The organism is Corynebacterium flavescens (assembly GCF_008693105.1).
Taxonomy (GTDB): domain Bacteria; phylum Actinomycetota; class Actinomycetes; order Mycobacteriales; family Mycobacteriaceae; genus Corynebacterium; species Corynebacterium flavescens.
In genome coordinates this window covers 1-56647 of the sequence record NZ_VXKK01000001.1, presented here as the reverse complement: position 1 = coordinate 56647, position 56647 = coordinate 1, and the positions used below count along the sequence as shown (strand labels likewise).

General features: G+C 59.8%; 53 protein-coding genes, 1 tRNA gene, 4 pseudogenes and 2 riboswitches (1 of these 60 cut by a window edge). Of the genes and pseudogenes, 31 read left to right on the top strand and 27 right to left on the bottom strand.

The window, feature by feature from the left end:
• Positions 1-336 carry the 5' portion of an AI-2E family transporter gene (locus F4V60_RS00290; protein WP_075728821.1) on the bottom strand. The gene continues 294 nt to the left of window position 1, outside the view, so the window shows 336 of its 630 coding nt (coding positions 1-336); it begins with the start codon at positions 334-336; its stop codon lies off the left edge, out of view.
• On the opposite strand from F4V60_RS00290, the pseudogene F4V60_RS00285 reads away from it, so the two are divergent.
• The 3 genes and pseudogenes from F4V60_RS00285 to F4V60_RS00275 all read left to right on the top strand — a co-directional run bounded on the left by F4V60_RS00285 (position 335) and on the right by F4V60_RS00275 (position 2165).
• A pseudogene (locus tag F4V60_RS00285) lies at positions 335-1048 on the top strand (IS6 family transposase). The gene F4V60_RS00290 and the pseudogene F4V60_RS00285 overlap by 2 nt on opposite strands.
• A 120-nt stretch (positions 1049-1168) precedes the next feature.
• Positions 1169-1336 (top strand): helix-turn-helix domain-containing protein, encoded by a 168-nt coding sequence (locus F4V60_RS00280; RefSeq protein ID WP_232315946.1) that lies wholly within the window; start codon positions 1169-1171, stop codon positions 1334-1336.
• Between the two features lie 283 nt (positions 1337-1619).
• Positions 1620-2165, top strand: a complete 546-nt coding sequence (locus tag F4V60_RS00275) for a hypothetical protein (protein WP_141256096.1) — start codon at positions 1620-1622, stop codon at positions 2163-2165.
• 179 nt (positions 2166-2344) lie between these two features.
• On the opposite strand, the gene F4V60_RS12580 is transcribed toward F4V60_RS00275, so the two are convergent.
• Both F4V60_RS12580 and F4V60_RS12660 read right to left on the bottom strand, forming a co-directional pair.
• Complete coding sequence (locus F4V60_RS12580) at positions 2345-3901, bottom strand: hypothetical protein (RefSeq protein WP_174775559.1); 1557 nt, start codon at positions 3899-3901, stop codon at positions 2345-2347.
• Between the two features lie 5 nt (positions 3902-3906).
• Positions 3907-4968 carry a DUF5677 domain-containing protein gene (locus tag F4V60_RS12660; protein WP_232315945.1) on the bottom strand — a complete coding sequence of 354 codons (1062 nt, stop codon included), beginning with the start codon at positions 4966-4968 and terminating at the stop codon, positions 3907-3909.
• Positions 4969-5078: 110 nt separating this feature from the next.
• Here F4V60_RS12660 and F4V60_RS00260 point away from each other — a divergent pair.
• The 5 genes and pseudogenes from F4V60_RS00260 to F4V60_RS00235 all read left to right on the top strand — a co-directional run bounded on the left by F4V60_RS00260 (position 5079) and on the right by F4V60_RS00235 (position 9964).
• A pseudogene (locus tag F4V60_RS00260) lies at positions 5079-5791 on the top strand (IS6 family transposase).
• A gap of 82 nt (positions 5792-5873) precedes the next feature.
• Positions 5874-6194, top strand: coding sequence for a hypothetical protein (locus tag F4V60_RS00250; protein ID WP_141256073.1), 321 nt, complete (start codon positions 5874-5876; stop codon positions 6192-6194).
• Positions 6195-6549: 355 nt separating this feature from the next.
• Positions 6550-8289 carry an ATP-binding cassette domain-containing protein gene (locus F4V60_RS00245; RefSeq protein WP_075728818.1) on the top strand — a complete coding sequence of 580 codons (1740 nt, stop codon included), beginning with the start codon at positions 6550-6552 and terminating at the stop codon, positions 8287-8289.
• A 65-nt stretch (positions 8290-8354) separates the two neighbouring features.
• Entirely contained in the window at positions 8355-8993 is a 639-nt protein-coding gene (locus tag F4V60_RS00240) for a HEAT repeat domain-containing protein (RefSeq protein WP_075728817.1), read from the top strand.
• Positions 8990-9964: a MerR family transcriptional regulator gene (locus F4V60_RS00235; RefSeq protein ID WP_075728816.1), complete on the top strand. Its 975-nt coding sequence runs from the start codon at positions 8990-8992 to the stop codon at positions 9962-9964. Before F4V60_RS00240 ends, F4V60_RS00235 begins: the two co-directional genes overlap by 4 nt.
• 8 nt (positions 9965-9972) lie before the next feature.
• On the opposite strand, the gene F4V60_RS00230 is transcribed toward F4V60_RS00235, so the two are convergent.
• Positions 9973-10971, bottom strand: a complete 999-nt coding sequence (locus F4V60_RS00230) for a S66 family peptidase (RefSeq protein WP_075728815.1) — start codon at positions 10969-10971, stop codon at positions 9973-9975.
• Positions 10972-11070: 99 nt separating this feature from the next.
• Between F4V60_RS00230 and F4V60_RS00225 the strand changes: the two genes are divergently transcribed.
• On the top strand, positions 11071-11499 hold the full coding sequence (locus tag F4V60_RS00225) for a GNAT family N-acetyltransferase (RefSeq protein ID WP_170216866.1): 429 nt from the start codon (positions 11071-11073) through the stop codon (positions 11497-11499).
• Positions 11500-11544: 45 nt separating this feature from the next.
• Here F4V60_RS00225 and F4V60_RS00220 read toward each other — a convergent pair whose 3' ends face one another.
• The 5 genes from F4V60_RS00220 to F4V60_RS00200 form a co-directional block, all read right to left on the bottom strand.
• On the bottom strand, positions 11545-12126 hold the full coding sequence (locus F4V60_RS00220) for a hypothetical protein (protein ID WP_075728814.1): 582 nt from the start codon (positions 12124-12126) through the stop codon (positions 11545-11547).
• 111 nt (positions 12127-12237) lie between these two features.
• The gene (locus F4V60_RS00215) at positions 12238-12990 is read right to left on the bottom strand and encodes an amino acid ABC transporter ATP-binding protein (RefSeq protein ID WP_174775557.1); all 753 of its coding nucleotides are present in this window, start codon (positions 12988-12990) and stop codon (positions 12238-12240) included.
• 8 nt (positions 12991-12998) lie between these two features.
• Positions 12999-13715, bottom strand: coding sequence for an amino acid ABC transporter permease (locus F4V60_RS00210; RefSeq protein WP_075730921.1), 717 nt, complete (start codon positions 13713-13715; stop codon positions 12999-13001).
• A complete protein-coding gene (locus F4V60_RS00205) occupies positions 13696-14355 on the bottom strand; it encodes an amino acid ABC transporter permease (protein ID WP_075728812.1) in 660 nt (219 codons plus the stop codon). The genes F4V60_RS00210 and F4V60_RS00205 overlap by 20 nt, the downstream gene beginning before the upstream one ends.
• Before the next feature lie 120 nt (positions 14356-14475).
• Positions 14476-15399, bottom strand: coding sequence for a transporter substrate-binding domain-containing protein (locus F4V60_RS00200; RefSeq protein ID WP_084559087.1), 924 nt, complete (start codon positions 15397-15399; stop codon positions 14476-14478).
• Positions 15400-15702: 303 nt separating this feature from the next.
• Here F4V60_RS00200 and F4V60_RS00195 point away from each other — a divergent pair, with 303 nt between their 5' ends.
• Both F4V60_RS00195 and F4V60_RS00190 read left to right on the top strand, forming a co-directional pair.
• Complete coding sequence (locus tag F4V60_RS00195) at positions 15703-16680, top strand: magnesium transporter CorA family protein (RefSeq protein ID WP_075728811.1); 978 nt, start codon at positions 15703-15705, stop codon at positions 16678-16680.
• 356 nt (positions 16681-17036) lie between these two features.
• Positions 17037-18062, top strand: a complete 1026-nt coding sequence (locus F4V60_RS00190) for a bile acid:sodium symporter family protein (protein ID WP_075728810.1) — start codon at positions 17037-17039, stop codon at positions 18060-18062.
• On the opposite strand, the gene F4V60_RS00185 is transcribed toward F4V60_RS00190, so the two are convergent.
• The 6 genes from F4V60_RS00185 to F4V60_RS00160 form a co-directional block, all read right to left on the bottom strand.
• Complete coding sequence (locus F4V60_RS00185; RefSeq protein WP_075728809.1) at positions 18049-19176, bottom strand: ThiF family adenylyltransferase; 1128 nt, start codon at positions 19174-19176, stop codon at positions 18049-18051. The two genes, F4V60_RS00190 and F4V60_RS00185, sit on opposite strands and share 14 nt — an antisense overlap.
• Positions 19177-19959, bottom strand: coding sequence for a thiazole synthase (locus tag F4V60_RS00180; RefSeq protein ID WP_075728808.1), 783 nt, complete (start codon positions 19957-19959; stop codon positions 19177-19179). It lies immediately after the preceding gene.
• Positions 19960-19961: 2 nt separating this feature from the next.
• The gene (gene thiS / locus F4V60_RS00175; protein ID WP_075728807.1) at positions 19962-20159 is read right to left on the bottom strand and encodes a sulfur carrier protein ThiS; all 198 of its coding nucleotides are present in this window, start codon (positions 20157-20159) and stop codon (positions 19962-19964) included.
• Positions 20160-20168: 9 nt separating this feature from the next.
• The gene (gene thiO, locus F4V60_RS00170) at positions 20169-21323 is read right to left on the bottom strand and encodes a glycine oxidase ThiO (RefSeq protein WP_075728806.1); all 1155 of its coding nucleotides are present in this window, start codon (positions 21321-21323) and stop codon (positions 20169-20171) included.
• Positions 21324-21326: 3 nt separating this feature from the next.
• The gene (locus tag F4V60_RS00165; RefSeq protein ID WP_141256069.1) at positions 21327-22013 is read right to left on the bottom strand and encodes a thiamine phosphate synthase; all 687 of its coding nucleotides are present in this window, start codon (positions 22011-22013) and stop codon (positions 21327-21329) included.
• Positions 22012-22126, bottom strand: a riboswitch (TPP riboswitch). Its footprint overlaps the gene before it by 2 nt.
• A gap of 139 nt (positions 22127-22265) precedes the next feature.
• A tRNA-Leu gene (locus F4V60_RS00160) sits at positions 22266-22350 on the bottom strand.
• Positions 22351-22539: 189 nt separating this feature from the next.
• Between F4V60_RS00160 and F4V60_RS00155 the strand changes: the two genes are divergently transcribed.
• From F4V60_RS00155 to F4V60_RS00115, 9 genes are all read left to right on the top strand, one after another.
• Positions 22540-23379 (top strand): FHA domain-containing protein, encoded by an 840-nt coding sequence (locus F4V60_RS00155; protein ID WP_075728805.1) that lies wholly within the window; start codon positions 22540-22542, stop codon positions 23377-23379.
• Between the two features lie 35 nt (positions 23380-23414).
• Positions 23415-23873 carry an FHA domain-containing protein FhaB/FipA gene (locus tag F4V60_RS00150; protein ID WP_075728804.1) on the top strand — a complete coding sequence of 153 codons (459 nt, stop codon included), beginning with the start codon at positions 23415-23417 and terminating at the stop codon, positions 23871-23873.
• A complete protein-coding gene (locus F4V60_RS00145; RefSeq protein ID WP_075728803.1) occupies positions 23870-25330 on the top strand; it encodes a PP2C family protein-serine/threonine phosphatase in 1461 nt (486 codons plus the stop codon). Before F4V60_RS00150 ends, F4V60_RS00145 begins: the two co-directional genes overlap by 4 nt.
• Complete coding sequence (locus F4V60_RS00140; RefSeq protein WP_075728802.1) at positions 25327-26679, top strand: FtsW/RodA/SpoVE family cell cycle protein; 1353 nt, start codon at positions 25327-25329, stop codon at positions 26677-26679. The genes F4V60_RS00145 and F4V60_RS00140 overlap by 4 nt, the downstream gene beginning before the upstream one ends.
• Entirely contained in the window at positions 26676-28106 is a 1431-nt protein-coding gene (locus tag F4V60_RS00135; protein WP_075728801.1) for a penicillin-binding transpeptidase domain-containing protein, read from the top strand. The genes F4V60_RS00140 and F4V60_RS00135 overlap by 4 nt, the downstream gene beginning before the upstream one ends.
• Complete coding sequence (locus F4V60_RS00130) at positions 28106-29620, top strand: serine/threonine-protein kinase (protein WP_084559086.1); 1515 nt, start codon at positions 28106-28108, stop codon at positions 29618-29620. The genes F4V60_RS00135 and F4V60_RS00130 overlap by 1 nt, the downstream gene beginning before the upstream one ends.
• Positions 29621-29625: 5 nt before the next feature.
• Positions 29626-31569 (top strand): Stk1 family PASTA domain-containing Ser/Thr kinase, encoded by a 1944-nt coding sequence (pknB, locus tag F4V60_RS00125; RefSeq protein WP_075728800.1) that lies wholly within the window; start codon positions 29626-29628, stop codon positions 31567-31569.
• 108 nt (positions 31570-31677) lie between these two features.
• Positions 31678-31950, top strand: coding sequence for a cell division protein CrgA (gene crgA, locus F4V60_RS00120; protein WP_075728799.1), 273 nt, complete (start codon positions 31678-31680; stop codon positions 31948-31950).
• 173 nt (positions 31951-32123) lie between these two features.
• The gene (locus F4V60_RS00115; RefSeq protein ID WP_084559240.1) at positions 32124-33551 is read left to right on the top strand and encodes a bifunctional phosphatase PAP2/diacylglycerol kinase family protein; all 1428 of its coding nucleotides are present in this window, start codon (positions 32124-32126) and stop codon (positions 33549-33551) included.
• Here the strand turns inward: F4V60_RS00115 and F4V60_RS00110 are convergent.
• The 3 genes from F4V60_RS00110 to F4V60_RS00100 all read right to left on the bottom strand — a co-directional run bounded on the left by F4V60_RS00110 (position 33518) and on the right by F4V60_RS00100 (position 35941).
• Positions 33518-34240, bottom strand: coding sequence for a phosphatase PAP2 family protein (locus F4V60_RS00110; protein WP_174775555.1), 723 nt, complete (start codon positions 34238-34240; stop codon positions 33518-33520). The genes F4V60_RS00115 and F4V60_RS00110 overlap by 34 nt on opposite strands.
• A 434-nt stretch (positions 34241-34674) precedes the next feature.
• Positions 34675-35319, bottom strand: coding sequence for a rhomboid family intramembrane serine protease (locus tag F4V60_RS00105; RefSeq protein ID WP_075728797.1), 645 nt, complete (start codon positions 35317-35319; stop codon positions 34675-34677).
• 91 nt (positions 35320-35410) lie between these two features.
• A complete protein-coding gene (locus F4V60_RS00100) occupies positions 35411-35941 on the bottom strand; it encodes a peptidylprolyl isomerase (RefSeq protein ID WP_075728796.1) in 531 nt (176 codons plus the stop codon).
• Between the two features lie 99 nt (positions 35942-36040).
• Here F4V60_RS00100 and F4V60_RS00095 point away from each other — a divergent pair, with 99 nt between their 5' ends.
• The gene (locus F4V60_RS00095; RefSeq protein ID WP_075728795.1) at positions 36041-36676 is read left to right on the top strand and encodes an HAD family hydrolase; all 636 of its coding nucleotides are present in this window, start codon (positions 36041-36043) and stop codon (positions 36674-36676) included.
• Positions 36677-36748: 72 nt separating this feature from the next.
• Here the strand turns inward: F4V60_RS00095 and metE are convergent.
• Both metE and F4V60_RS00085 read right to left on the bottom strand, forming a co-directional pair.
• Positions 36749-39014: pseudogene (metE, locus tag F4V60_RS00090) on the bottom strand (5-methyltetrahydropteroyltriglutamate--homocysteine S-methyltransferase).
• Positions 39011-39952 carry a methylenetetrahydrofolate reductase gene (locus tag F4V60_RS00085; protein WP_075728793.1) on the bottom strand — a complete coding sequence of 314 codons (942 nt, stop codon included), beginning with the start codon at positions 39950-39952 and terminating at the stop codon, positions 39011-39013. Before F4V60_RS00085 ends, metE begins: the two are co-directional and overlap by 4 nt.
• Positions 39953-40272: 320 nt before the next feature.
• Between F4V60_RS00085 and F4V60_RS00080 the strand changes: the two genes are divergently transcribed.
• The 8 genes from F4V60_RS00080 (at position 40273) to F4V60_RS00045 (ending at position 49006) form a co-directional block, all read left to right on the top strand.
• Entirely contained in the window at positions 40273-41142 is an 870-nt protein-coding gene (locus tag F4V60_RS00080; protein WP_075728792.1) for a GDSL-type esterase/lipase family protein, read from the top strand.
• A 105-nt stretch (positions 41143-41247) separates the two neighbouring features.
• On the top strand, positions 41248-42090 hold the full coding sequence (locus F4V60_RS00075) for a hypothetical protein (protein WP_075728791.1): 843 nt from the start codon (positions 41248-41250) through the stop codon (positions 42088-42090).
• A 168-nt stretch (positions 42091-42258) separates the two neighbouring features.
• Positions 42259-42462 (top strand): hypothetical protein, encoded by a 204-nt coding sequence (locus F4V60_RS00070; RefSeq protein WP_075728790.1) that lies wholly within the window; start codon positions 42259-42261, stop codon positions 42460-42462.
• A gap of 107 nt (positions 42463-42569) precedes the next feature.
• Positions 42570-44147, top strand: a complete 1578-nt coding sequence (locus tag F4V60_RS12855) for an ATP-binding cassette domain-containing protein (protein WP_075728789.1) — start codon at positions 42570-42572, stop codon at positions 44145-44147.
• The gene (locus tag F4V60_RS00060) at positions 44144-45940 is read left to right on the top strand and encodes an ABC transporter ATP-binding protein (RefSeq protein ID WP_075728788.1); all 1797 of its coding nucleotides are present in this window, start codon (positions 44144-44146) and stop codon (positions 45938-45940) included. The genes F4V60_RS12855 and F4V60_RS00060 overlap by 4 nt, the downstream gene beginning before the upstream one ends.
• An 11-nt stretch (positions 45941-45951) precedes the next feature.
• The gene (locus F4V60_RS00055) at positions 45952-46437 is read left to right on the top strand and encodes a GNAT family N-acetyltransferase (RefSeq protein WP_084559085.1); all 486 of its coding nucleotides are present in this window, start codon (positions 45952-45954) and stop codon (positions 46435-46437) included.
• Positions 46438-46491: 54 nt separating this feature from the next.
• A riboswitch (TPP riboswitch) is annotated at positions 46492-46601 on the top strand.
• Positions 46599-48362, top strand: a complete 1764-nt coding sequence (thiC, locus tag F4V60_RS00050) for a phosphomethylpyrimidine synthase ThiC (protein WP_075730911.1) — start codon at positions 46599-46601, stop codon at positions 48360-48362. It overlaps the preceding riboswitch by 3 nt.
• Before the next feature lie 95 nt (positions 48363-48457).
• Complete coding sequence (locus F4V60_RS00045) at positions 48458-49006, top strand: DNA-3-methyladenine glycosylase (RefSeq protein ID WP_075728786.1); 549 nt, start codon at positions 48458-48460, stop codon at positions 49004-49006.
• A 6-nt stretch (positions 49007-49012) separates the two neighbouring features.
• Here F4V60_RS00045 and F4V60_RS00040 read toward each other — a convergent pair whose 3' ends face one another.
• The 4 genes from F4V60_RS00040 to F4V60_RS00025 all read right to left on the bottom strand — a co-directional run bounded on the left by F4V60_RS00040 (position 49013) and on the right by F4V60_RS00025 (position 52957).
• Positions 49013-49498 (bottom strand): MarR family winged helix-turn-helix transcriptional regulator, encoded by a 486-nt coding sequence (locus F4V60_RS00040; RefSeq protein ID WP_075728785.1) that lies wholly within the window; start codon positions 49496-49498, stop codon positions 49013-49015.
• A gap of 66 nt (positions 49499-49564) precedes the next feature.
• Entirely contained in the window at positions 49565-50404 is an 840-nt protein-coding gene (locus tag F4V60_RS00035) for a transglutaminase family protein (RefSeq protein WP_075728784.1), read from the bottom strand.
• An 11-nt stretch (positions 50405-50415) separates the two neighbouring features.
• The gene (locus F4V60_RS00030) at positions 50416-51327 is read right to left on the bottom strand and encodes an alpha-E domain-containing protein (protein WP_075728783.1); all 912 of its coding nucleotides are present in this window, start codon (positions 51325-51327) and stop codon (positions 50416-50418) included.
• A 55-nt stretch (positions 51328-51382) separates the two neighbouring features.
• Complete coding sequence (locus tag F4V60_RS00025) at positions 51383-52957, bottom strand: circularly permuted type 2 ATP-grasp protein (protein ID WP_075728782.1); 1575 nt, start codon at positions 52955-52957, stop codon at positions 51383-51385.
• A 257-nt stretch (positions 52958-53214) separates the two neighbouring features.
• Between F4V60_RS00025 and F4V60_RS00020 the strand changes: the two are divergent.
• Positions 53215-53643, top strand: a pseudogene (locus F4V60_RS00020) (zinc-binding dehydrogenase); the annotation flags it as partial.
• A gap of 60 nt (positions 53644-53703) precedes the next feature.
• On the opposite strand, the gene F4V60_RS12645 reads toward F4V60_RS00020, so the two are convergent.
• The 3 genes from F4V60_RS12645 to F4V60_RS00010 all read right to left on the bottom strand — a co-directional run bounded on the left by F4V60_RS12645 (position 53704) and on the right by F4V60_RS00010 (position 55014).
• Positions 53704-54072, bottom strand: a complete 369-nt coding sequence (locus F4V60_RS12645) for a M78 family metallopeptidase domain-containing protein (RefSeq protein ID WP_075728780.1) — start codon at positions 54070-54072, stop codon at positions 53704-53706.
• 312 nt (positions 54073-54384) lie between these two features.
• Entirely contained in the window at positions 54385-54591 is a 207-nt protein-coding gene (locus tag F4V60_RS12640) for a helix-turn-helix transcriptional regulator (protein ID WP_232316036.1), read from the bottom strand.
• A 117-nt stretch (positions 54592-54708) separates the two neighbouring features.
• Positions 54709-55014 (bottom strand): type II toxin-antitoxin system RelE/ParE family toxin, encoded by a 306-nt coding sequence (locus F4V60_RS00010; protein WP_075728779.1) that lies wholly within the window; start codon positions 55012-55014, stop codon positions 54709-54711.
• A 281-nt stretch (positions 55015-55295) separates the two neighbouring features.
• Between F4V60_RS00010 and F4V60_RS00005 the strand changes: the two genes are divergently transcribed.
• Entirely contained in the window at positions 55296-56300 is a 1005-nt protein-coding gene (locus tag F4V60_RS00005) for an HNH endonuclease signature motif containing protein (protein ID WP_075730910.1), read from the top strand.
• The last annotated feature ends 347 nt before the right edge of the window (positions 56301-56647 follow it).

The following is a 56647-nucleotide window of genomic DNA, read 5'->3' as shown; positions in this document are numbered from 1 at the left end:
GAGGACGGCGACGAAGCCCGATAGCCAGGCGCCGACGATGGGGATGAAGGACATCAGATACACGATCACCGTAATGGGGATGATCAGGGGCAGGCCCAGGGCCCACGCGCCCACACCGATGCCGACGGCGTTGATGCCGGCCACGGCAAGCTGCGCGCGGGCATAAGATCCCAGGCTCACCCAGCCGCGGCGGGCGGCCTCATGGGTGGCTGGGCGGGAATGTGCGGGCAGGAAGTTCAACAGGAAGCGCCAGATCTGCTTGCCCTGCAGTAGGAAAAAGGGTGCTGTTGCAAAGTTGGGGCAGTAGGAAGATCGACGTGAAATAATCAGAGCCATGGGTATCTTCTCCGGTCGTCATTTCCCCCGTGACATCATTCTGTGGGCAGTGCGCAGGTCACTGCCGCTACGGGGTGAGCTACCGCGATCTCGAAGCGATGATGACTGAACGTGGCGTGCCGGTCGATCACACCACGATTCTCACCGCTGGGTCCAGAAATACGCCCCTGAGCTGGATAAGCACACTCGGTGGTACCGGCAGGTTCCTGACTGGCAGGCCAGTTCCTGGCGGGTGGATGAGACCTACATCCGGGTCGGGGGAAAGTGGTGCTACCTCTATCGGGCTATTACCGCTGGTGGGCAGACCCTGGACTTTTATCTCTCACCAAAACGGAATGTGGCTGCGGCCAAGCGTTTCCTGGCCAAGACCCTGCGGTCGAACGCGTCAGCCGGGTTCCCGCGGGTGATTAATACAGATAAGGCACCCTCCCTGGCCAAGGCGATCTCCGAGCTCAAGGAAGAAGGCATCTGCCCACCGACAGTGGAGCACCGTCAGGTGAAATACCTGAACAACGTTCTCGAGGGAGATCATGGGCGGCTGAAAAGGATCCTGGGGCCGAAGGGCGCGTTTAAGAACCGGACATCTGCATATCGGACGCTGAAGGGGATGGAGGCGATGCACTCATTGCGGAAAGGTCAGGGGACGATGTTTGCTTACGGGCAACCGAACCCGGACGCGGTGATCGTCAGCCGGGTCTTCGAGACGGCCTGAGAACGCTGAGTCGCAGAATCCATGGAGAAATGAAACTCGGGCGTTCGTGGCCCCTCCACCCGACTTTGCAACAGCACCGAACGGGCCATCATCCGGGAGCGCCAGGCCGAGGGCATCGCCTTGGCGAATACAGCCGGCAAGTACAAGGGGCGTAAACGCGCCTTGCCCCCAGAGGGAGTGGAGGAGGCCCGTCGGCGGGCCGGAGCCGATGAATCCAAAGTCGCCATCGCCAAGGACCTCGGTGTCAGCCGCGCCACCCTTTACCGTGCACCAGCAGAAGAGAAGTAGGTCCATGCCCCCTCGGGCTGCCCGCCAGTCGTGCTTGTCCTAGATAACTGATCACTACGACATCACCTAGAAGTTGAGCCTCAACGGCCCCATATCTTCGCGTATTGAGTCCTGCCTCCAGGACACCCCCGGTCAAGAGCGGAGGGTGGAAAAGCTTCCTTTTACTCAACCGGTGGTTTATAAATAGTGCAACCCACGTTCCTTTTCCCTGCCCACTTTTGAAATAGCTGATTACCTACCCCCTGCTTCTCGCTCAGAGCCCAACTGAAAGAGCTCCTCTTCAATGAACACCCGCCATCTTGTCCTGACGCTTTTCGGAGCAGTGTCGCTGGCACTCTCTGGCTGCGCAGAGGACACCAACAACGACAACCCCACCCCCTCCTCCAGCACTACCGAGACCCCAGGTAGCAGTACCTCTGCGACCAGCAGCACAGCGGCAACAACCACCAGCTCAGAAACAACCCCTGAGGCGACAACTATCCCGGAGACAGGGACGGTAACCGCGTCAGAACCAGTGCCTCCTCCGGCACCTTCGGCACCGTCGCAACAGGTCACAGCCCCGACCTTCGTGGAATGTATCTACGGTGGCGGCTCCTGGACCAGTCAAGCCCTGATGAGCGACGGGTCCTACCAGTGGTCGGCTGAATGTCAGCAGAAGCTGGATGAACAGAGAGCCGAAGCACCCTATCGATGCCCGCAGACCGACTACTTCGTTCCTGACCCCTGGTACTGCGACAACCAACAGGTCCCGTGGTCTGTCCCCCCACCCTCCCAGGTGGAGACCCCGGCCTATTTCCTCCCCGATTCCCCGGAGGAGATAGCTGGGTAGCAATGGTGAGGTGACTGTACGACGGCCTACAGTGCATTGCGTCGCGAAACTGGCGTATTGCCTACATGCAAGCGCGCAGCCGTTGGGGCTGTATAGTCAGCTGGCCTAGTAGCACTTCATCAAGTGGGCCTCGCCCGGTAGCAGTAGCACTCTTATAAACCTCAGATAGTTTTAATTTACTAATCCATTAAAGTGGAGAAGGTGACCTCGTGGCCGGGGAGCACATCGTAGACATAGTGCTCCCACTTTGGCTCCTGTAAGAGGTCAAGCTTCTCGTATGAGAGTTTAATCACTGCAGGAAGCGGAGTATTCAGGCTTTTAATATTCCAGATCTTCTCCTCGGCTTTATCGGGCAGAATGACCTCTTCGCGGGTGATCGGCTGCGCCATGACTCCGTTTTGGTCCACAAGGAAAAACCCATCCTTGCCCTGTGGGTAAATGACCAAGTAGCAGGTGGACTGCTCTGCTCCCGGCACCGTCCTCTTTCGGTTGCTAGTCCGGAAGTATGACAGCACGCTCCCCCACCTCCGAAAAATTCTGAGTCGAAAGTTCACATCGGTCAGGCTAGTTTCGTAGCTAGAGAACTGTTCGTCCCAGCCACCTCGAGCCTCAAGACCTATTTGTCCGAGAAGAGCAAGCGCAGTAATAGGCCGTGTTGTCCTGGCTGTAAAGACTTGATCAGCGAGAAACTCCACCAGATCATTAACTGTCTCCACGCAGGTACGTAGTTCACTTGAGGTAGGAATATACCCATCATGGATAGCCTGATTTCGCAGATCAGCGACGTAGGTGATCCACCTGTCAATGACCTCGGGTGTGTTACGCCCCCACCCGGAATTTGAGTAGAGACTCCCTAGTTCGTTCTTGACGAGATCGACAATGCCTCGGGGGCTGCCTCGCTTGGTTAGAAATTTCCTTGCTGTCTCTTCTGGGCGCAGATTCTGCTCCCAAAGGGTATGTTGTAGAAGCTCATCTAACAGGGACTCACAAGCAGAGGCATACAGGATGATTGCGGTCCGGTAGTTTCCTTCCTGGGAAAAGCTCAGATCAGCCTCGCGGCGGAAGTCACCGTAGGTAGTGAACGGTCCCGTGGTGGAGAGATTGACCAGTGCGGCATCAATCCAGGTATTTAGTTGGTCGTGATCGTGAGTGCCATCAGGCGCAATCGGGATGTTCCAGTTGACGTTGAAGACGCTGAGATCTTCTACGTCTGGTAGCGCATTCTTATTGATCATCTCCCATGGTTTGGTGGCAGAGATTGTGATCGGAATCGTCGGGGGGAGCGATTCCCTCGCTACCAGCCTAAGCGGTTTTTCCAGGGCCATTGCGATTGCGCGGAGGAGAATATTTAGCTCCGAGACTGCATAGTCGAAGGCTCTAGTTAGCTCGTCTGGTGCGTCATCGTTCAGATTCTGCCCAGAAGTTAAGGGCTCGTAATCCAACTCCACCATGGATTCAACGACCGTCTGGTGGGAAGTGCGCAGAATGGCAGGAGGACTTTCCCGGGGCTGGGTGTTTGTCCTCTTGGCAGCGATCTCGAAACCAGCTTCCATCGGAAGGTGCGGAGACCCCTCAAGCACACGCTGATGGAAGATGAAGTGGGCGCTGTCTGTGGTCGGGGCGGCAACCCCTTCCTCTGTTTCATACTGACCAGATGGATATTTGGTCTTATTGAAGCCATCAGGTACTTGGAGCGACCAGCCAAGCGGGATAAAAAAGTGCACTGTTGAGCCCATGATTATCAACCTCTCTCATTGGAGTCGCCGTCAGTCCCGTTTACTGCTGAGTGGTCTTCCGTCGACTCCCCGTTCCAGGCGTCGAGGATTTCTCTGTGCAACCGAGCTAGGACCCCAAGCATGTGACGCCCGGTGTCAATATCTTTGTCCGTCTCTGAGTTATGAATCTCTATAGGGACGATAGTGCCTACTAAAGAGAGCAAGAATGTGGATCCGAAAATGGCCGGAAACGCGAGGCCATCAATGGTCGCTCCACCGTTGTACCCGATAGTACCCATTCCATCTGACTTTCCTGCGTTAGCTAAGCCAGCAGAGCTGGCATGCAGGTGTTCGCTCGCGATTCTGTAGTAGGCGTTTAGGCTTGGCATCACGAGCTTGTTAAGGTCCATGAATGAGGGTGTCTTCTTGGGAAACAGAGGGGCCGCCCATCCCCAAGATGTCGAAAACACTTTCCCATATGTACCGATAAGCTCCCTCTGTCGTGAATCGAGGGCGTCAAGAATCTCAGTGTTGATAGTCTCATCGATACCCGGAATTCCAGTACTGATCAGGTCCCTGGCGGCTCCTTTAAGGAACACTTCCTGATGAAGAAGGTATCGTTCCACGAGGTCAGGGTAGTCTGACTCAGGTGAGCCGTATTCCCAGAGGACCCTCGCAACAATATAGAGCTCGTGGAGAGAGCGAACACGGGTAAATGCGCCCTGAGGGTAGCCACCTCGCAGTAACCAGGACCCTTCGTTGAAGGCGAGCAACGCCCTCGCTGCGAGCCCGGTCAAGGTAGTGAATAAGGCAGCATAGGCATCGTCTTCTGGGTCATCCTCGAGGTGCTCGTGAAGGATTTCGGATCCCCAGTTGACGGCTTCCATGGCGCTTCTCCACAAAAGGTCCATTAGGTCGAGCGCATGGCCGTGCTGTTCGGCGATGTGTGCACGGAGTGTCTCACGTTCTGCCAGCTCGCTCGGACGATCAGCTTGGGATTCTTCAATAAAAATCTCCCAAAATCCTTCAAACCGTTCATCATCCTCGGGTGGTGTTATTCCGGGTTCGAAACCGAACTCAGCATTCATGGCCGTCACTTCTTTTCCTGCTGGACTTGTGTGTAATAGTAAAACCTAACCTGCCAGGTGCTGTTGCAAAGTTGGGGCAGTAGAAAGACCGGCGTGAAATAATCAGAGCCATGGGCATCTTCTCCGGTCGGCATTTCCCCCGTGACATCATCCTGTGGGCGGTGCGGTGGTACTGCCGCTACGGGGTGAGCTACCGCGATCTCGAAGAAATGATGACCGAGCGGGGTGTGCCAGTCGATCACACCACGATCTACCGCTGGGTGCAGAAATACGCCCCTGAGCTGGATAAGCAGACTCGCTGGTACCGGCAGGTACCCGACTGGCAGGCCCGGTCCTGGCGGGTGGATGAGACCTATATTCGGGTCGGCGGCACGTGGTGCTATCTCTACCGGGCTATTACCGCCGGTGGGCAGACCCTGGACTTTTATCTCTCCCCGAAGCGCAATGTCGCGGCGGCCAAGCGTTTCCTGGCCAAGACGCTGCGATCGAATACGACAGCCGGGTCCCCGCGGGTCATCAACACCGACAAGGCACCAGCTCTGGCCAAGGCAATATCCGAGCTGAAGGCGGAGGGAATCTGCCCTCAGACGGTGGAGCACCGGCAGGTGAAATACCTGAACAACGTTATCGAGGGAGATCATGGCCGACTTAAAAGAATCCTGGGGCCGAAGGGAGCGTTCAAAAACCGAATTTCCGCCTACCGGACGTTGAAAGGGATGGAAGCGATGCATTCATTACGGAAAGGCCAGGGCACGATGTTTGACCTCACGGGCACCTGAACCCCGACGCGGTGATCGTCAGCCGGATATTCGAGACAGCTTAAGCACCCCGGAGCAAGGACAACTGATGTCTTGAGGTTGGGCTTTTCGACCCTGGCCCAACTTTGCAACAGCACCGATTTTTCAATGACGCTCAATGACAATTTCAGCATCACGCGGAGTCTTCCTTTTGGAGAGAACGGCTTTATTGATACTTCAGGCAATGTTTTTATCAATCATAGGGATGCTCATGGACCCGAGCGCACGGGGACCATTCCGGAGTTTGATGCTGACAAATTTGTACCTATTAACTCTTCAACAAAATCGTTTATAGGTATTAGAAAACCAAATTCTATTGAAATCCGAAGATGGTCTAAACCGGAGGAAATTGTAACTGAAGTTGCTTATGAAAAAGATGCATGTGCTGATGAGGCATGTGGGATCTCTTCCATATCTGCGGTGTCGTAAACTGGCCCAGAGGCATGAGGTCAATTCCTTTTGAGTAGTGTATCCCTTAGCAGCTGGCTCAGTACTGAACTGGCCGCTGACGGGATTGGAATGTCTACGCCACAAGAGCTTGGACCTGACCCCGGTTTGGTAGACAGCCGATAACTCAACACACTGCCAACTGGGTTCCCCTCTTATTGTGTCGGGCTATTGACGCGGGGCTGGGGCTGTGGTTAGTCTCAAGCGGTACCTATTGTCGAGGATTGGAAGAACAGTGAAGAACTTCGCGCTTTCCGCATAAGCAGCTGAAGCGTCTTCTCAACCTGTCTCCTTAAGGCCTTCAGCATATCCATCTTTAGCTGAAAGGCCTTTTGTTATGCCACAAATAGGTAATGCCCCCACCACACTGGGAACACAACCCATCATCAACCTGCACAATCTTGGCCTGCACTGGCCGGATGGCACGGTATGCTTCGACTCCCTCAGCGGGGTCTTCTCCCCGAAACTCACCGGACTCATCGGCGATAATGGTTCTGGAAAGACCAGCTTGCTGCGCGTGCTTGCGGGCAAGATTCCGCCCACTAGCGGAAGCTTTAGCGCCCCAGAGACGGTTGCCTACCTACCCCAAGACCTAGGCCTCGATACTGTGCGCACCATCGCGGATGTCTTCGGAGTCGCCCGCCTCATTGACGCTCTTAGCCAGGTTGAAGCCGGCGCCTATTCGGAGGAGCTTTATGAGGTAATCGGGCAGGAATGGGATCTCCCCGACCGGCTCGTGGCCGAACTCGCCCAGTTCGGCTTTCATCCGGCCCAAGAACTCGGCGAAACCAGCCCTCTGGATCTGCTGCGCCGCCGACTAGGCACGCTCTCCGGCGGGGAGAGCGTCATCGTCGCCTTGTGCGCGCTCTTTTCTGCACGCCCCGATTTCGTGTTGCTCGATGAACCCACCAATAACCTCGACGGGGAAGCCAAAAAGCAGCTGATTAAGCAGTTGGAATCCTCGCCAGTACCTATCATCGTGGTCAGCCACGACCGCGAATTACTTGAATGCGTCGAGGAGATTGCGGAGCTACACGCCGGCACCCTGCGCTTCTTCACCGGGCCTTTCTCTGCATATGAGCAAGCCATTAGCCAGGAACAGGAGGCGGCGCAGCGACAGGTGCGCGACGCCGCCAAGCACCGCAAGCAGCAGCTGCGCGAGCGCGCGGCCATGCAGACGCGCTTGGCTCGGGATGAGCGCCGCGGCGCGAAGTTCGCGCGCAATAAACGCAAGCCGGGCATGGCGATGGGCATGGATAAGAACCGCTCGGAGCAAAGCGCGGCCAAGCGTAGCCTCGCCCACAATGCCGCTGTTGAAGAAGCAAAGGCGCGACTCGATTCTGCCCAACGGCTCATCCGCGACGATTCTACGGTCTTTATCTCCTTGCCGGATACTGCTCTGCCCAACGCCACGACCACCCTGGAGCTGCGTCTCAATCCCGGCTTAGAAACGCCACTGGAGACCGGCGCGCAGTTGCCGGAAACGTTAATCTTGGCCGGCCCGGAGCGCTTGCGCGTGGCTGGTGGAAACGGCGTCGGCAAGTCCACGCTGCTCGAAGCCATCGCCGCCTATCCCCAGCGCGCGTCCCACCACGACGACGCCCCAGTAGCTTGCCCAGTGCCCTATCAACTGGCCTATCACGTGGACTACGTGTTGGGTGATCGCGGCTATATTCCGCAGCGCATCCTCCTCGATGGAACCCGCACGGTCTGGGAGACCATCCGCGCATCCAATCCCGTGGCGGATCCGCAATTCCTGCGGGATCAACTGGCGCAACTGCTCTTCCACAATGACCGCGTCCACACCAGCGTTGCCGATCTCTCCGGTGGCGAACGCTTCCGGCTGGCCTTTGCCATCCAGCTGCTGCAGCCGGTCACCCCGCGCCTGCTCATCTTTGATGAGCCCACCAATAACCTGGACCTGGCCACCATCGAATGGCTTGTTTCGGTGCTCAACGAGTTCCGCGGCGGGCTCATCATCACAAGCCATGACGAGCGCTTCTGCGAGGAGGTGGGTACCACTCGGACCATCACGCTGCCACGCTTTGGACGCGGTGAGCATTTCGAAAAGGGATAAAGGATCGCCGCAGGGTTCCGGAGGGACTTGACCCTGACACTGTGACAGAGTGTTGGGTGATAAGCATGAAAAAGAATAAGGAAGAAACTCTCAGAAATGCTCTGGAATCACCAAACCCCTCCACTAGGCTGCGGGCTGCGCTGGCCGTCGGCAGCGATCCACACCTAGATCTCAGCGAGGTCCTTGTCGCGCGTTATGCCGAAGAGCCTGACTTCTACGTCAGAGAAATGCTGACGTGGGCGCTGATCCAGAGACCCTCTAATGCGCTACTCAACGAGTTAAGAACCCAGCTTCGCAACCCTCTCCCCCAAGCCCGAGCTCAAACGCTGCATATCTTCTCGAAGCTGGCGGGCTTCGCGCCGCTAGAGATCTGGAACCTCATCAGCGAAGATGAGCTCCACAGCCCCGACACAGACGTCGCGATGGCCGCGTGGCGCGCCGCCGTAGCGGTTGCCCCGCAAGACCAGTACCCACGGCTTGTCCGCTCCCTCATTACTCAGCTAGACCGTGCAGAGCCGGCAGCGCACAAAGCGTTGGCCAGGGCATTTCTTAGCCTTGGGCAGGAAGCAACGGCGGCCTTAGAAGAGCTAAGTTCTCCGCTGGCCCGTGCGATGCTTCTGACTATGGATTCGATGGACTCAGGCGATCAGGAGAACATCTCCGCAGCGCAACGAGTACGCAACGCAGGTAGGTTTGTTGAATGAAGATCGGCGAGGTATCCCAGCTGACTAACCTGAGTGTGCGCATGCTTCGGTACTACGACACGATCGGTTTGGTCCCGCCCAGCCAACGCGATTCCAACGGCTATCGAAACTACTCGGAAGCCGACCTCACTCGCTTGAGCCAGGTGGAACTCCTGCGCTCAGTGGGTCTTAGCATTGACCAAGTATCTCGAGTACTCGATGGCGGTGGCAATCTCGCACGACTTCTCGAGGAGGTACAGGTAGAGACCACCGAGCGCATCGCCGCAGACAAACGGCTGATAGACATCCTGCGTCAGGTATCGACGCGGGATACAGTAGATGCCGCAAGCCTCGCACACACTTTCACGATGATTGAGGCTTTGGCGGATGAGCGCTCTCTCCACCGGGTGGCCGCTGCATTTTCCGCACCAAGCCAAGCCGCCGCCTGCCTCTTTCTCAAGGAAGATGATTCGAACACGGCCGGTGTACTGCTCTGGTCCATAGATGACTCCGAGGATTCCTTGCAGGTCGTGGCCGAGGCACTTACCTCCTCCAACGAGGCTATCCGCGAGCGCGCTGCCATCGCCTTGGCTAAGTTTTATAGCCCTCGCGCCGACCAGTGGCTTTCTTTCGCTTCTGCAGACACCAGCTCCCGTGTGCGACAACTCGCCGTATTTGAATTGGGCCGTCGCGGGGCTATCACCGCGATACCTGCTTTGATAGAACACATCGGCCTAGGCTGCCACGACGTCGAGGCGGCAGAAATCCTCGGCAGCTTTTCAGAAGACGCGGGACAGCTTGCGCTGATGTTGATCATCGATCGAATCCACTCGGAGAAAACCACTCCCGAACAGCGCCTGCGATATACCCAAGCCCTCGCTGAGTTAGCCGGAGCTGGACCGATCCTGCAACACCTAGTGCAGGACGCGGATCCCACCGTATCGGCGACGGCTCAGTCGATTCTTCGCACCCAAGGAACCCAGCTGTACTGAAATAGCAATCAGGCGCGGGTAAAGGCGATGCGCGAGCCTTCCCGGGCCGCGCGAATCTGGGCACGCCCGCCGATGGGGAAGGTCAGCTGCGGATTGGTGTGGCCGAAGTCCGCGTTGGCGATGACGGGGATATCCCGCAGCTGCGGAATGGAGGCCACCGTGGCGTCGACTTCCTCGTGGTTGACGTCGCTTTCTACCTGGAAGCGGCCAATGACTAGCGCGGCGATCTCATCCCCGCCCGGCTGCTGCAGTACGGACTCGAGCATGCGCCGAAACTCCCGGATTCCAGCGCTGTGCGTTACTTCCACGAAGAGCACGCGATCGCGAAGCTCGGGGCGATACTCGGTGCCATTGAGCAGGGCGAAGGTGCTCAGGTTCGAGCCCACCGCGATGCCCTCGGCCTCACCTTCTTGGACTATCCACCAGCCGCTAGAAGGCTGAGTGGGGCGATTATCTTGGGCCACGAACCACTGATCATCGGTGAACCAGGTGGAAGGCTCCCAGACAATAGGCTCGGTGCCAAAAGCCGCGTGTTCGAAGGAGCGGCGGGTAATCTCGCTGTGATCTCGCATGCCAAAACTCGACCAGTGCGGGCCAGAGTAAGTAATCAGGTCTGTCTGAGCGAAGATCGCATTTTGTAGCGCGGTGATATCGGAATAGCCGCAAAGGAACTTGGGGTTATCCGCAATGAGATCGAAGTCCAGGTATGGCAGCAGCTCGTTGCTATTGAAGCCGCCCATAACGCTCATGATTCCGTCGACGGAAGGATCCGCAAATGCCTCATGCAGATCGGAGACCCGGGAGCGAATCGGCGAGGTGGAAAACTCATCCGACTCCCGGACGTGGGCGCCGAAGGTTACCTCGAGTCCGAGGTTCTCCAGGCGCGTCGTGGCCAAGTGGCTCAAGTAATGCCCCAGCTTCCTGTGCTCGACAAAGGAGAGCGATACGGACGGGGCCACCACCCGTATGCGCGATCCCGGTGTCAAAGGTGCGGGAGAAATGGTCATCGTTGTATCTTAAACCACAGTATTTTGGGCCACGGAGCCAACCCTCCCCGCCGTCGCGCCCGTGCCCACCACGCGGAGGGCCTTGTAGAAGGAGCCAACATGACCGCCTCGCCCGTGCGTATCCTTCCCTTGAACCGCGCGGAGATGACCGGCCCGCAGCTGCGCCACCTGTTGTGGCTGGCCACCGAGTACGATGCCGAGCGCCTCGATTCCTGCCTGCGCGAGGATCTGCCTTCCCTCGGACTCATTGCCGCCGAGAGCGACGGGGAGCTGGAGGGATTCGCCGCCTACGACAACCGCGGCGACCAAGCGGTGGTGGAATACATCGCCGTCGCCGAGTCCGCACAGGGGCGCGGCCTCGGGACTGAACTTATCCGCCACATTCGGCGGGAAACGGGCCGCGAGCTGTACCTGGAAACCGATGATGATGCCGTGGGTTTCTACCGCGCCCTAGGCTTTAACATCGCCGCCGCGCCTGACGACGTTCGCTGGGCCGGGCGCCGCCGCTACTCCTGCAGGTTGGCTTAAGTCCTGCTTGCTTGAGGCCTTCTTGCTTGAGATTCCTCGCGCTATCTATAGCGTGGGCAGGTACTCGCCGCTGACGGTCAGCTCAATTGGGTCGATGCCCAGACCGTCGAGATCGCCGCTCAAGGTGACCTGGAAGTCTGCGGTGCGGTCACGCTGATCGGTGACGTCGAGGCTCACCTTATCGAAGCGGTAGTGGTCACCGTAAATCACCACAGCTTCGGCGGGTTCACCAAAGGCCGGGCTTTCCAAGTGGTGGCCCTTGAACTCCCGCCAGTCGGTGGCCGTGCTGGGAACGGTCTCCGCGCGGATAGTCAGCTCCTCGCTGAACTCCTCGTCCTCGTCATCATCCCCATAGTCTTCCTCATCCGATTCTGGGGCGAAGTCCGCATCATCGGCGGCAACCTCCACGGGCTCGCAATCGATCTCAATGGTTAGCCAAGAAGAAAAGCCGGTCTCGTCGACTTCCTCCACCGTATCCAGCGACCACTGCGCCTTGGAGGGGCGAATCTCATCTGCCACCAGCTGCTGCTTTACAGCCCCATCATCATCTAATGCATCGGCGGAATCGAATACGTCCTCGTATTCCTTTTCGTATTCCTGACCGCCATATTCTTTATCGCTGCTCATGATTGCGAACTCCTTTGATTACTTGCGGTTAGAACTAAGCTCTCTAACTCCCGATGGTAGACACGTTCGCGGTTTTGTGATCAGGAGCGAGACTAAAGCGCTCAGCGGCGCTCACTCACCCGTGGCCTCCGGGTCTTGGAATACAAAGGTGTCGAGGAACGTGGCGGCACGTTGCGTGCTGGGATGGCTGAAGAACTGTTCGGGATCTCCCGATTCCGCTATTTCCCCGGCATCCATGAAAACCACCCGGTCTGCGATGGCGCGGGCAAAGCCCATCTCGTGGGTGACAATCAGCATGGTCATCCCTTCCTTCGCCAGCTCGAGGACGACGTCGAGGACCTCCCGCACCATTTCTGGATCGAGGGAGGCGGTGATTTCGTCGAGAAGCAGCACCTCAGGATTCATCATGAGCGCGCGCACGATGGCGATGCGCTGTTTTTGTCCACCCGAGAGCTGGTGAGGCTTCGAATCCGCACGGTCGAGTAAGCCAACCCGCGACAAGAGCTTTATGGCCTGCTCCCGCGCCTGCTTCTTGTCGCGGTGGGAGACCACCGTTGGGCCGAGCAGCAAGTTATCCATGACGTTGAGGTGCGGAAAGAGCTCATAGGACTGGAAGACCATGCCGATCTTCTGCCGAACCTTCTGCCACTGAGTGCCCCGGGCGTTAAGCTTTTCTCCGTGGAACTTTATCGATCCTCCCTGCACCTCCTCGAGCCCGTTGATAGTGCGCAAGAGGGTGGACTTTCCGCATCCAGAGGGACCAATCACTGCAATGACCTCGCTGCGCCGAACCTCTAGGGAGACTCCACCGAGGGCTTTGACGCCGTTGCCATAGATCTTTTCTACGGAATCGAGCTCCAGAATTGACTCGCTCATGCTAACTTCCATTTCTTTTCAAGTCTCCTCGAGAACCAGGAGATGGGGAAACACAGGGCAAAGTACAAGAAGAAAACCATCCCGTAGACCCACAGGGCGGCATCCGGGTACTCAAAGCGATTGGCATCGATGATGCTTTGGCCTACCTTGAGTACCTCTATAACCCCGATGAGGACCACCAAGGAGGTGGTCTTGATCATGCGCGTGCTGAGGTTAACCACGTTAGGAACCAGCGAACGCACTGCCTGGGGAACGATGACCCGTGTCGCCACCTGCGTCTTGTTCATGCCCAGCGCTAGCGCTGACTGATACTGATGGACCGGTACGGACTGCAGGGCTCCACGGGTGAGATCTCCCATCTCGGCGGTACCCCAGGCCGTGAATACGATCACCGCCGCCGTCTCGCCGGAGATATCCACGCCGAAAATCGTGGCGGAATCGAAGAACACCACAAACAGGAGAACCAGCGGTGGCATCACCCGGATGAAGTCGAGATAGACCCTAGTCACAAACCGCACGAAGATATTCTTGCTGGTCATGATGAGCCCCAAGACGAGGCCGAGGGCAATGGAGAAGATCATGGAGACCAGCGCGATTCGCAGGCTAACCCACAGGCCAGCGAGTAGGCGCAAAAAGTTGCTCCCTTGAAAGAGAACCTCGTACCCGGGCTCGCCGGCGGCCAGAAGCAGCTGGCTACTGTCCAAGAGTTGCATAGCGCACCTTCTTCTCCGCTACGGCCGCCAGCAAAGAGATTGGCAGCAAGATAATCAGATAGAAAAGGACGAGCGCCGTCAGCGCCTCCGTGGTGGTGTAATCATTTCCTATCTGTTCCTTAGCCACATAGACCAGATCGGGCAGGGCCAGGATGGAAAACACCGACGTCTCTTTGATCAAGAAGATCACGTTCGCCGTTAGCGCTGGCAAGGCATAGGAAAGGGCCTGCGGCAAAAGCACCTTGCGGAGGGATTGGGTACGGCTAAAGCCCAAGGCCAGGGCGGATTGCTCCTGAATGGGCGCGATCTGCTCAAATCCCGAACGCAGTGCCTCTGCCACGTAGGAGCCTCCGAGAAAAGCTAGCCCCACATAGGCACAGGTTTCCGCGCTCCAGGTCAAGCCCAGCTTCGGCAGCCCAAAATACAGAAAGAAGAGCTGAACAAGAAGCGGGGTATTGCGGGAGAGCTCAATGTAGGCCGCAACCACCTGTCTCAACACCGGAATGCGGAAAATCTGAATGACCGCCGATACCAAGCCAACCACAAACGCCAGAATGATACCGACTATCGCGATACGCAAGGTCAGCAACGCCGCCTCCGCATAAGTAGGCAGCGAGGCCACAATCACCGCAAAGTCCATGCCACTCCTCGCAAAAGCAAGACTCGGGACACCCGAGTCTTGCGGCTAATACTTTTCATCATCACGATGCACCAAAAGAATGTGGTGCACTACAGGATGTGGTGCACCACTAGGCGCTCGCTAGGAGAGCTTTCCGCCCTCAACCACCAACTCATCTGCCGAGATGTTGTCGCCGTAGACGGGCCGCAGGGTCTCATCGAAGTCCTTGTGGAAGAACTGCTCGCCCGCCAGATCCGTCAGCTGCTGGTTGAGCCAGTCACGCAACTGGGTGTTGCCCTTGGCCACGGCCGCGGCGATGGTGTCCTCATCTCCCAGGGAGGCAATCCCCGTGGTGAAGCCCTTTTGGGCACCAGTCCAAGCTAGGGCCTCTGTGTTGTCGGTGACCCAGCCATCCGCACGGCCATCAAGTAGGGAGTTCGTCACTTCGGTGTATTGCTCGAACTTCTGCACATCAGCATCCGGGTAGTTCGCCGCGAGGTAGGAATCCGCAGTGGTTCCCTTCACGATAACCAGCTTGGAGTCCTTGAGCTGTTCCGGTTTGGTAATAGGGGCATCCTCGGGCGAAGCTACTCCGAGGGATACCTTCATATAGGGGTTGGCAAAGTCCACCTTTTCTTGACGCTCCGGGGTCACCGTGAAGTTAGCCAGAATGATATCGACTTTGCCGGATTCGAGGAACTCGACTCGGGACGCGGCCTCTACAGGGACATACTCGACGTCGACCCCAAGGTCTTTGCCAATGCGATCGCCGTAGACAATGTCATATCCCGCATAGTTGCCGCTCTGATCAATGGAGCCGAAGGGCGCCTTATCAGCAAAGACGCCGATGCGTACGCTGCCGGACTCTTTAATCTCATCCATGGTGCGGCCAACCTGTGAGGCATCTGCCGCGGGCGACTCACTCGCAGTTTCCGAGGAACCGGAAGAACACGCGGCCAGGGTCAGCGATAGTGCCGCCACGATGCCCGCGACGACGCCGAGGCGCTTCCTGTTTCCTTCAGCCCCGGTGCGGGCTTTCCTGCTTCCAATACCCAAAACGTTCATGTGCGTACTCCAAGTTGATTCGAGGGAAAACTTCAGTGTGTACATGCGGCACTGCACCTGCGAGAGGTCTCCCTGCGTTTACCTCACCAATGTTGAGAGGAACGAGAACAAGCGTTATGTACCGATTACTCTGCTAACAATAGACTACTAAGTCTATGAAACGTCAACCCTTTCTAATTATTTTTCAACGCCAACTTCGCGCAGCCCCTTGATAGATGGGTTTTCTCAGAACTACTCGCCACCGATCTTTGGACACCACGTTCGTGGAGCAGTAACAATTCTGCCGTAATACACTGATGTTCTATGCGCATCACCACCCGCCAATACCGCGACGGCTCAGTGGAGGACTCGGATTTCCCGCTGGCTGATCTCTCCGAGCGCCTCAAAGACGACACCGTCACCATCTGGGTCGATCTCGATGATGTGGACTCGGTAATACTCGATGAGATCGCCGAGGAACTCCACCTCCACCCCCTCGCCGTGGAGGATGTGCTCAGCTTTAAGGAGCGTGCAAAAATGGTGCGCTACCCTACCCATCTTTTCCTCACCCTCTACGCCGTCCGTGCCCCAGAGACTGACACGAGTCATATGGAACGCCGCGAGATCTCTGCATTCGTCACCCATAACGCGGTAGTCACGGTCCGGCGGGGTGGCGCCTTCGACATTGACCGCGCGCGGACATCTTGGGAGGCACAGTCATCGTTGCTCGATGAGGGCGTAGTCAGCATCCTCTGGGCGATCATCGATCTCACCGTCGACAGCCACTTCGACGCCATTCAGACCCTCGATGAACGTTTGTCTGAGCTCGAAGAGGAGCTTTTCGACGACACCAGCGCCGACGACAGCATTCGCCACAACGCATACCGCCTCCATAAACACGTGCTCACCCTCCACCGGCTGGCCCTACCTACCCGGGAGATCGTCACAGCGATCCTCAATCGCTCGCAGCCGCCCCTGCCGGCGGTGATTATCCCCTATTTCCAAGACGTCTACGACCACACCTTGCGGGTCACGGACTGGTCGGACACCCTGCGTGACCTAGTGAGCACGGTGATTGACACGAACTTGTCAATACAGTCCAACAACATGAACCTAGTGATGAAGAAGCTCTCCGGCTGGGCGGCTATCATCGCGGTCCCAACGCTGATCACCGGCTACTTCGGGATGAATGTCCCCTTCCCCACCGCCGGGGAACCGATCGGCGCATTAATCTCAGCCGCACTCGTGAGTGTGACCTCGGTATTTCTCTACATCATGTTCAAGCGAAATAACTGGTTGTAGGGATGTAGAGTGCCGGCCCGCCGAAGGCGGATAGACGGGAGGAAGCTTTCTGGCATCTCACGTTAGTTCTACCCTGGCCTGCGGAGTAGGATCGCTGTCAGTGCCGCTTAAAGGCGACGTCAATGCGAGCGCCCCATCTACCCCGTGGACGCCACGGATGCCACCATTGCTTTTTCAGCGCTTGCCGCAGCCACCACCCCTAGGCCCTCGCAGCGCCCGCGTTCGGAGAACTCCGTCATGCACGCAATCTGTGCGTGGGCATCCGCCACTTTTACTGCACTTATATGAGCGCTGCTTTCCTCGCTTCTTCGATTCTCGGAATCGAGGAGCTAAAGCGTTACGCAAGGATAGATTCAATGAAGACGATCGCGAACTTCGGTGGGTGGATGACCAAGTGGTTTACCTGCATCGTTGTTGCTTGGGCCGTATTAAACTACTTCCTGCCTGAGCTAAGCCTCTGGGCCAAGAGCTACACCAACTACCTACTGAGCATTGTGCTCTTTGGCATGGGCCTGACCCTAGACATTAATGATTTCAAGCGCATCATCAAGATGCCGCTGATGATCATCGTGGGAACCATTGCACACTACGTGATTATGCCGCTGCTAGCGGTGTTCCTGTGCTGGGTATTCCATCTTGACGGCATGCTCGCGGTCGGCGTCATTCTGGTGGGCTGCTGCCCCTCCGGAACCTCATCAAATGTAATGTCATTCCTTTCCCGAGGAGACGTAGCTTTAGATGTTTCCATCGGGCTCTTGTCCACGTTGTGTGCGCCCTTCGCCATCCCCATCTTGATGGAGACTTTGGCGAGCCAATACGTTGAAATCCCCACGCAGAAGATCTTCCTGACTGCTTTCCAGATCGTGGTCATCCCCGTCATCGCGGGTGTTACGGTCCACACGCTCTTTGCCAAGCAGGTCCGAATGGTCACCCCGGCGCTGCCCGCGGTGTCGCAGCTGTCGATCTTGCTCATCATCGGCGTCGTTGTCGCGGCCAATAATGCCAAGCTCATCAGCAAGGAAACCGCGCTGCTTATCCCCGTGGTCATACTGCATAACCTGCTGGGTTACCTGCTGGGCTATATCTTTAGCCGCCTGATGCACCTGGTTTATCCGCAAGGCTTTCGCTACGCACAACAAAAGGCCATCACGTTTGAGGTGGGAATGCAGGACTCGGCACTGGGTGCCACGCTGGCACTCAAAGCTTTCGCAGCCTTCCCCATCGTGGCCATTCCCTCAACCTTCTTTAGCGTCTGGCACAACATCTCCGGCTCGGTGCTCTCCGCCTGGTGGCGCCGCCACGATGACCGCCTCGGCATCGACCCGAACTCGCTGACCGGAAAGGCGCCAGAAAAGAGCGCGGAGGTATCTACAGCGCGTTGACCCCGCCGGGCAGGCTGGTCAGGCTGAGCCCGGCGGATGTGGCTAGATCCGTGTATTCCTCCACGAATGCGGCGCTGCGTTTACCGGAGGCGCAATAGACCAAAACCTGGGCGCCGTGGGGGAATCCAGCAAAACAGGAGCGCACGCGCTCGCGCGAGTCGATGTCACTCAACGGCAGCTTCACCGAGTGCGCGCCCGCAGGAAGATCCGCCAGCAGGTGCTCGTGGGGCTCGCGGATGTCGAGGGCGAGGACGTCGCCGCCGCGCACGGCTTCGACAAGCACGCGAGCATTGAGCCCTGCGGGCGCAGCGCACGCCTGCCCGCCATAGTCCGGCTCGAGGCGGGTGCGAAGCTGGCGCTGCGGGTCCGCACCGATGTGGAATACGCGGCTGCGCGGAGGGAAGGCATCATAACTGAGCAGGTAGCCCGGCGCGATCCCTCCCGTACTGTTCACCCCGCCAATGCCGGCCAGCAGCCCGATGGCCTGCGTCGCCATAAGCGCGCCCATCGTGGCGGTGGTGGCGCCGAGTACGCCGGCTTCGGCGCAATCGGGCACTGAATCCGCGTCCGGCTGCACGGGAAAAAGATCGCGCAAACCCACCCCGCGAAAGCCCGGCCCAGAACGGAAATAGGCCACATCGCCGTGGTATTGCAGGACCGTGGCCCAAATGAGGGGAACGCCGGTTATCTCCGCGGCGTCGGCTGCCAGGTACTTGGTGGAGAAGGAATCCGAACCATCGAGCACCATATCCGCCGAGCTGAGGAGCTCGAGGGCGTTATCCACCGTCAGGCGCTGCGCCACCGCGCGGACATTAATGCCCGGCTGGAGTTGCTTGAGGCGGCGGGCGGCGACCTCAACCTTGAGCTGTCCCACATCATCCGCGCCGAAGAGGATTTGGCGGTGGATATTGGTGATGTCCACGGTGTCATCATCGATGACTGTGATGGTGCCGATGCCCGCCGCGGCCAAAGACTGCAGGGCCGGGCAGCCCAGCCCGCCCGCGCCGATGACGAGGAGGTGGGAATCGTGCAGCTTTTCCTGCTGGTGGATGCCGAAGCCCGGCAGGGAGAGGTGGCGGGCGGTGCGGCGCAGCTCGCAATCCGTGAGAGACATCTAGAGCACCTGCTCCGACCACGATGCCAGGCCCTCGAAGGAAGAGGAAGCCACGGCATGCTCCCGCTTGGGGATGCGCCCAGCGCCTGCCGCTAGGCGCCCGGCCTCGACGGCGTGGTAGAAGGCCGTGGCCATCGCCACCGGATCCTGGGCGCGGTTGATCGCCGAGGCCAGCAGCACGCCATCGCAACCCAGCTCCATGGCCAGCGCGGCATCCGAGGCTGTGCCCACACCCGCATCGAGCAGGATAGGAACGCTTGCCCGCGAGCAGATGAGTTCGATGTTGTGCGGGTTGAGAATGCCCAGCCCGGTGCCTATCGGAGAACCCAGCGGCATGACTGCGGCCACGCCGACATCCTCGAGGCGGGAAGCCACAACCGGGTCATCGGAGGTATAGGCCAGGACCTCGAAGCCTTCGTTGACCAGGAGCTCGCAGGCATCGATAAGCTCGGTGGTATCGGGCAGCAACGTGTGCTCGTCGGCGATGACCTCGGCCTTGACCCAGTTCGTGCCCAGGGCCTCGCGCGCCAACTGCGCGGTGAGCACGGCGTCCCGGGCCGTGCGGCACCCTGCGGTATTGGGGAGGATCTCAATATTCAACCGCCGCAGCAGCTGGAAGATATTCTCCCCCGCTCCGGACTCGGCGCGATGCCGGCGCATGGCCACGGTGGTCAGCTGGGTCTTGCTCGCCAGCAGCGCCTCCTCCAGGATCGATTGCGACGTGGCGCCACCGGTGCCCATGACGAGGTGGGAATCAAAGCTCTTTCCCGCAATGTTTAACATGCCTAGCCTCCTTGAACGGCCGTAAGGATATCGACAACGTGGCCCTCAGATAGTTGCGTCCCCCACTGGGAACGCGGCAGCACGCGGCCGTCGATAGCCACGGCCACTCCCACGGGGTCTCCAATGTGGGAGGCCACCAGCTGGTCGACGGTTTGCGGCGTGGATTGGGTGGGCTCGCCGTTTAAAGTGAAGTGAATCATGGAGCTTCCTTAAGCTGTAGATGGAGTGCTGTGCGCGGTGGCCGGGGCATGCCGGAAGGGGTCGCAGGCTTCTAGCCCCTGCGCGAGTTCACGGCCGGCGACAAGATCGACCGCCGTGCGTGCGCCCAAGGCCGAGAGCAAGATCCCGTGCCGGAAGTAGCCGGTGGATACGACCAGGTTGGAGCCGGCCCAGCCCAGGTAGGGAAGATCATCGGGCGTGCCGGGGCGTGCGCCACAGGTAGCCTCGACGAACTCGGTCTCCTCGAGGCCGGGCACCAAGCGGATCGCATCACGCAACAAGTCATGGATTCCGCCGGTACTGGAATGCGGCTGGTCCTCGCGCGAGGTGGCGCCGATGGTCACGGTGCCATCGTTGCGCGGAATGATGTACACGGGGCGGTTCTCCACAAAGCCCCGCACGACCTTGCTCACCAGGCAATCCATCCCCGCGGGCATGCGCACCCACACCATATCGCCATAGACCGGGCGCAGCTGCAAGGGGTTGGCACCGGCATACCAGCCGGGAATCTTCGCCGCTCCCAGGCCAGCAGCAAGCACAACAATGCTGCCTGCGGTATCAAGGCTTCCGGAGCTTAAAGTCACTTGCGTGCACGGCGATGCCCCCTCCAGGGCCACCACGGTGTCCTGGATGATTCTTGCACCCCGGGCGCGCACGGCGTCAAGCACTGCCCGCGCGTAGAGCCGCGGCTGCAGCTGATGATCCCCGGGGATGCCGATGGCCTTGGCGATCCGCGGTGACAGCGCCGGCTCCAAGGCCCGGGCCTGCCGGGTGCTTAAAACATCGACGGGCAGATCCTCACGCTCCAGATAATCCACCAGGTCCGCAATGTGGCGGGCATCGGCGCGGTCGGCTCCGACCACCAAAGTGCCCTCCGTGCGATAACCCGTCGGGAGATCCGTGTACCGGCTCACCCGGGCGATGAGGTCGGGATAGATCCGCGCGGACTCCTTCATCAAGGGCACCAGCTCCGGCTGACGGAACTGCACCTCCGCTATCGGCGCGAGCATGCCGCCGGCGTGATGAGTCGCCCCCGAAATTGGTTCCGGATCAATAAGGGTGACCTCGTGCCCGGCGTCCTGAAATTCAAAACAGGTGGACAGGCCCACTATCCCGCCACCGATGACCACTACAGGCTTCTTCATCGTCTACATCCCGCCTTCAAAATCTGCGAGGACCCGCGCCGCCAGCTCGCCCGGATCCGGGCTGTCCATAAAGGCACGCACCATGGCCACCCCGGCGATGCCGGTGCCCGCCAGCTTGGCGACGTCCCCCGGCTGCACATCCCCAATCGCCACCACCGGCACTCGCGAGAGCGCCGCCAGGCCCGGGTAGCCGGCCACGCCGATAGGCGGGCGACCCGAATCCTTGGTGGGTGTGGGACGGAAAGGCCCTGCGCCCACGTAATCAATGACCTCGGCGAAGCGGTTGGCCTTTTCGATGAGCTCCGCAGTTCCGGTGGTCAGGCCGATGATGGCATCCGGGCCCAGCAGCTCCCTGGCCGCGGTGACCGGAATATCGGACTGGCCCACGTGGACGCCGTGCACCGGAAGGCCGCGGCGCATGAGGATGGCGGCGACGTCCACGCGGTCGTCAACAAGCACTTTCGTAGCCGGGTTGGCCGCGGCGACGGCCACTGCGACCTGCTCCACCAGCTCAAGGAGCCGGCCAGCCGCAATGGGCTTGGACCTGACCTGGATGACGCCCGCGCCACCTGCGGCTGCGCGCTCGGCCACGCGCACCACCTTAGCGGCAGGCTGGTTGCCCGTGACGACATAGCAACGCAGATCCAGGCCTGCGCGATCTACAGTTTGATCTACAGATTTCGGAGACACAGTGACGTGGTCCTCGCTTCCTTCGCTGGTGTTAACCAGACAGGTTCGGACGGTCCAACGCAGCGACAGCGCATAATCTCAGCCCGATGCTTCGGGCACCCGCGGGGTGATAAAAACAGTCAAGCGCTCTGGCCGTGCTTTGTCAACAAGAAAGGCCTGGGCGCGTTTGGGGCCACTATTTACAGTGAAGGCCGAAGATCGCAAAAATCCCGAGACTGTGCTGAAGAAGCGGTGTCTCGGGATTGAAAGTTGTGCCCGGGGCGGGACTTGAACCCGCACGTCCTATAAGGACACTGGCACCTGAAGCCAGCGCGTCTGCCAATTCCGCCACCCGGGCAGGGTATTGAATGTCTTGGCGACTAAATAAAGATAGCACGCTCACACAAACTAATGACAAATCCGCTGGCAAATGCAAAATATCTGGGTATTGCTGCCCGGAAATACTGGGAACTTCACCTATGAAGGCTACGTTTGAACTAGGTATAGCCCTTATAATGATCGCTGCTATGGGAAAGGAGGACAGTTCGTGGCACTTTTAGAAAAGCTGGCGAGGCTGGATTCCGCAATGCAGCGCGGCCTAGATAACGGCATGGCCTATGTCTTTGGCGGCAAGGTTGTCCCCGAGGAAATCGAGGAACTCCTCAAGCAGGAGGCCCAGGACAACTTGGTGCGCGGCGAGGATGACAATCTTTATAGCCCCAACGTCATTACGGTGGGAGTATCCTCAAAGGACTTGGAGAATCTCTCCCAGAACCGCGAGCTGCCTTCCGATTTCGCCGATCAGTTCAGCCGCTTTGTTCGCAACAGCGGCTGGTCCTTGGCTGGGCCCGTCATCATCCGTATCGCGGAGGAATCAGGACTGCGCACCGGCCAGCTTCGAGTGTCCTCCTTCATCGATCATGAACCCACCGAAGAAACTGGATTCGACGCAATTTTCCACGAAGAAGAAGGTCAGGAGGACCACATGACCCAGTCCCAGCCGCACAACCATACGGCCGCGGAGGCTGCCACCACCACGTTCATTGCGCCCGAGAAGCAGCCCGCACCGGAGGTGTCCGGGCCCGCTGTTAACCTCATGTTGCAGGACGGATCCTCGCGCGTTTACCACGTGCAAGAGGGTTCAAATATTATTGGACGCAGCAATGATGCAGATCTACGCCTGCCGGACACGGGAGTGTCAAGGCAGCACGCAGAGATCACCTGGGACGGCCATGACGCTGTCTTGGTTGACCTGCAATCAACCAATGGCACTACCGTTAATGACACACCTATAGAGAACTGGCTCCTCGCTGATGGCGACGTCATCACGGTGGGTCACTCGCACATCGAGGTCCGCATCACGGGCGTCGATTCGCAGAAATACTAATAGAAGAAACTATTGAGGAAGGGTGGGGTCTCGCCATGGATTCGGTCGTGCTGCTCGCATTAAGAATTGGTCTGCTGGCACTCTTGTGGCTTTTTATCCTGGTGGCCTTGAACGTTATGCGCCGGGACACCAACCAAGCCGCCGGCGCCTCGCAGACCATGTCGCCGGGGTCGGCCTTTAAGGCACCGCGGCGTCGGGAAGCGGCGAAGCAGATATCGATCGCGGAAGGCCCGCTCAAGGGCTCCCACATGGAACTGGGCACGCTCGAAGAATGCACCATGGGCCGCGCGCCTGACTGTGACTTCGTCACCGGAGATGATTACTCCTCCGGCCACCATGCACGCCTCTTCCGCCGGGGCAGCGAATGGTTCGTTGAGGACCTGGAATCACGCAACGGCACCTTTGTGGATGGCGTGCGCATTGACCAACCTGAGCGCGTCGGGGTCGGCTCCGACATCAAACTGGGACGCACAACCGTGAGGTTAATGGCATGACCTACAGTTTAAAATTCACCGCGGCCTCCGATAGGGGCCTCGTCCGCGACAACAATGAGGACTCGGCCTATGCCGGCCCGCACCTACTGATCCTCGCCGACGGCATGGGCGGCCACGCCGCGGGCGAAGTTGCCTCGCAACTCATGGTCACCCACCTCGAGCACTTGGACCAAGACCCCGGTGACAATGACATGCTCGCCCTGTTGGGCGCAGCCGCCGATGATGCGAACTTCTCCATTGCGGAGCATATCGCCGCCCACGCCGAGACTGAGGGCATGGGCACCACGCTGACCGCCCTGATGTTCAACGGCAAGGAATTCGGCGTATGCCACGTCGGGGACTCCCGGGGATACCGCCTGCGTGACGGCAAGTTGCAGCAGATCACCAAGGATGACACCTACGTGCAATCCCTCGTTGATGAGGGCAAGCTCGATCCGCAGGACGTCTCCTCCCACCCGCAGAAGTCACTCATCCTTAAGGCCTATACGGGGCGCTCCGTGGAGCCGACGCTCTTCATGCTTGACGCCAAGCCGGGGGATCGCATCCTGCTGTGTTCGGATGGACTCTCCGATCCTGTCACCTCCTCCACCATCGAGCTCGTTCTTTCCCAGGGCACCCTGGAAGAGGCGGCAACCAAACTCATCGAGCTGGCCTTGCGCTCGGGCGGTCCGGATAATGTCACCATCGTCCTCGCCGAAATCGTCGACGGCGCAGGAACCACCTCCGCCGTCACCGCCGGTGCCCTCGCCGGGGAAGCCCCCGAACCTACGCACCCGGATTCCGCCGCCAGCCGCGCCGCCAAGCTCACGCGTCGCCCGCAGGTCATCCCTCCAGCCACGCAAGTCAGCGAGGAACCTGTGGAAGATGAACAGGATGCGGAAGAAAAACCTGACAAGACTCGGCGCCAGCGGAACCTCAACCTCTGGCGCATCATTCTTTTATTGCTCGTGATCCTCGCCTTGGTAGCTGGCGGGGGCGTGTGGGCCAAGAAGTACCTCGACAACAACTACTACGTTGCCGTGGGTGAATCCGAGGCTCTCACCATCCACAAGGGCGCGGACTTTTCGCTCTTTGGCAAGGAGCTGAACTCCATGTATCAGCATGCCTGCCTGAGCAAGGACAATTCCCTGCGCCTGTCCTCAGAGGACTGCAGCGGTGACTACACCGCTTTCAAGGTCTCCGATCTCCCGGAGTCCGAGCGCAGCGCTGTTGCCAACTTGCCGGCGGGTTCCTATGAGGAGGTACAGACTCAACTCACGCGCTTGTCCGCCAAAGCACTGAAGGCTTGTATCACCGCGCCGAGTGATAAAGACAGCGCGGCCAACAAGGACAATGCTGAGAAAGCAGACACTGCAGAAGCGAAGGATGGTCAAGCAAACCCAAGTAACCAGGGCGAGCAAGGTGATACCGCGCTAAAGCCTGCACCAGGGGTCAATTGCCGGGAGGTACGCTCATGAAAAGGATCCTCAGCCGCGGCACAGAGCTGGGCTTATTAATCCTGGCCACCTTGGTCTTCGCCATTACCTTGGTGAGCCTGGAGCTCTCTCAGGGCAACGTATTAACGCTTGAGGTGCTCTACCTCATCGGCGGGTTCATCGGCGTTTTTGCCGTGGCCCACTTTGTGTTGTGTTTCCTCGCGCCCTATTCGGATCAGTTCATGCTGCCGATTGTCGCCGTGCTCAACGGCACCGGGCTCATCATGCTGGCCAGGCTCGATCTCACCAACGACGGAGGGCTCGCGGTACGTCAGGTGATGTGGACCATCGTCGGCATCATCTTGTTTATCCTCGTCCTCGTGGTGCTGCGGGATCACCGCTCGTTGACGCGCTATTCCTACGTGCTCGGTGCCGCAGGGCTCGTGCTGCTGGCCCTGCCGCTCGTATGGCCGCAGCCACCCGGGGTGGATGCACGCATCTGGCTGTGGCTGGGACCATTTTCCATTCAGCCGGGCGAGTTCTCCAAAATCTTGTTGATCCTCTTCTTCGCCATGCTGCTCGTACAGAAGCGCTCGCTGTTCACCGTGGCCGGCTATAAGTTCCTGGGCCTTTCCCTACCCCGCCTGCGGGACTTGGCTCCCATCCTGGTGGTGTGGGCCATCGCCATCGTCATCATGGGCGTATCCAATGACTTTGGCCCTGCCCTGCTCCTCTTCGTCACCGTTTTGGGCATGCTGTTCATCGCCACCGGGCGGGTCAGCTGGTTGATCATCGGAATCTTGCTCGTGGTCATCGGCGGCGCCGGAATCTACCAAATCTCCGACAAGATTCAGCAGCGTTTTTCCAACTTCCTCGATCCCCTGGCCAACTATGACGGTACCGGTTATCAGCTCTCCCAGGCCCTCTTCGGCCTCTCCTCGGGCGGTATAACTGGCTCGGGACTGGGCAAGGGCCACCCGGAGATCGTCCCTGTGGCGCATTCGGACTTCATTTTGGCCGCCATCGGTGAGGAGTTCGGGCTCATCGGGCTGGCTGCCGTGCTTATTCTCTTTGGCATGCTGGTCTCCCGCGGCTTCATCACCGCCCTGCGCGCCCGCGACTCCTATGGCAAGCTCGTGGCCTGCGGGCTTTCGCTGACGCTGGCGGTACAGGTCTTCGTGGTTACTGGCGGCATCTCTGCGATGCTGCCGATGACCGGTCTGACTACCCCCTTCATGTCCGCGGGTGGTTCCTCACTCATGGCAAACTACGTTTTGCTGGCTATCTTGCTCCGCATCTCTAACGCCGCACTACGTCCAGCGGAGAAACCCTCGAGCAACCTGCCGAGTGATACCTCCATGTTCCCAGCCGTCCAGGAGGCACAACGATGAACAAGTCCATCCGCCTCGTTTCGCTGTTTTCCATCATTCTCAGCGCGCTGTTGTTGATCAATCTCACCAACGTCCAGGTCTTTTCGGACCAGAAGTACGCGCAGAATCCCAAAAACATGCGCGAGTACCTGGCCATGCAGTCCACTCCGCGGGGCCAGATTTATGCCAAGGACACAGTCCTAGCGCAATCCACGGCTGATGCCGAGGGCCTGTATTCGCGTTCTTATCCCACCAACTCACCGGCCTTCTCCAATGTCACCGGCTACCTCTCCGAGCGCTTCGGGGCATCCCAGCTTGAGGCCTCCCAGAATGAGATCCTCAACGGCACGGATGATTCGCTGTTGACCCGCAACTGGCTCGATTCCCTCGCCGGCAAGCCGCCGGTCGGCGCGAATGTCGAGGCCACCATCGATCCCCACCTCCAGCAGGTGGCCTACGATCAGCTCGCGCAACCGGGCTATGACGGCGCCGCCGTGGCCATCCAGCCCTCCAGCGGCAGGATCCTCGCCATGGCCTCCACACCCGGCTACAACGTCAACGATTTGATCGGTGAGAACTCGGACGACGCCTGGGCCGGCTTGCAGCAGGCCGAAGGTTCGCCGCTTATCAATCACGCAACTCAAGACACGCTGCCCCCGGGATCGATCTTCAAGATCATCACCACAGCCGCCGCGCTCAACAACGGTTTTAACCCGGATTCCACCCTGACCGGTGCCAACGTTGTCACGCTGCCGGACACAGTCACGCAGTTGACCAACTACGGCAACGAGAAGTGTGCCGGTGCGGACTCTGTGAATCTGCGCACCGCCTTTGCCTATTCCTGCAACACCGCCTTCGTCGAGATGTCTGAGAAGTTTGGTGCGGATGAGCTGCGCAAGTACGCCAATGCCTTCGGCGTCGGCGAGTCTTATAACCTCGGCGTCGATACCTCACCGGGCAGCCTGGGAGACCTCGCGGATGGGGCCTCTACCGCTCAGTCGGCCATTGGCCAGCGCGATGTCACCATGTCTGCTCTCCAAGCTGCAGTCATGGCAGGGACCATCGCCAACGGTGGCAAGCGCATGGAACCCTTCTTGGTGGACCGCATCACGGACTCCCAAATGAATGAAGTACGCGCCACCCAACCCAAGGAGGCCACGCAGGCTGTTACGGAAGACGTCGCCGCCACGATTAAGGAGCTGATGTTTTCTTCCGAGCATTCGACCTACGCCTACGATGGCAACTCTTTCGCTTCCAAGACCGGTACCGCCGAGCACGGGGAAGGCCTACCACCACACGTGTGGTACGTAGCCTTCGATCCGGATCGGGATATCGCGGTCGGCGTCGTAGTCAAGGACGGCGGCACCTTGGGTTCCGCGGCCACCGGCGGCAGGGTCTCCGGGCCCATCGGTCGTGCCATCTTGCGCGCTTATGGAGGTGAGCAATAGTGAGTAGCCCCGACAACAAGGAACATCTGCAGGAGCTCATCGGAGATGACTACCGCCTGCAGTGGGTCATTGGGCATGGCGGAATGTCCACCGTGTGGTTGGCCGATGACACGAATAATGACCGCGAGGTCGCCATCAAGGTGCTGCGCCCCGAATTCTCCGACAATGACGAGTTCTTGAGCCGTTTCCGCAACGAAGCGGAATCGGCCGAATCCATCAGCTCTGAGAACGTCGTGGCCACCTATGACTACCGCGAGCTCGAGGACAATGGGCGCACCTTCTGCTTCATGGCCTTGGAGTATGTCCGCGGCGAATCCTTGGCCGATCTCCTCGCCCGGGAGGGCGCGTTAGCCGAGCCTTTAGCGCTCGATGTCATGGAGCAGGCCGCCCACGGCCTGGCTGTTATTCACCGCATGGGCTTGGTGCACCGCGATATCAAGCCGGGCAACCTCATGATTACCCAAAATGGTCAGGTGAAGATCACCGACTTCGGCATTGCCAAGGCGGCTGCTGCCGTGCCCCTGACCAGGACCGGAATGGTCGTCGGCACCGCGCAGTATGTCTCCCCCGAGCAGGCGCAGGGCATGGATGTCACGCCAGCCTCTGACGTGTACTCGCTCGGCGTCGTGGGCTATGAAATGCTCGCAGGCAAGCGCCCCTTCACCGGCGATTCCTCGGTCTCGGTGGCCTTGGCCCATATCAGCCAGGCCCCCGAAGCTTTGTCCACGACCATCAGCGCCCCGGCGCGCGAGCTCATCGGGATTTCTCTGCGCAAGGACCCCAGCACTCGCTTCCTCGATGGCAATGAATTTGCACTCGCCATCGCCGCCGTGCGCGCAGGCAAGCGCCCTCCGCAGCCTGCGTCCGCCGCAATGAACTCGATTGCTCAGGAACCCTCGCCCACCGCATCGACGGAGATGCTCGCGAGCGTCGCTCAGCCGACCACGGTATTTCCCACCGATTCTCAGCGCGCGGTTGCGCCGGTGGCAGATACCCGGCGCGCCGATACTTCCTCCCACCGCGCCGCTCAAGCCGCGGGCGTGGGAACAGCCAGCAAAGAACATAAGAGCAGCAAGGGCAGCACCGGCAAGACCTTTGGGCTGGGCTTGCTCATCGCCGCGGTGGTTGCCGCGCTGGCCGTGGGCGGCTTTGCGCTGGCCCGCATGCTCGACATTGGTGGATCCTCCGGGGAGAGTTCTACCTCTACCCCGCCTTCCTCCATCGTTGTCACCGAGTACATCGAGCCGACGACGAGGCCCTCGCTTCCCCAGGAAGAGACCCCGCGCGAGGAGGTCACCGTGACTACTACCCCGCACACGCCTTCACCTAGCCCTACCAACCCCACGCGGCCCACCTCTCCGCCGCCGGAGCCGGATACCCCTGCCCCGCTACCGACCCCGGATCTGCCCACCGTCACCCCTACTTCCCCGGCCACTACCCCCGGTGACCAGGGACTCAACGGAAATGCGGCCGAGGATTTTCTTAATCAAGTATTCCCCACAGGAGGTGCCTAGAGTCCATGGCTAATAACCGCTATACGCTCGGCAAGGTCATCGGATCCGGCGGCATGTCCGAGGTCTACGAGGCCGAAGACACCGTTCTAGGGCGCCAGGTCGCCGTCAAGGTACTGCGCCCCGAGATGGCGCATGACGCCAACTTCCGGGAGCGCTTTCGCCGCGAGGCCCAGAACTCAGGCAAGCTCAACCATCCCAATATCGTCTCCGTTTTTGATACCGGCGAATATGACGACAACGGTATCGCCCTGCCCTATATCGTGATGGAGCTCGTGCACGGCCGCACCCTGCGCGACATCCTGCGCGAGGGTGGTCCCCTGCCCGCCGCAGAGGCTGCGGGGATCCTCGCGTCTGTCGCCGATGCCCTGCAGTCCTCCCACGAGGCCGGCATCATTCACCGCGACGTCAAGCCCGCGAATATCATGCTGACCAATACCGGCCAGGTCAAGGTCATGGACTTCGGCATCGCCCGCGCCTTGGATGATTCCACCTCGGCGATGACGCAGACCTCCGCGGTCATTGGCACCGCCCAGTATCTTTCCCCTGAGCAGGCCCGCGGCAAACCCGCCGATGCCCGTTCCGATGTTTATGCCCTGGGCTGCGTCATGTACGAGGCCGTCACGGGCCAGGCACCCTTTGCGGGCGAGACCCCCTTTGCGGTGGCCTATCAGCACGTCCAGGAGGATCCGACACCGCCTTCAGAGCTTATCGAAGACCCCTCCTTGACCCCCACCCAGCGCGTCAACATCGATGCGGTCATCCTCACGGCCATGGCCAAGCACCCTGCCGATCGCTATCAATCCGCGTGGGAGATGGGCCAGGATCTCCAGCGGCTGGCCGCCGGGCAGGTAACGCAGGCCGCACGCCTGCACGTCCCGGAGGATTCGGCACCGGCCACGAGCGTTCTCGCTGCGGCGAACTCCCATCGCGCCCCAGTCGCCTCCACCCGTCCCAGCGAAGACGAGGATGAGGAAGAAGAGCACCGCGGCGGCTGGATGAAGTGGCTGGCCATCGCCTTGGCCGCCATTCTCGTCATTCTTGCTGGCTACTTTGCGTGGGCGCTGTGGGGCCCTGGCGGGGGTGGGCAGCAACAGTCGGAGGGGACATCGACAAGCAATCCCGCAGCCGTCATCGTCCCCGAGGTTGAGAACAGGCCCCGGGCCGAAGTGGTCTCGGAGCTCGAGGGCCTGGGCCTGCTCGTCACTGTCAACGAGGAGCCCAATCCCGATATTGCGCGTGGCAATGCCATCCGCATCAATCCGGCCGCCGGTTCGGAGCTGCAGAAGAACTCCTCTGTGACCCTGACTGTGTCCTCCGGCAAGGAGACTACCGACGTCCCCGATGTCACCGGAATGACCCTCCAGGAGGCCTCGGCCGCGCTCAGTGAGGCCGGTCTGTTGCTCAATGACAACGTCAGTGAGACCAACGACGACGCCCCTGCTGGGCAGATCATCTCCCAGGATCCCGCCGGCGGCTCGCAGCTGTCCAAGGGCTCCAAGATTCGCGTCACGGTATCGAAGGGCAAGGAGACCTTCACGGTGCCGGATGTGACCGGCATGGACCGCGACCGCGCGGTATCCACCCTGGAGGAGATGCGCTTCCAAGTTAACGTGCGCATGGTCGATTCCCAGGAGCCGGAGAACCGCGTCATCTCCATGACTAACCGCGGTGAGAAGCTGGCGGCGGGCGATACCGTCACCATTGATGTCTCCAACAACCAGCTCATGACGGCCCCCAACCTCGTCCACATGAGCGAGGCCGATGCCAAGCGCGCGCTTTCCGACGCCGGGTGGAAAGGCTCCTGGACCGTCGGTGAAACAATCCCCACTGGAGCTTTGGTGGACAACAACCAGGTCGGCTGGGCCTCTGTGAATCAGGGGGCAACCATCCGCAAGAGCGATCCGGTGGAGGTGCGCCTGTGGAGGTTCGATCCCGCGGCCCTGTTATGAGCGTCTTAGCCGCTGCTAAACTCTCTTTCAGTTAAGAAACACAGTCACATATCTACGTCAGATACCTACGTCAGATATCTACATCAACCAGAAACTAAAGGTGCTTTGATGCCAAAGGCAAAAATCACTCCCGGCTCCGGTGCTTCCCGCCCTTCCGGAACCCCCGCTAACCGCACCCCGGTCAAGATCAATTCGCAGGGTACCCCGAAGTGGTACCTCGCCATCATGCTCGTCCTGATGATCCTCGGCCTGCTGTGGCTAGTTGTGAATTACCTCGCCGGGGAGTCCATCCCCTTCATGCAGGAGCTCGGCCCCTGGAACTATGGCATCGGCTTTGGCCTGGCCATCATTGGCCTGCTCATGACTATGGGCTGGCGCTAGTTCCCGGCTAGCACCAAACTCCCACACTCACCGCAGTGCTGCTCCTTCACGGGGTCTGGCCTCGCAGGTACCATCGGTGGATGGTAGCGAGGTCAATGCTCTGAAAGGATCAGAAGGTGAAAATTCGGCGCGAGAGTGCAGAAATTAACGAGGTCCTCGACGGGCTGCAACGCATGGACCACGATGTATTCGAGGCCATCGCTTCCGCCGATAGCCCGGTACTAGACGCGGTGTTGCCGCCCCTGACTAAGGCGGCCAATTATTCCCGCCTGTGGGTGGGCCTCGCAGGCGCTATGGCTCTCACCCGCAAGTCGGCGTGGAAGAGAGCCGCCACCCGCGGTGTGATCAGCGTGGCGATAACCAGCCTCGTGGCCAATCAGGCGGCGAAGCGCTCATGGAGCCGCACGCGGCCCGGCCACGCTTCAGTGCCGCTTGCTCGCCGTATCCGGCGCTACCCCAGCTCGAGTTCTTTTCCTTCCGGCCATTCCGCCAGTGCCGCGGCCTTTGCCGCCGGCGCGGCACTAGAAAGCCCACCCCTAGGCACGGCCTTGGGTGCCGTTGCGGGCCTCGTGGGCTTTTCCCGCGTCTATACCGGCGCCCACTATCCCAGCGATGTTTTTGCCGGTTGGGGCATTGGTGCGGTGATAGCCGCCCTCGGCGCAAAGATCTTTCCCCCGGTGGCCTCTAAAGAAAAGACCCGCACTGAGCCGCTCTGGGAACAGGAGGACAAACGCCCGCAAGGCGAAGGCCTCGTCGTGGTGATTAATCCCGCCTCCGACGGCGGGAAGGGCGATCGCATTCTCAAGCACATAAACCAGGAACTCCCCAGCGCGGAGACCATCGTGCTGCAGCCGGATGATGATGATGTGGAAGCAGTGCTTCGCGCCGCCGCGCAGGACGCCCAGGTACTCGGCATCGCTGGTGGGGATGGCACCGTTTCCACTGCCGCTGGCCAGGCTCTAGCCGCCGGTATCCCACTCGCGGTCTTCCCCGCGGGTACGTTTAATCACTTTGCCAAGCAGATAGCCTGCCCCACTGCGGAGCAGACCATCGCCGCCGTGCGCGAAGGAACCCTTCAGCGCGTGGACGTAGTCACCCTCAACGGTGAGAAAACTCTGCTCAACACCGCGAGCATCGGTGCATATCCACGCTTTGTGGCAATCCGGGAGCGTTATGAAAAGAAGCTGGGCAAGGCCTTAGCCGCTGTCATCGCGGCATGGCAGGTTCTCAAGGAAGATGATGCCATTGAGATCCGCTACGACAACAAGACTTTGAAAACCTCGCTCTTCTTCGTAGGCAACTCTGTCTACCGTCCCTCCGGCTTTGCGCCCGTGGACCGCGCAGAGATCGATGATGGTCTGCTCGACGTCCGCCTGCTGGAAATCGGCCGACCTTTTTCTCGGCTGCGCTGCATGGGCTCGCTCCTGCTGGGCCGGCTGCACCGCAGCCCGCTCTACCATGAGCTGCACCGCCCGGCCTTCCGCTGCGAAGTAATCGGTGCGCCCACGCCCGTGGCCTATGACGGGGAACTCGGTGATGCACTCTCCGAATTAGATTTTCACAGCCACTATCGTGTGCTCTCCGTCTTCCGGCCACGCTGATTCGGCGGGAACAACCACGCGCAGGCGCCGAGCCACACGGCCCCGAGCAGCCATCCGGCTAGAACATCGGAGGGATGGTGCACGTTCAGCGCCACTCGGGCGATGCCAACGAGCGCGACGACTATTATCCCCGCGCCAATAACCGCCCAGCGCGCACGCGCACCCAGCCTTGATCCCAGCAGCCTCGGGCCAAGCAACCGCGAATAGGCAAGCAGCAGGGCTCCGATGACCACGAGCATGCCCAGAGCATGCCCTGAGGGAAAAGAGCTCCCGTCTGCCTCAACCAGCTGTGTGAAGGGCCTGTGCCTATCTGCCACGGCCTTCGCGCTCATGCTCAGCAGACCAGAGCCCCACACGCTCAGCGCCAAAAATGCAGCAACCCGATAGCGGTGCCGCCAGCATTCCCAGAGCACTGGCAGCACAATAAGCAAGCGCCACAGCCCCGGGGCAAAGACTGTGCTGAGCCCATCCCAGAGGGGCACCCACCAGCCGTGGCTAAGTGCTAGGGCAAGGAAGTAGTCCAAGGCGCCATCATCGATCTTTTCCACCCACGGCCACTCCTGCGACCAACCTGTCCACAACAGGCCATAGAGCACCAGCGCCACAAGCCCCAGCCCGCAGCGTGATGCGGGAGGCAGCTTAATTGGAGGCCCAGCCGGCGTGGGGCTGGTTTCTTCATCTCTTGCCACTTCAGCCTCCTTGTACCCTGTCTCGACTGTGGACCTTTGGGGGGGAACCAACCAGCAATCTGCACAGTCTATCTACTTCGGGCATGCCACTCCGGACTATCTTCCGCAGCAATCCACAGCGGTTACCCACCACAGATCCAGCATTGCACTTCTCCTCTGGGGACACTGTGCACAGCATGGGAGAAAAGTTATCCACAGGCTGTGGAGAAAAGCTGTGTAATTCTTTCTCCACAGAGTTATCCCCACCCTGTGGATAACTTCTTTCACCCGTGTCCACAAGGCACTACTGATCTCCGCCTACTATAAATAGCCTGCGTGATCAGGGAAAACTCCGTTCAGGTGTTCGGTAAATTACAAAAATGTAGTTATCCACATTGTGGATAACTATTGTGGAAACTTTTCGCACACGCGTTTTGGTGAATAACACGCCCGAGTTATCCCCAAAGCCCAGCTCGAAAGGAAAGCGCCACTATCGCCACGGCTGCCACTGCACCAATGCCGAGCCAACGAATACGAGCCTGACGCGCGAAGACGAAGGGAAGCAGCACCAGCCCCGTGAATAAGCCTCCTGCATGCCCCCACAAGGAGACGTCTCCGGCGATGAAGGTATAAACCACATTGACGGCCACCAATACAATGGGGGCACGCAGATCCATCCCGCGATGGCGGTAGACACCTATCAACAGCACCATGAGGGCAAAGAGCGCACCCGAGGCGCCCACCGTGGGCGAATCAAAATCTGCCCAGAGGATTGTGGCCGCAGATCCCAGGACCGCAGTGGCATAAGCGGCCACATAGGTCGCAGTCCCTACGGCACGCTCCACCTCGCGGCCAATAAACACAAGCACCACCATGTTGAGCACAAGGTGCGTGGCGTCAAGGTGAGTGAACGCAGAAGTCACTGCGGTATAGGGCGCAGAGGCAAACATAGGACCCCACAAGGTCGAGTCCAGCGCCAGTTCCGAACGATAGTAGGGAGCGTTCAGCGTGCCAGCCTGAGCCGCTGAGGCTAACCAGGCGGCGATGCAGGCTACGGCGATGACTGCTGTCGCCGGGGCCCCTTTGAGATAGTTTTTCATGTCAGTGTCCTATTCGGTCCTAAAACTACGCAGAGCCCGCAACCACTGATGTGGCGACGGGCTCTGCGAAAAGCTGGTTTAAGTGCTGAACTTAGGCGATATCGATGGATTCGATGACGACATCATCCTGCGGGCGATCCATACGGTCGGTGGCAACCTTGGCGATCTCGGAGATGACCTTCTGGGAGGCCGGGTCCGTCACCTCACCGAAGATGGTGTGGTGGTTGTTGAGGTGCGGGGTAGGCGCCACAGTGATGAAGAACTGGGAGCCGTTGGTGCCGGGGCCGGCATTAGCCATGGCCAGCAGGAAGGGGCGATCGAATTGCAGCTCTGGGTGGAACTCATCCTGGAACTGGTAGCCGGGGCCCCCACGGCCGGTGCCGGTGGGGTCTCCGCCCTGGATCATGAAGTTGTCGATGATGCGGTGGAAGATGGCGCCATCATAGAAAGGACCGGATTGCTCGCCCTTTGCATTCTGGGTGGCGTAATCCTTGTCGCCGGTGGCCAAGCCAATGAAGTTCTCAACAGTTACCGGCGCATGGTTACCGAAGAGATCGATAACAATGTCACCATGGTTGGTGTGCATCGTTGCAGTTGCGGTCTTCTGAGTCATGACGACCATTGTATGGAATTACTCCCGCCCGCGCTGTTAAGGACATAACGCCCACAGCGATCAGGCGTCCAATCGTTCACCCGATCTGGGTCATCTATGCTTTAGGCCATGTTGCGCGCCGTACTTTTCGATCTTGATGACACCCTGATGGACCACACCCACGCCATGCACACTGGCCTGGATAAGTGGTGCGAAGAACTGGGACTGCCCACCGGCCAACAGGAACGCTTCGGCGCGCTGGAAAAGAAGTGGTTCGCGGCCTATGAAAAGGGAGAGGTAACCCACCGCGGACAGCGAATCGGGCGCTGCCGGGAGTTCTTGGGAAACGAGCTCAGCGAGGAAGATGCGCTGAAACTCTACGCCGGCTACCTCGCCGCCTACCGCCGCAACTGGCAGGTCTTTCCTGATGCCAAGGGCGCGATTGACCGGGCGCAGGCCGCCGGGCTGAAGGTGGGAATATTGACCAACGGGGCACGCGAGATGCAGGCGGCCAAGCTGCGCGCCGGCGGCCTAGACTTGCCGGGCGTCCTGCTGATTCCCACAGTCGAGCTCTCCTGCCCCAAGCCGCAGCGCGAGGCCTATATGAAGGGCTGCGCGCAGTTGGGGGTCGCAACGAGCCAGACCCTCATGGTGGGTGACTCGCTGCCTAACGATGTCGAGGGTGCCAAGGCGGCAGGACTCCAGGCGCTCTACCTGCGCCGCGACGGCAGCGGGGACATCGCCAGCCTGGATGAGCTCTTTTAATAAAGCGTGGCATTAGTTAGTTGTCACGCTTTAGTTAGTTGCCACCGCGATCTTTATTAAGCAGGCGCTTTATTAAGCGGGCGCATTCACCTTGAGGCTGGCGAGGACCTCCTCGCGGGCGATAACCATGTTGCGCAGCGAGGATTCGGTCTCCGCGTAGCCGCGGGTCTTTAGCCCGCAGTCAGGGTTGACCCAAAGGCGCTCGGCAGGCACATGCTTGAGTGCGGCGCGGATGAGTTCTGCGATCTCAGCTACCTCGGGGATGCGCGGGGAGTGAATATCGTAGATACCCGGACCAATCTCGGAGTGGAACTTCTCGTCGATGTCCTCGAGGAGCTCCATCCGCGAGCGCGCGGCCTCGATGGAGGTGACGTCGGCGTCGAGGGCGGCCACGGCTTCGATAATCTGCCCAAACTCGGAATAGCACAGGTGAGTGTGGATCTGGGTGGAGGGCTTTGCCTCCAAGGCCACGAGGCGGAAGGAACGAACAGCCCAATCCAGGTAGTCCTTGCGATCCTCTTCGCGCAGCGGAAGGAGCTCACGCAGGGCGGGCTCGTCGATCTGGATGATGTCGATGCCTGCCTCCTCGAGGTCACGAACCTCATCGGCCAGGGCCACGCCTAGCTGATCCGCCGAGACAGACTGCGGGACATCGTCGCGGACAAAGGACCAAGCCAAGATGGTGACCGGGCCGGTGAGCATGCCCTTGACCTGCTTGGAAGACAAGGACTGCGCGTACTCTGCCCACTCGACGGTCATTGCTGCTGGGCGAGAGATGTCGCCGACGACGATTGGCGGACGGGTGCACCGCGAGCCATAAGACTGCACCCAACCATTTTCGGTGGTCACGAAGCCTTCTAGCAGCTCGGCGAAGTACTGCACCATGTCATTGCGCTCCGGCTCGCCGTGCACGAGAACATCGAGCCCCAGGCGCTCCTGCAAGTCAATGACGGAGGCCACCTCGGCGCGCAGCGCCTGGGTATAGGCGGCATCGTCAAGCGTGCCCGCCCGGTGGGCAGCACGGGCAGCGCGGATCTCCTTGGTCTGAGGGAAGGAACCAATGGTGGTAGTGGGCAACAGCGGAAGGCCCAAATCCTTCTGGATTTCCTTTCGTTGGGCAAACTCCGGAGTCCTGGCTACTTGGCCGCCGGGAAGTGCCGCGGTGCGCTCTTGGACGGCGCGATCGTGCGTGCGGGCGGATTCGGCGCGGGTGCGCACGGCGCGATCTGCCTTGGCATAGGCCGCGGCGGACTCCAAAGGTCCGGCAGCCAAGGCGACGACCTCCTGTACCTTTTCGTTGGCGAAGGAGAACCAGCTGGCAACGTCGACCGGCAGCGAGGTCTCCACCTCGACCGTGTGGGGTACGTGCTGCAAGGAAACCGAGGTGGTCACCGAGGTTCCCGCTGGGAGCTTCTCCAATTTAGAGCGCAGGTCACGGAGGTTTGCGGCCCAGACATTGCGGCCGTCAACAAGCCCGGCGACGAGGTGGGTGTGCAGCTCGGCCACCCGCTCGAGGTAGCCGGGTTCCTGGTTCAACGTGCCCACGCTGAGATCGACCTGAACGGCTTCGGGGCGCAGCTCGTCGATAACATCGAGGCCCTGGCGTAGCGCGCCATAAGGGGTGGTCAGGTAGACCTGCGGGCGCTGCTCCGCGGCCATAGGCGCGGCGTAGGGCCTCGGCCAGCTCGGCGTCGCTGGCAACAATAAGATCCGCCACGAGAGCGGGCTCGGCCAACTGGACCCACTCCACGCCCTGGGCGTGCAGCTCCGCAAGCACGGCGATATACGAGTCCACCGCCTCATCGAGGCGCTCAAGGGGCTGGCGCTGCGCGGCCTCCGCCGGCTTGGACAGCGCCAAGAGCGTAACGGGGCCCACCAGGTAGGGGCGAACGGTGTGTCCCGCCGCGCGTGCCTCATCCACGAGCTTGATAACTCGCTGGGGGCGCGGGCTAAAGCCCTGCTCATCTGCAATTTCTGGGACGATGTAGTGGTAGTTGGTATCGAACCACTTGGTCATTTCCAAAGGCGCTGCCTGGGCGGTACCGCGAGCGAGACGGAACTCATCATCAAGGCTCTCGCCCCCAAGGGCACCGATGGTCAGGGCCGTCTCGAGGACCTGGTCATAGTAGGCCACGTCAGCCGGAATGGCATAGTCCTCGCTCAGCCCTAGCTCCTTGAGCCGAGCATAGGTCTCGAGGCGCAGGGCGTGCGCGGCGCTTTCGAAGGTGGCAGCATCGATGCGGCCGGCCCAATAGGATTCGAGCGCGCGCTTGAGCTCGCGATTGGCGCCTACGCGCGGATAACCCTCGATTGTGGCTTTAGGGAAGGGCGTGGTCATGATGTAACTCCGATTCTTTCTAAGAGGTCTTGGGTGACCTCGGCGTTGTTGTGGGTGTAGATATGAAGTCCGGTGATTCCGGCGTCGATGACGGAGCGGGCGAGCTCAGCGGTGAGCTCCATGCCGATTTCGTGTTCTTCTTCGGGGCTTGTCGCTGCCGCGAGCCTTGCGGATACCCGGGGAGGTACCTTCAGCCCGGACAGCTGGCCCATTCGCTCCAGCCTCCGCATGCTTGTCATCGGCATGATTCCCGGAATGAGCGGGATACGCACCCCGGCCAGCCGTGCCTTTTGGCTAAAGCGCAGGAAGTCCTCGGCATCGAAGAAGAGCTGGCTGATGGCCAGATCCGCGCCGCAGCGTTGCTTGGCCAGGAGGACGTCGAAGTCCTCGTCCGCACTGGCTGACTCGGCGTGGCCATTGGGATAACAGGCGACGCCCACTGCGAGGCGTCCGGCCGCAAAGCGTGCGGCCTGCTCCGCTTCCTTGCGGCGGATAAGGCGCACCAACTCATCGGCGTGATGGAGGTGACCTGGGGGCATGCCCCCTGGCGGCACGTCCCCACGCAGGGCTAAGAGGCCGCGCACCCCGGAATCGACGAGCTTGTCTATCCAGCCATCGAGTTCCTGAGCTGTGCCTGCGGTACATGCCAGGTGCGCGAGTGGACGCATCGTGGTTTCCTGCGCCACCCGGGCGATAAAGGCGGCGGTCCCCTCCAGCCAGCCCGATCTCTGGGAGCTGGTTACCGCGATATAGTCCGGGTTATAGGCCTCGAGGACCCGCAACAATTGGGTTACCTTGGTCTCGTCGGCGTCATGACGCGGTGGAATCACCTCAAAGGACAGCGCTACCCGGCTGTGTGGCTGTGATGCAGAGGAGGAAAACTCCTCGGATTCATTTAAATGGTCTAGTGGCACAGATGCGGATAATCTCGGGGACATGTTCACCTCCTTGGCAGGTCATTGCGTTTTGCTTGAGAGAAAACCTAACAAGGTTGCGCCCCAGCAAATAGCCGACACTTTTAGGTAATATCTTTGCGGGGCGACTGCCTGCACCGTTGAGGATTTTCAAGGTGAATAAAATTAGCCACTTGCATACTAAGCGGTCTAGTTAGGTGCACCGCATAGTCTGTTAAGGGAGCTCCTGAAGGTGCAGGTTTCCAGGCCGTGTACACCCGCGGTTGAGCTGCGACTAGTATTAGTGGACCTATTAAATAATCCCCCGTGAAACGCAGCCCCGGAATGAGGATCCTCAAAACCCCATGAAAAAGCTCTTCTTTATCTCTATCCCCGTAACCATCGCCGCTATAGCCCTGACTTCCCTGACTGCCACCACTGCTTCGGCGCAGTCGGGCGACACCGTGACCTTCGGCGACTCTTTCCTGGCCAACCCGGCACTTGAGCAGGTACAAAATCAACAGGGAAACCTCTCGAGCCTTCCCACCAATAACCCACGGCCGGGTGGCGTCAGCCCTCAGGGCTGCCCTCAAGGCGATACCAACGTGCCGCGCGAGTTGGCTCGAATCTCGGGCCAGAATGTCATCAACTACGCCTGCTCAGCGGCTTCTGCCTCCGGAAACTCGCACCGCCTAGACCTATATGAACAGGTCGATCACGCCATCGCGGGAGGGGCAGTCGGAACCGAAACCAAGAATGTCCTCATTCAGATCGGCGCCAATGACACCACCCAAACGGCCTTCCTCGTCGATCCCACCCGGCGCCAGTACAAAGACGCCCTGCGCAGCGACATCAACAAGATCCGCGCCGCCGCGCCAAACGCGAAGATAACCCTTGTGACCTATCCAGCCATCTCCGCCGCCAACGGTGCCTTGTGCCCTATTCGCGTTGAGGGATCGAGCAACCAGGGCTTCAACCTCGATGCGCTGGCCCTCATGCGCGGACTCGAGAACACCTTGAGCTTCACCATGTTCGAGACCGCCCAAGAAAACCACGTCTCCTACTACGATCTGCGCTCTGCTTCCCTGGCACACAACATGTGTTCCCCCGACAGCATGCGCTGGGTGGCCGGCGGCGTGGAATCCACCCAGCCCTATAACATTGGCGCGCACCTTACCCATGCCGGCAACGTCGGCGTGGCCCAGCTTCTCAACGACAACGTCATCGCGCGCTAAGAATAGTTGTGGCGGGGCCTACCCTGGTGGCACTACGCTCGAAAGAAGCAATTCAGCGAAGAATAAACCCCGAGTCACCGATTTACCGATTTAAGGAGCACACCTATGAACCCGACTGTGGTTTCCGCATCCCTTGCTGCGGCGTCCAAGGCTTGGTCCAAGTTCCAGGACTATCGCGAGCAAAAAGCCCTTGAATCCTATGCCTTGCTCGAGGAGGCAACAGCCAAGGCCTCGCAGGCCACCAACGGCAAGAGCGATGAGATCCTCAGCGAGGCCCGCAAGCAGGCAGGGCACGTAACCCAAGCCGCGCACCTACGCCTCGAGCGCGCCCTGGAGGAACTAAAAAACCGTGGTGAAGAGGCCGGCGAGCGCCTCGTGGAGGTGCGCAAGGACTTCAGCGAACGCGCCGAAGATGCCGAGCACTCCACCCGCAAGGCATCGCGTCAAGCTCTCAAGAAGGCCCAAAAAGCTAGCAAGGAAGCTGACAAGTCCGCCAAGCGCACGGCTAAGAAAGTGAATAAGAAACTCACCAAGAAGACCGGCAAGCTCACTGGCAAGCTGAACAAGAAGAATAAGCGCGGCAAGGCTTGGCCAGTCGCTGCAATCCTCGCCCTGCTCAGCGTCCTCGGCGCGGCCTTTTACTTCCTGCGGCTGCGCAAGGAACCAGCCTCCGAGGTCCCGCCGCGGGTGGAAGAGTTTGCCGGCGGCGCCGACCGCGCAGCTGCGGGTTCCACCTTGGTCTACAGCTCCGTAAGCGGAGAGGACGACAAGGAAGCCGTGCAGCCGCAGTCGGACTTGGCTGAAGAGAGCGTCGTCGAGCGCGACGAGGAGCTTCTCGGATCCATCGATGAGCAGCTCGCGCAGCTTCGCAGCGATGCCGAAGATGAGGACGCCAAGGACGCTCAGGACGCCGGAGACACCGACGAAAGCACAGATAAGGGCAAGTAACGGCCCCTAGTCCTGCAAGTAGACCTTTACTTGAGTACAACGCGACGACACCGCTCGCCCCCGTCGTGGGGTAGTCGCCGCGTTGTTTAGATCTCATTGCTTTGCCAATTGGGGGTAGTTGCTGCTTGAATTCTGGGGTATTTAACCCTGATCCTAAGGAGTCAAGAGATGAGCTTTGAGTCTCTCATTGTCAAGCTCAAAGATGGCACTACCTGCTATTTCGCCGCCGGATCAGTAGTTGGTGACCCCTCGCAGCGCGTGGATAACCTCCGCTTCGCCATTGAAAATGGCACGCAGTTTAAGTCTGTCGATGAATCCGGTGTTGAACGCGAGTTCAATGGCTATGACGTAGCCAATTATCACCTGACCTAAAACTCATCAAGCGGGCAAACCTCCCCTTCAGGCCCCGTTTTTCCTGCTCGACCTTTAGACCCCGCACTACACTCCGGTGCGGGGTCATCACTGTAGTGTGATATCTCATGACTAAGTACCCCCGCATGAGGACGTGGTCGTGGTACCTCAAGGAATCACCGCCCCGCAACGAGGTTTCACTAAGCGCTAGCACTCCGTGGTCACGCTCCAGCAGCGCCACGTGGCGCCTGCTCGTGGCGCAGCCCAAGGGCGTGGCAGGGATTATTCTTTCCGCAGCCGTCTGGGCACCGCTCGGCGCGCTCATCGCCGTCATTGTGGGCCAAGCCACCCAGTACGCATTCAGCGAACCCTCCTGGCGCACCGTGGCCTTGCCCGTGGTGGCCGTTGCCGTACTGCTCTATGTCCAGTACGTTGCCGAGGCCACCATGGATGCCTTCACGGCTCTTAGCCAAGAGCGCACCACGCATACGCTGCGGCTCAACCTCCTTTCCCGGCTACTTAGCGGGCAGACACGGGGCTTGAGCCCCGGGCGCTTGCTCAACACCATGGATGAGGACTCGCACTATATCGGCAGCCTCAAGCAGATCCTTAACTTCCCAGTCATGATGCTGGGTTACCTTTTGAGCTCCGTTATCAGCCTCGCGGCCATTTCTTGGGAGGTATCCGTAGGCCTTTTATGCGGCGCGCTGGCAACGGCACTGGCCTCCTGGCTCAGCGCCGGTCCGCTTAGCCGGGCTACCGCGCTGCGCCGCCAGAAGGAAGGCGCAGCACTTGCGCTGGCCACCGACTTTGCCCAGGGCAATCGCGTCATCAAAGGCCTGGGCGCAGCAGAGATCGCGCAGGAACGCTTCTCACGCGCAGCTCACCTCGCGCTAGGCGCCATGCTGGCTGAGGTTCGCCGCACCGCCGTGCTCTCGTGGCTGCGCCAGATGGTTCCGGCGCTCTTCGCCGTCGGACTTTTGACGTGGTCAGGGTGGCAGACCTTTGAAGGCAACCTGCAGCCCGGCGCGATGATGGCGATCACGATGCTCGTCCCGCCTTCGCTGACCGTCCTTGGGCATTCACTGGGAATCTTGACGGAGAACTGGGCCCGCGCCCACGCTTCGGTGCAAAGGGTCACCGGCCTCTTGGATGAGCTTGAATCAACCGAGGACGCCCCGCAGCCTGGTACTTCGACAGCCCCCGCCCGTGGTCTCAGCGTGTGGAATCCCCTCAGCCCGGGCGCCCGCGCGAGCATCGAAGGATGGGTTAAGCACCTGTCTCAGCGCGGCGCGCTGTGTCCTCCCCACCGCGTTTCAGTGATGGAAGGAACGTTAGAGGATAACATCAACCCGCTTGGGGAATATTCGGTGCAGCGCGTGCACAGCGCGCTCGAGGCAGCAGGGTGCGGCGATATTGTTCACCGCCTCGGGGGATTCGGCCCGGAGGGCCAGTTGCCCACTGCCGCCATCGGCGAGGCCGGCCTGAACCTCTCCGGTGGGCAGCGCCAACGGGTGGCACTTGCCCGCGCCTTGGCCGCCGATCCGGAGATCCTGGTGCTCGATGAGCCGACCACCGGGCTGGATTCTTTAACCCTGGCCGCCGTGGCTGCGCAAGTCTCCAGCCTGCGAAAAGATCGCACCACCATCGTCATCACCTCCTCGCCCTCGTGGGCGGCACATGCACAGGAGGTGGTCGAGCTATGAGCGCACCTACTACCCGTCAGGCCGACGCGCTGGCCCCGGCTGGCTTTAAACAGTGCTGGAACCTCCTCAAGTCTCTGCCCTCCGCACCCTCGCGTGCGCGTCTGACAGGTCTGTTGCTCATCGTCGCCGCCACGGTGGCTTTGATGAACTTGGGCTCTCAGCTGCTAGGCCGCATTGTCGATATCGTGCAGGGCCAAGATATAGCGCTGATTGGTTCGGGCCGCGGAGCCATGGTGGCGGCATTAGGCGTCATCGCCTTCTGCCTTGTGGCCGAGGTCAGCGGACGGACTCTCGTTTCCTTCCTTATTAACTCGCGCGTGCGCCGCCTGTCGATGGATCTGCGCACGCAGGCGCTGAGCTCAGTGCTGCGCGCGCCCGTTCCGCGCATCCTCGAACTTGGCACAGGCAACGTGATAACCCGTCTATCGAAGGACATCGATACGGTAGTCAATACCATCACGACGATGGGGGATCGCCTCCTCATCACGGTATTCATGCTTCCCCTCACGGCGCTTGCCTTAATCTTCATCCACCCCGCCTACGGCGTTCTCTTCCTCTTGGCTGCGGCGATGATGTATCCCTTTGTCAAGGGCACTATCCGCGATATTCCGGCCGTGACCAATGTGGTCTCCTCCGTCGAGGCACGCCGCAATAGCATCCTCCTCGACACGATCCGCGCCCTGGACACCCTGCGGCATTTCCGTCTGGGTACCTGGGCCGCGCGCCGCATGGAGCGCTATTCCTGGGAAACGGTGCAGTCCTGGGCAGACAGGATTCCCCTCTTCACCCGCATCCTCGCGCAGGGCTCCATTGCCTATGGATTCCTGCTCATAGGGATAATCCTCATGTCCGTTCCCATGGTCTCCTTCGACTGGATCTCCCAGGGCGAGGCAGCCGCCGCGGTTTTGTTGGTCACGCGCCTGGAAATCCACGTCTTCAACCTCTTGTTCTTCGCCGGAGAGATCCAACACGCCGGAACCAGCCTGGGGCGCGCGGTGGCGCTCACCCTGCTTGACGACGTCCCGTCCACAGAAACCACACCCCCACTAAAGAGCGCACCTTCGGTGCGCATCGCGGGCCTTTATTACTCCTATCCGGGAGGGGCAAGCGTCTTGCGCGACATCAACCTGGAGCTAGAAGCTGGCACCACCACCGCCCTGGTGGGCACCTCCGGCGCGGGAAAGTCCACGCTCGCCGCCCTGGTGGCCGGGCTGCAATACCCCGATGCCGGGCAGATTTTCTTAGGAGAGGTTGACACGGCGGCGACGTCGAGTAGCTGGCTGAGCAGGCACGTCGCCCTCGTCACCCAGGAGGTACACCTGTTCTCGGGCACCTTGCGCGAGGACCTGTTGCTGGCGCGTCCCGCAGCCACCGACTCCGAGCTATGGAAAGCCCTTCACGCAGTAGGGCTTGATGAGTCCTCGCGCTGGCTGCCGGAGGGGCTGGACACCGCCATAGGCGCAGGCAACCCGGAAGTAGGCCCGGAGGCCGCGCAGCAGCTCTCCCTTGCGCGCATGTTGTTGCGCCAGCCGCCCGTGCTCATCATGGATGAAGCCACCTCCGAGGCCGGCTCCGAGCATGCCGAGGTTCTCGAGGAAGCCGCGCGGAAGGTCACGCAAGGCCGCACCTGCCTGGTCGTGGCGCACCGTCTAGACCAGGCTCGCAGCGCTGATCGCATCCTTGTCATGGAGGCTGGGCGCATCGTCGAGGACGGCGATCACGCAAGCCTCATCGCAGCCGGCGGGCGCTATGCGCGGGCCTATACCCAATGGGAGCACGGCCAGGAAAGCTAGACTGGGCCAGCATGGACTTCACGCTGCTACCCACCGCCGAGACCGACCGCACCTACCTGGCCAGGCTCAACTTCCTGACCGATGTTTTTGGCCAAGAGGACAAGGAAGTCAGCCCCGGCTTCGACGAAGACTATGACTACTATGTGCGCGACTGGGAGCCGCAGGACGGCGGCTTCATCGCCTGGGAGGGCAATATTCCTGCCGGCGGGGTCTGGTTGAATTGGGGCAACGAGGACCGGCACGGTTTTGGCTACGTCAGCGCCGACATCCCCGAGCTCGCCCTCGCGGTAGAACCGCGCTACCGCGGGCAGGGCGTGGGCACGCGGCTGCTTGCCGCAGCCGCAGAACTTGCCCAAAAATTGGGCTGCCCAGGCGTCTCGCTCTCCGTAAACACGGACAATGAGCGCGCCCACCGCCTCTACCTCCACCTGGGTTTTCAGCCCGTTTCCTCCAGCGAGGATCACATCGTTTTCTTCCTGCCAGGGCCCACTTCTTAAGGACTCCTCCACCCCCGGGTGCATTGCCAGCCTTCGCGGCCCGTGGTACAGATTAGGTGTCCACACGGGGGTCCCACTAGGGACTGAGATCGGGCTGATAAGTGCCCGGGACCGTAGAACCTGAACCGGTTTGTACCGGCGTAGGAAGTGAGGAGCTCGTCTTGCCTACACCCAAAATTTCTGAACAACACCCCTCCCATCACCTGGCATGGTTGGAAGACAAAGAGCATGGCATCAAGGTGCCGGTCACCGAGATTGACCAGCTCGATTCCCCCGATGGCTCGAAAAACGCACCTCTGCGCGTCTATCGCACGATGGGCCCCGGAAGCGTCCCCGAGGAAGGACTCGCACCGTGGCGCACCCCCTTCATCACCGAGCGCGGTGATACCGAACCTTATGAAGCACGCGGCCACCGCCTCGAGGATGACGGCCGTGGGGCCGTGCGCCGCGGCGCCCCCTCCCAGCAGTGGCACGGCCGCCGGCCCACCCCCCTGCGCGCCAAGCCCGGCAAGCGCGTCACCCAGATGCACTACGCCCGCCGGGGAATAATCACCCCGGAGATGCGCTTTGTGGCGCTGCGCGAGCAATGCGACGTCGAGCTCGTGCGCTCCGAGCTCGCCGCCGGACGTGCCATCATCCCGCTCAACGTCAATCACCCCGAGGCCGAGCCGATGATCATCGGTTCTAAGTTCTTGGTCAAGATCAACGCCAACATCGGCAACTCTGCTGTGACCAGCTCCATCAGCGAGGAAGTCTCCAAGTTGGAGTGGGCCGCCAAATGGGGCGCCGATACCCTCATGGATCTCTCCACCGGCAATGACATCCACACCACCCGCGAGTGGATCATCCGCAACTCGCCGATTCCCATCGGCACCGTGCCCATCTACCAAGCCTTGGAAAAGGTCGACGGTGATGCCAACGCCTTGACCTGGGAGATCTACCGCGACACCGTCATCGAACAATGCGAGCAGGGCGTCGACTACATGACGGTCCACGCAGGTGTTCTCCTGCGCTACGTTCCGCTCACAGCGGATCGCGTAACCGGGATTGTCTCCCGCGGCGGCTCCATCATGGCTGGTTGGTGCTTGGCACACCACCAGGAGAACTTCCTCTACACGCACTTTGACGAGCTCTGCGAGATCTTCGCGGCTTATGACGTCGCCTTTTCCTTGGGCGACGGCCTGCGTCCTGGCTCCATCGCCGATGCTAACGACGCCGCACAATTCGCCGAGCTCGATACCCTAGCCGAGCTGACCAAACGCGCCTGGAAGTATGACGTGCAGGTCATGGTCGAAGGCCCCGGGCATATCCCGCTGCAGAAGGTCCGCGAGAATGTCGAACGCCAGCAGGAGCTGTGTGAAGGCGCACCCTTCTATACCCTCGGCCCACTCGTCACCGATATTGCGCCCGGCTATGACCACATCACCTCGGCCATCGGTGCTACCGAGATCGCCCGCTACGGCACCGCGATGCTGTGCTACGTCACTCCCAAGGAGCACCTGGGTCTGCCAAACCGCGACGACGTGAAGACCGGCGTTATCACCTACAAGATCGCCGCCCACGCGGCCGATATTGCCAAGGGACATCCCGGTGCCACCGCGCGGGACGACGCCCTATCCAAGGCCCGCTTTGAGTTCCGCTGGCTGGATCAGTTCTCCCTCGGGCTCGATCCAGTCACCGCGCAGGACTATCACGATGAGACCCTGCCGGCTGAGCCCGCCAAGACGGCGCACTTTTGCTCGATGTGCGGACCGAAGTTCTGCTCTATGCGCATCTCGCAGGACATCCGCGACACCTACGGCAGCGCCGAGGCTCAGTCCGCGATAGCCGGCATGCAGCAAAAGAGCGAGGAGTTCATCGCCGCCGGCGGCCAGGTCTACCTCCCCGATCCCAGCATCGGCGCTCCCGAAGAGCTCGTGCGCTAGGACGCCTCTCCCCTCCTCTCCTTAGTTCTCCCTCTCTTGTTTCTGCTTTCTCATCTTGATCGACACAGTTATTTGTCGGTCTATTCTGGTGGGTGATGATTGATTTCTCTGCGCCCGCCGATGTGGTGGCGCCCCAACTTCTGGGTTGCGTCATCACCCTCCACGGGGTCTCCGTCCGCCTCAGCGAAGTGGAAGCTTATCTTGGCGCGGACGACGAGGCCGCCCACACCTTCCGCGGTCCTACTCCCCGCAATGCCGCAATGTTTGGTCCCTCCGGCCACCTCTACGTTTATTCCTCCTATGGGATCCATCGCAATATCAACATTGTCTGCCGCCCTTCGGGCATCGGCCAAGGGTGCCTTTTGCGCGGCGGTGAGGTGATAGCCGGCGTCGACAAGGCACAGCTGCGGCGTGGCAACACCGACTTTTTCAATCTCGCGCGCGGCCCGGGCAACCTAGGAAAGTCACTCGGCGCACAACTAACAGACAACGGCGCTGGGGTTTCCTTAAGCGAAAGGTCCTCCGAACCCGAATGGGTGCGCGGATCCCGCATCGGCATCTCCAAAAACAAAGATGCGGCGCTGCGGTTTTGGATCCCCTTCGATAGAACCGTATCCGGCCGCCGCGGCTACCCCAAGGCCTGATCTGTTCTAGAAGCGCCCGCCATAGCGCTCGTCATCTTCGACAGCTGCGATGATGCGCTCATTGATTTGGGTTAGTTGACGGATCTGCGCCTTGCTCAAGACATCCATCACCGAGCGGCGCGCTTGGGCGGCATGCCCCGGTGCCGTGGCAACCACCTTCTCCCATCCAGCCTCAGTGAGCTGGGCCAAGGTGGTGCGTCGGTCCGTGGAATCCTGGCGGCGAGTAATCCACCCCCGCTTTTCTAAACGGCTAACCACCTGGCTCAACCGGGAAAGCGAACCGTTGGCGGTCAACGCCAAGTCCCGCATGCGCATCTGGTGATTCTCCGCCTCCGAGAGACGCGAGAGCACCGTGTAGTCGAAGAAGCTCAACCCCGCGTCATCCCGCAACTGTGCGTCAAGGATATTGGTCAGGCGGATGGTGACTGCCATGAGGGAGGTGAAAGACGCCAGCTCTTCCTCATCCAACCACGGTTGTTCACTCTGACTCATGGGGGTTAATACTAGCAATACCTTTCTAGGTCACCGCCATGAGTTCTCGGGCACGGCCCGGTTCTTCTAGGAAAGCCGCTTCATCTCCACAGTGACAAACATCTCGGAGCTGGCTTGGCCAGTAAACATTCCGCGCAACGGAGCCACATCTGCGTATTCGCGGCCTTGCGCCACCATGACATGCAATTCGCTCGGAATAAGGGCATTCGTCGGGTCATAGCTGAACCAGGCCCCGTTGAACCACTGCACCCAAGCATGGGATTCACCGATGACGCTCTTACCAACGGGAGCCTCCTTGTCGGGCAGAATATATCCGGATACGTAGCGCGCGGGAATTCCAAGGACGCGCAACGCTCCAATCATGAGGTGTGAATAGTCCTGGCACACTCCCTTTTTGCTCGCCCATGCATCCTCCGCTTTCGCCGTAACTTCGGTCGAGCCGGATTCATAGGTCATCTCCTCGTGGATGAGCTCTCCCACGGCTAAGGCAATCTCGTCGACGGTTCCGCCGCGGGCCGCGATTTCGCGCGCTGTGTCCGCCAGATCTTCTCCCGGTTCCACCGCCGGACTTAGCTGCAGATACTCGTTCCACCTATCGGAGTACTGAGCAACTTCCTCAAGACTCAATTCGGTTCTCTGTGCGGGAATGGCATCTACATCCACGCATGTATCCACGGTGACCGTGAGCTTTTCATGAGGCTCATGCAGCTCGAATGCGGTGACGTTAGTTCCCCAATAATCAATATACGAGTAAGACCAGGGCTTGGGGTAGATGGTGACCTCACGCTCGCGGATGAGCTGCTGAGGCGTGTAAAGAGGGCTCATCCTGATCTCGTTGAAGGAATCGGTAACGCTGGAGGAATACTTGAAGCCCGTGGTGTGGGTGATATGAAGAGTCGTGGTCATGATGTATTTTCCTAACGCTCGTGCCATTGGGAGGACAGGGTCGCCTCAAAGAAGTTCGCAGTAAGTGCCTCGGTTGCTCGTGCGCCTGCCTCCTGTATATCCACGGTGATGTGATCGAGGAGTGTGAAGTTCTCGTCCAGAGGCGCGTATTGAATACGGGCTCGTAGCTGTCCGAGCTGACGAATTGCCTCATCCTCGACCTCGCGGGCCGGCTTGTCCACAACAAGATCATCGAGGCAAGCGAGGGCCTCATTGAGGCAATAGAGAACCGACCGCGGGGACAAGGGGTCGCGGAGAATGAAGTCCACGGCCGCTGACAAGGTGTCCTCCCTGCCTCTGGTCATAACGAAGTTCTGCTGAGCACCGCATGCCTGCAGCACAATGTGATGGTGCGCGGGAAACTCCGGTGCCACGATGGTGGAATAGAGAATCCTGGCAGTCATGTCCATGCGCTCTATTAGCCTGCCAAGCTGCAGGAAGTGCCACGCCTGGTCACGCGGCATGGTGGCGGCGAGCGTACCAATGATCATCGAACAGGAATCCCGCACCTCACGGCAGGCCAACGGTGGCCGCATAAGCGCCAACCTTCCGGACGTTGCCTTGCGATACGAGCGGTTGATCGCCTCCCATGTAGACATCGACAGGATCTCGCGGGCTCGGCGAGCGCTGCCGCGACAGTTACTCAGGGCCGTGACCATTGAATAGGGTGATTGCTCATCGATGCCGAGCATCGCCCAAGCGTCTTCAGAAATCGAGTCTGATTCCACCGGGTTGCCCATGGCACGGCAAAGCTCTGTGCTGAAGGATACGACATCGGCCTCCGTCCCCAGTTCCAAGTTAACGGTAAGTACGCGGGCCTGGTCATCGGCTCTTTCGACGTAGCGGCCAATCCAGAACATGGATTCGGCGATTCTGCTCAACATGAGGAACCCTCCTTAAGTAGGGTTTTGGGTGTTAGGGCTACTGCTTCTGCTGCTTCTATTGCTGCTGCTGTTGCTGCTGCTCGAGGTACTCCTCATCGCGCGCGTCAAGAATTGAGGTCCCCAACCGTTCCAAGCCTTCAGCATCAGGGCTGGGGACGGGGAGACTGCGGCCTACCTCGGATTCGGGGCCGGCGGAATCGTGTGAAATCACCCAGGTGTCTTTGGAGCCGCCGCCTTGGGAAGAATTAACAATCATCTGCCCTTTCTCCAGGGCCACCCTGGTCAAACCTCCGGGCGCAATCCACATATCCTCGCCATCGTTGATGATGAAGGGGCGCAGATCCACGTGGCGCGGTTCCAAGCCTTCATCCGTCATTGTCGGAACGGTGGATAGCTGAATCAACGGCTGCGCGATCCACCCACGCGGATTCGCAATGATGTGCTCGCGCGCGGCAGCCAGTTCCGCCTTCGAGCAACTGGGACCAATGACGACTCCTTTGCCTCCCGAACCGTCGACCGGCTTGATGACAAGCTCCTCGATGCGGTCGAGCACTTCCTCCCTGTGCTGGGGATCCTCCAAGCGCCAGGTATCTACGTTGGGAATCAATGGTTCCTCCCCGAGGTAATAGCGAATGAGATCGGGCACGTAGGAATAGACAAGCTTGTCATCCGCGACGCCATTGCCGACGGCGTTAGCAATGGTGAGGTTTCCATTGGCTTGCGCGGAAATCAGGCCAGCACAACCCAGCAGCGAATCCGGGCGGAACTTGACCGGATCAATGAAATCATCATCCACGCGGCGATAGATCACGTGCACCTGCGTGAGTCCTGTGGTCTCCCGCAGATAGGCGACGCCGTGCCGAACGACGAGGTCGCGGCCCTCCACCAGCGGCACGCCCATGGTTCGAGCAAGCATGGCGTGCTCAAAATAGGCTGAGTTATGAACACCTGGAGTAAGCACCACGATCAAAGGATCCGCTATTCCCGGGGGCGCAGCCTTGGCTAATGCCGCCCTTAGCCTTGCTGGATAGTCATCTACCCGAGCGACGTTGTACCTGGCCACTGCCTCGGGCAGCGCCGCCGCCGTCGCCTGCCTGTTAGTGAGCACATAGGACACCCCAGAAGGGATGCGGGCATTATCCTCTAGGACTCGCAGCTGACCCGCGCCATCCCGAATGAGGTCAATTCCGGCCACGTGAATCCGCACCCCGTTCGCGGGCTTGAATCCAGCCACGGTACGCACGAATTGGGATGAAGTGGTGACCACTGCCCGAGGAATAACACCATCATTAAAGGCCTGACCGGAACCGTAAACATCCGCCAAGAAAGCCTCTAGGGCACGCACCCGTTGCTTGAGTCCGGCCTCCGTGCGGGAGAATTCCTGCGCGGAGATCAGACGGGGAACAATGTCGAGCGGGAATGCCTCCTCTTGCCCGGAAAAATCGAAGGTCACTCCCGTATCAAGATAGCGGGCATTGAGGTAGGAAACCCGCGACTGCAGATCAGCGGCGGAGAGATCTCCGTAGACGTCGAAAAGCTCGCGATAGATGGGGCGGACTCCATCTGAGGCCATCATCTCGTCGAAAATCCGGCCATCATTTGCCTGGTATTTCACTTTTGCGGTCGTCATATGGCAAGCATAGTCCAAATATCTATAAAACTATAGAAATCTAAACAAGACGATTCTTTATTCACTCCTGCGCAAACTTCGTGCGATAGATCAATAGGGCACCCTCCCTAGGAACAACACGGAAGGAGCGCACATGCGCGCGTTAAAGATTGTTGGCCCCTCAAAGGCTGAGATCCAGGAAGTAGCAGAACCGGAAATCGGTACTGGACAAGTAAAGGTCACCGTCGAACGGGCCGGAATCTGCGGAAGCGCCACGGAAATTGGCAGCGCAACTGGGAGCCGATGCCGTCGATCCGCGCGAGACCGATCTCGCGGCCTACACTCGCGATACTTACGGCGACGGGGCCGATGTATCCTTCGAGGCCTCCGGCGCGGGTGCAATAACCCTCAAGGCAGCTGTGGCCGCTGTCCGCAATGGCGGCACGATCGTCATGGTGGCCAGCAGCCACGGCGAGGTGCCCATTGACCTGAACACCATCATGAACTCACAGAAGCGCCTCGTGGGAACGCTGGCTTATACGAACGAGGACTTCGCAGAGGTCATCACCGCCATCGCCGATGGCACTTTGGATCCCAGTCCCTTGGTCTCCTCCACGATCTCGTTGGATGACGCCAGCGAAAAGGGCCTCAACCACCTTCTCGGCGAAGGCCGCAATTCCGAGGTCAAGATCTTGGTTCGGCCTTAATAAAGAGCAAAGCAAAAGACACCTAGCCAATTCACCGATGAGACGGCACGGCGCCAGTGCTCAAGCGTTGACGAATGCCGTCCATCGTTCAAGTTGATCAGTAACAGTGGGCGAACAGTGGGCGCGCCGCGAACCAGGGTAGTTTTCCACGACAGCAGGCAGTGGTCCTAGAATAGCCAGTTCACCAGCAAGCCGATCAGCATCACCCTCCTCGTCCTGCCCAGCTTCAGACAAGTCATCAACAATAACGACACCGTCTGTCGAGACATGACCTAACAGAACATGGGCGGTCTCGTGGAGGATCGTGAAGAGAGCTTTGTCGAGTCGCTTCCCTCTGCCGGAGATGCCGATTAATGGAGTTTCCCCGACAATCATTGCGCTGCCATCAAGTTTCCCTTTAGGAAAAGCTTCCACGTAGATTAGCTTCACTCCGACTTCCGCGAAAGATGCCTGGAAGGAAGCGAACTCCTCAGGACTACATGCTCGCTGCGAAAGCTATCCGGCCAACTCGCGGAGCTTTTCACGAGAATATGGCGCAACCTTCAAAGTATCCCCACTGGCTTTGACACACGCGACCCAAGCCTGCTGAAGCACTGACACCAACTCGTCCGAGTTACTTCGTCTTGCAACAAACCTAACTATTGGCTCCTCTTAATCCCATACCTCATTCGATTACCCATCCACATCTGTGACGTTTTTGAAGCCGCACTTCCTCAACAAGACAACTAGCGCGAGCTCACGCTATCTGGCGCGAGTCGCAACGGCGTCAAGGCTTTCCCTTGTATGTGAGTCCTGCGCTTGCTTCCAAAGGAGATAGGAGTCTTGGAGATTAAGCCAAAACTCAGCGCTTGTTCCTAGCGCAGCCGAAATCTGCTCGGCAGACTCACGAGTGATCTCCTTCTTTCCCGAGATAATTTCAGATACGAACTGCGCAGGCCGTCCTAGAATCTCCGCAAAGGCGGCCTGAGTCCAGCCGCGCGCGTCCAGCTCCTCAGCAAGTGCTCCCCAACGGGGAACACTTCAGCAGCAATCTGCGCACTCATAAAAGCCACTCTCCTTTCAGTGCTAATCAGCCATCTCGATGATGATGACCATCCGGCCTTCTTCATCCGTTTCAAATTTAATGATGAGCCTGAATTGATCATTCAGGCGGATACATGAAGTACCAGCTCGTTTACCCTTGAGTTGCTCCAGCCGAAGAGGGCGCATTGCATACAAGTTCTGCTCGTCAGTGTCCGCACGCAGCACTTGAATCTTCTTCCGATACGCCTTGATAATGTCTGCAACCCAGCGCCGTGGCGCATAGGATGCATCCTCGGTCAAACGCCGAAGCCCATCATCTTGCCTAAGATCACGTTCTCCGAGCCGAATATCTCAGGCTAAGAATAGCTTTAGCGACAGCCTTAGCTTCTACCTAACCCCTTAAAGCTAAACCGGCTCTTCTGGTTGTAGAGTGCATTGGTGTTGTTGGTCAGCACCGAGCCCGATCATTCAGGATAAGCCGAATGACCTTGCTATTGCACTACCGAGTTCTGGCTAGGCGGCCCGTCTGTGGATAACTGCGTCCGGTGCGGGTGGGTTATCCACAGTTTCCTTACTGGGTGCGGGTTGGGGATTGTCGTACCGCGTGGCGGTGCCTTAGCGTGGCGGTCATGGGCTTGCAGGAGTATTTCGCACAACTTAGCCGAGGTGTTGACCTCGTAGCCGAGTGCTCGGGGCTATCTGCGCCAGACCTCGAGAAGATGGGGGCCAGCGCGCAGGATGCCGCCGAGCTTATAAGCCTGCACGCCATCTACTTCGGCTCCACGCCTTATACGGGCAAGCAACGCTTAGCCGTTAATGCGGCCAGGCGCAACGGACACACCTTGAGCACTCTGCGCCACATCGAATCCTTTACCCGCCGCGTCAAAGAACAACGAGCCGCATGGAACCTACGTGTAGAGCTATGCGCCACGCCCAGCGAGCAGGTTACTGCGGTAGCCAGGCGCCGGCTGCGCGAGATGCGTGTCCCCCGCCAGTACACCGAGCGTGTCATGCTGCGCCAGCATCCCAACGGTCTGGCCACCTTGACTGTGACGGGTAATGGGTTGGATATGGCGGATGCTTTCCGGGTCATTGATCACAAGCGGCCAGGGACAAGTTTTATCGCCCGCATGCTCGGCAAGGCAGGCGCGACCCCGGCTGGGCGTACTCGTGTGACCACCATGGCGGTCCTCCAGTTGGAGGACTACGGCACAATCCTGCGCCGCGAGCGCGATGATGTTGTAGTACGCACCACCAGTGGGACTGTTATCACCGGCGCGCAGCTTGTAGAGCGTGCCTGTGCCAACGAGGGTCTTATCACGATCATCAGCCGTACACACGGGCCGGTGGACTTGTACCGCTTTGAGCGCTTCGCGTCGGTCAAGCAGCGCACGATGCTGGCAGCAGAGCATCCCACGTGTGCGTGGCCGGGCTGTAACACCCCGGCAGAGCGAGGGCAGTTCCACCATCTCACACCGTGGAAGCACGGCGGGGAGACTAACGTTGCCAACCTGGTGACCTTGTGTAGTTATCACAACGGGGTTAATGAGGATGATCCGAATGCGCCACCACGGCGCGGGCGCCTTACCCGCGAGGGCGGGACAATAGTCTGGCAGCCCCCGCAAACGCACTAGCCGTTAGGTCAACACCGCCTAACGGCGACTTCCGGCACCCCAAAACACACCCCGGTGGGGAAACCAACAATGAGCAGGACTATGACTGTGCAGTGAGCATCATCGCAGGTACGACACCGATCAGTGAGGTTACGGCGTCAGCTTCGATAAGGGACTCGCTTCTTGCTTGCCACTCCCCCCACGCACTCCAAAACCGGAAGAACCCATTAATCCCGCCGCCGGGCTAAGGAGCAGGAAGTGTGTCTGGATTTTGCTCTTTGCACTGGTAAGTATGTATAAATGCCGGTTTTATATTCCCTGACGGAATATAAACGCCCGAAAGCCGGCCAATACCGCGTTTTAGGCCA

Excerpts from the sequence above, each read along its gene's own strand:
- F4V60_RS00275 (WP_141256096.1), top strand. The coding sequence starts at position 1,620 with ATGAACACCCGCCATCTTGTCCTGACGCTTTTCGGAGCAGTGTCGCTG.
- F4V60_RS12580 (WP_174775559.1), bottom strand. The coding sequence starts at position 3,901 with ATGGGCTCAACAGTGCACTTTTTTATCCCGCTTGGCTGGTCGCTCCAA.
- F4V60_RS12660 (WP_232315945.1), bottom strand. The coding sequence starts at position 4,968 with ATGAATGCTGAGTTCGGTTTCGAACCCGGAATAACACCACCCGAGGAT.
- F4V60_RS00250 (WP_141256073.1), top strand. The coding sequence starts at position 5,874 with ATGACGCTCAATGACAATTTCAGCATCACGCGGAGTCTTCCTTTTGGA.
- F4V60_RS00245 (WP_075728818.1), top strand. The coding sequence starts at position 6,550 with ATGCCACAAATAGGTAATGCCCCCACCACACTGGGAACACAACCCATC.
- F4V60_RS00240 (WP_075728817.1), top strand. The coding sequence starts at position 8,355 with ATGAAAAAGAATAAGGAAGAAACTCTCAGAAATGCTCTGGAATCACCA.
- F4V60_RS00235 (WP_075728816.1), top strand. The coding sequence starts at position 8,990 with ATGAAGATCGGCGAGGTATCCCAGCTGACTAACCTGAGTGTGCGCATG.
- F4V60_RS00230 (WP_075728815.1), bottom strand. The coding sequence starts at position 10,971 with ATGACCATTTCTCCCGCACCTTTGACACCGGGATCGCGCATACGGGTG.
- F4V60_RS00225 (WP_170216866.1), top strand. The coding sequence starts at position 11,071 with ATGACCGCCTCGCCCGTGCGTATCCTTCCCTTGAACCGCGCGGAGATG.
- F4V60_RS00220 (WP_075728814.1), bottom strand. The coding sequence starts at position 12,126 with ATGAGCAGCGATAAAGAATATGGCGGTCAGGAATACGAAAAGGAATAC.
- F4V60_RS00210 (WP_075730921.1), bottom strand. The coding sequence starts at position 13,715 with ATGCAACTCTTGGACAGTAGCCAGCTGCTTCTGGCCGCCGGCGAGCCC.
- F4V60_RS00205 (WP_075728812.1), bottom strand. The coding sequence starts at position 14,355 with ATGGACTTTGCGGTGATTGTGGCCTCGCTGCCTACTTATGCGGAGGCG.
- F4V60_RS00200 (WP_084559087.1), bottom strand. The coding sequence starts at position 15,399 with ATGAACGTTTTGGGTATTGGAAGCAGGAAAGCCCGCACCGGGGCTGAA.
- F4V60_RS00195 (WP_075728811.1), top strand. The coding sequence starts at position 15,703 with ATGCGCATCACCACCCGCCAATACCGCGACGGCTCAGTGGAGGACTCG.
- F4V60_RS00190 (WP_075728810.1), top strand. The coding sequence starts at position 17,037 with ATGAAGACGATCGCGAACTTCGGTGGGTGGATGACCAAGTGGTTTACC.
- F4V60_RS00185 (WP_075728809.1), bottom strand. The coding sequence starts at position 19,176 with ATGTCTCTCACGGATTGCGAGCTGCGCCGCACCGCCCGCCACCTCTCC.
- F4V60_RS00180 (WP_075728808.1), bottom strand. The coding sequence starts at position 19,959 with ATGTTAAACATTGCGGGAAAGAGCTTTGATTCCCACCTCGTCATGGGC.
- thiS (WP_075728807.1), bottom strand. The coding sequence starts at position 20,159 with ATGATTCACTTCACTTTAAACGGCGAGCCCACCCAATCCACGCCGCAA.
- thiO (WP_075728806.1), bottom strand. The coding sequence starts at position 21,323 with ATGAAGAAGCCTGTAGTGGTCATCGGTGGCGGGATAGTGGGCCTGTCC.
- F4V60_RS00150 (WP_075728804.1), top strand. The coding sequence starts at position 23,415 with ATGGATTCGGTCGTGCTGCTCGCATTAAGAATTGGTCTGCTGGCACTC.
- F4V60_RS00145 (WP_075728803.1), top strand. The coding sequence starts at position 23,870 with ATGACCTACAGTTTAAAATTCACCGCGGCCTCCGATAGGGGCCTCGTC.
- F4V60_RS00140 (WP_075728802.1), top strand. The coding sequence starts at position 25,327 with ATGAAAAGGATCCTCAGCCGCGGCACAGAGCTGGGCTTATTAATCCTG.
- F4V60_RS00135 (WP_075728801.1), top strand. The coding sequence starts at position 26,676 with ATGAACAAGTCCATCCGCCTCGTTTCGCTGTTTTCCATCATTCTCAGC.
- pknB (WP_075728800.1), top strand. The coding sequence starts at position 29,626 with ATGGCTAATAACCGCTATACGCTCGGCAAGGTCATCGGATCCGGCGGC.
- crgA (WP_075728799.1), top strand. The coding sequence starts at position 31,678 with ATGCCAAAGGCAAAAATCACTCCCGGCTCCGGTGCTTCCCGCCCTTCC.
- F4V60_RS00115 (WP_084559240.1), top strand. The coding sequence starts at position 32,124 with ATGGACCACGATGTATTCGAGGCCATCGCTTCCGCCGATAGCCCGGTA.
- F4V60_RS00105 (WP_075728797.1), bottom strand. The coding sequence starts at position 35,319 with ATGAAAAACTATCTCAAAGGGGCCCCGGCGACAGCAGTCATCGCCGTA.
- F4V60_RS00100 (WP_075728796.1), bottom strand. The coding sequence starts at position 35,941 with ATGGTCGTCATGACTCAGAAGACCGCAACTGCAACGATGCACACCAAC.
- F4V60_RS00095 (WP_075728795.1), top strand. The coding sequence starts at position 36,041 with ATGTTGCGCGCCGTACTTTTCGATCTTGATGACACCCTGATGGACCAC.
- F4V60_RS00085 (WP_075728793.1), bottom strand. The coding sequence starts at position 39,952 with ATGTCCCCGAGATTATCCGCATCTGTGCCACTAGACCATTTAAATGAA.
- F4V60_RS00080 (WP_075728792.1), top strand. The coding sequence starts at position 40,273 with ATGAAAAAGCTCTTCTTTATCTCTATCCCCGTAACCATCGCCGCTATA.
- F4V60_RS00075 (WP_075728791.1), top strand. The coding sequence starts at position 41,248 with ATGAACCCGACTGTGGTTTCCGCATCCCTTGCTGCGGCGTCCAAGGCT.
- F4V60_RS00070 (WP_075728790.1), top strand. The coding sequence starts at position 42,259 with ATGAGCTTTGAGTCTCTCATTGTCAAGCTCAAAGATGGCACTACCTGC.
- F4V60_RS12855 (WP_075728789.1), top strand. The coding sequence starts at position 42,570 with ATGACTAAGTACCCCCGCATGAGGACGTGGTCGTGGTACCTCAAGGAA.
- F4V60_RS00060 (WP_075728788.1), top strand. The coding sequence starts at position 44,144 with ATGAGCGCACCTACTACCCGTCAGGCCGACGCGCTGGCCCCGGCTGGC.
- F4V60_RS00055 (WP_084559085.1), top strand. The coding sequence starts at position 45,952 with ATGGACTTCACGCTGCTACCCACCGCCGAGACCGACCGCACCTACCTG.
- F4V60_RS00045 (WP_075728786.1), top strand. The coding sequence starts at position 48,458 with ATGATTGATTTCTCTGCGCCCGCCGATGTGGTGGCGCCCCAACTTCTG.
- F4V60_RS00040 (WP_075728785.1), bottom strand. The coding sequence starts at position 49,498 with ATGAGTCAGAGTGAACAACCGTGGTTGGATGAGGAAGAGCTGGCGTCT.
- F4V60_RS00035 (WP_075728784.1), bottom strand. The coding sequence starts at position 50,404 with ATGACCACGACTCTTCATATCACCCACACCACGGGCTTCAAGTATTCC.
- F4V60_RS00030 (WP_075728783.1), bottom strand. The coding sequence starts at position 51,327 with ATGTTGAGCAGAATCGCCGAATCCATGTTCTGGATTGGCCGCTACGTC.
- F4V60_RS00025 (WP_075728782.1), bottom strand. The coding sequence starts at position 52,957 with ATGACGACCGCAAAAGTGAAATACCAGGCAAATGATGGCCGGATTTTC.
- F4V60_RS00005 (WP_075730910.1), top strand. The coding sequence starts at position 55,296 with ATGGGCTTGCAGGAGTATTTCGCACAACTTAGCCGAGGTGTTGACCTC.